48 protein-coding genes and 1 pseudogene (1 of these 49 running past the window's edge) are annotated in these 57671 nt (G+C 72.8%); 24 read left to right on the top strand and 25 right to left on the bottom strand.

Annotation, left to right across the window (positions count from 1 at the left end; genetic code table 11):
- The 6 genes from AB0G11_RS33800 to AB0G11_RS33775 all read right to left on the bottom strand — a co-directional run.
- Positions 1-261 carry the start of an acyclic terpene utilization AtuA family protein gene (locus AB0G11_RS33800; protein ID WP_357590755.1) on the bottom strand. 1458 nt of this gene lie to the left of the window's left edge, so 261 of the gene's 1719 nt are visible here — the first part of the coding sequence; its start codon is at positions 259-261; its stop codon lies off the left edge, out of view.
- Positions 258-1022: an enoyl-CoA hydratase-related protein gene (locus tag AB0G11_RS33795; protein ID WP_219507457.1), complete on the bottom strand. Its 765-nt coding sequence runs from the start codon at positions 1020-1022 to the stop codon at positions 258-260. The genes AB0G11_RS33800 and AB0G11_RS33795 overlap by 4 nt, the downstream gene beginning before the upstream one ends.
- The gene (locus AB0G11_RS33790) at positions 1019-2905 is read right to left on the bottom strand and encodes a biotin carboxylase N-terminal domain-containing protein (RefSeq protein ID WP_357590753.1); all 1887 of its coding nucleotides are present in this window, start codon (positions 2903-2905) and stop codon (positions 1019-1021) included. The genes AB0G11_RS33795 and AB0G11_RS33790 overlap by 4 nt, the downstream gene beginning before the upstream one ends.
- On the bottom strand, positions 2902-4434 hold the full coding sequence (locus AB0G11_RS33785; protein ID WP_357590855.1) for a carboxyl transferase domain-containing protein: 1533 nt from the start codon (positions 4432-4434) through the stop codon (positions 2902-2904). The genes AB0G11_RS33790 and AB0G11_RS33785 overlap by 4 nt, the downstream gene beginning before the upstream one ends.
- An 84-nt stretch (positions 4435-4518) precedes the next feature.
- Positions 4519-6756 (bottom strand): protein kinase, encoded by a 2238-nt coding sequence (locus AB0G11_RS33780; protein ID WP_357590751.1) that lies wholly within the window; start codon positions 6754-6756, stop codon positions 4519-4521.
- A 157-nt stretch (positions 6757-6913) separates the two neighbouring features.
- On the bottom strand, positions 6914-8275 hold the full coding sequence (locus tag AB0G11_RS33775; protein ID WP_357590749.1) for an FAD-linked oxidase C-terminal domain-containing protein: 1362 nt from the start codon (positions 8273-8275) through the stop codon (positions 6914-6916).
- 70 nt (positions 8276-8345) lie between these two features.
- Here AB0G11_RS33775 and AB0G11_RS33770 point away from each other — a divergent pair, with 70 nt between their 5' ends.
- Positions 8346-8903, top strand: coding sequence for a hypothetical protein (locus tag AB0G11_RS33770; protein ID WP_219507455.1), 558 nt, complete (start codon positions 8346-8348; stop codon positions 8901-8903).
- Positions 8904-8957: 54 nt separating this feature from the next.
- Here AB0G11_RS33770 and AB0G11_RS33765 read toward each other — a convergent pair whose 3' ends face one another.
- The gene (locus AB0G11_RS33765) at positions 8958-10163 is read right to left on the bottom strand and encodes an aminotransferase class I/II-fold pyridoxal phosphate-dependent enzyme (protein ID WP_357590748.1); all 1206 of its coding nucleotides are present in this window, start codon (positions 10161-10163) and stop codon (positions 8958-8960) included.
- A 182-nt stretch (positions 10164-10345) separates the two neighbouring features.
- Here AB0G11_RS33765 and ctaD point away from each other — a divergent pair, with 182 nt between their 5' ends.
- The 8 genes from ctaD to AB0G11_RS33725 all read left to right on the top strand — a co-directional run bounded on the left by ctaD (position 10346) and on the right by AB0G11_RS33725 (position 19384).
- The gene (ctaD, locus tag AB0G11_RS33760) at positions 10346-12031 is read left to right on the top strand and encodes a cytochrome c oxidase subunit I (protein WP_357590853.1); all 1686 of its coding nucleotides are present in this window, start codon (positions 10346-10348) and stop codon (positions 12029-12031) included.
- Positions 12032-12097: 66 nt separating this feature from the next.
- Positions 12098-12331: a hypothetical protein gene (locus tag AB0G11_RS33755; protein WP_219507452.1), complete on the top strand. Its 234-nt coding sequence runs from the start codon at positions 12098-12100 to the stop codon at positions 12329-12331.
- Between the two features lie 4 nt (positions 12332-12335).
- A complete protein-coding gene (frdA, locus tag AB0G11_RS33750; protein WP_357590746.1) occupies positions 12336-14063 on the top strand; it encodes a fumarate reductase (quinol) flavoprotein subunit in 1728 nt (575 codons plus the stop codon).
- Positions 14056-14781 carry a succinate dehydrogenase iron-sulfur subunit gene (gene sdhB, locus AB0G11_RS33745; RefSeq protein ID WP_357590744.1) on the top strand — a complete coding sequence of 242 codons (726 nt, stop codon included), beginning with the start codon at positions 14056-14058 and terminating at the stop codon, positions 14779-14781. The genes frdA and sdhB overlap by 8 nt, the downstream gene beginning before the upstream one ends.
- A complete protein-coding gene (locus AB0G11_RS33740; RefSeq protein ID WP_357590742.1) occupies positions 14778-15164 on the top strand; it encodes a hypothetical protein in 387 nt (128 codons plus the stop codon). Before sdhB ends, AB0G11_RS33740 begins: the two co-directional genes overlap by 4 nt.
- A gap of 19 nt (positions 15165-15183) precedes the next feature.
- On the top strand, positions 15184-15525 hold the full coding sequence (locus AB0G11_RS33735; protein ID WP_357590741.1) for a hypothetical protein: 342 nt from the start codon (positions 15184-15186) through the stop codon (positions 15523-15525).
- A gap of 124 nt (positions 15526-15649) precedes the next feature.
- Positions 15650-18397, top strand: coding sequence for an immune inhibitor A domain-containing protein (locus tag AB0G11_RS33730; RefSeq protein ID WP_308125850.1), 2748 nt, complete (start codon positions 15650-15652; stop codon positions 18395-18397).
- Between the two features lie 48 nt (positions 18398-18445).
- Positions 18446-19384, top strand: coding sequence for a YegS/Rv2252/BmrU family lipid kinase (locus AB0G11_RS33725; RefSeq protein ID WP_219507443.1), 939 nt, complete (start codon positions 18446-18448; stop codon positions 19382-19384).
- Between the two features lie 22 nt (positions 19385-19406).
- On the opposite strand, the gene AB0G11_RS33720 is transcribed toward AB0G11_RS33725, so the two are convergent.
- Together AB0G11_RS33720 and AB0G11_RS33715 are read right to left on the bottom strand one after the other, a co-directional pair.
- Entirely contained in the window at positions 19407-20156 is a 750-nt protein-coding gene (locus tag AB0G11_RS33720; protein ID WP_357590739.1) for an SWIM zinc finger family protein, read from the bottom strand.
- A gap of 1 nt (position 20157) precedes the next feature.
- Positions 20158-23283: an SNF2-related protein gene (locus AB0G11_RS33715; RefSeq protein ID WP_357590737.1), complete on the bottom strand. Its 3126-nt coding sequence runs from the start codon at positions 23281-23283 to the stop codon at positions 20158-20160.
- 102 nt (positions 23284-23385) lie between these two features.
- Between AB0G11_RS33715 and AB0G11_RS33710 the strand changes: the two genes are divergently transcribed.
- From AB0G11_RS33710 to AB0G11_RS33645, 14 genes are all read left to right on the top strand, one after another.
- Complete coding sequence (locus AB0G11_RS33710; RefSeq protein ID WP_357590735.1) at positions 23386-23550, top strand: hypothetical protein; 165 nt, start codon at positions 23386-23388, stop codon at positions 23548-23550.
- Between the two features lie 81 nt (positions 23551-23631).
- Complete coding sequence (locus AB0G11_RS33705; protein WP_219507438.1) at positions 23632-24012, top strand: phage holin family protein; 381 nt, start codon at positions 23632-23634, stop codon at positions 24010-24012.
- Positions 24009-24740, top strand: a complete 732-nt coding sequence (locus AB0G11_RS33700) for a DUF3618 domain-containing protein (protein ID WP_357590733.1) — start codon at positions 24009-24011, stop codon at positions 24738-24740. Before AB0G11_RS33705 ends, AB0G11_RS33700 begins: the two co-directional genes overlap by 4 nt.
- Before the next feature lie 54 nt (positions 24741-24794).
- Positions 24795-25679, top strand: coding sequence for a YihY/virulence factor BrkB family protein (locus AB0G11_RS33695; protein WP_357590731.1), 885 nt, complete (start codon positions 24795-24797; stop codon positions 25677-25679).
- A gap of 18 nt (positions 25680-25697) precedes the next feature.
- Positions 25698-26408: a DUF1838 family protein gene (locus AB0G11_RS33690; RefSeq protein ID WP_357590730.1), complete on the top strand. Its 711-nt coding sequence runs from the start codon at positions 25698-25700 to the stop codon at positions 26406-26408.
- Positions 26405-26812: an HIT family protein gene (locus AB0G11_RS33685; protein WP_219507434.1), complete on the top strand. Its 408-nt coding sequence runs from the start codon at positions 26405-26407 to the stop codon at positions 26810-26812. Before AB0G11_RS33690 ends, AB0G11_RS33685 begins: the two co-directional genes overlap by 4 nt.
- Before the next feature lie 13 nt (positions 26813-26825).
- Entirely contained in the window at positions 26826-28004 is a 1179-nt protein-coding gene (locus AB0G11_RS33680; protein ID WP_357590728.1) for a histidine kinase, read from the top strand.
- Between the two features lie 33 nt (positions 28005-28037).
- Positions 28038-28787 (top strand): LytTR family DNA-binding domain-containing protein, encoded by a 750-nt coding sequence (locus tag AB0G11_RS33675; RefSeq protein WP_219507432.1) that lies wholly within the window; start codon positions 28038-28040, stop codon positions 28785-28787.
- Entirely contained in the window at positions 28784-29164 is a 381-nt protein-coding gene (locus tag AB0G11_RS33670; protein WP_219507430.1) for a hypothetical protein, read from the top strand. Before AB0G11_RS33675 ends, AB0G11_RS33670 begins: the two co-directional genes overlap by 4 nt.
- Positions 29161-30645, top strand: a complete 1485-nt coding sequence (locus AB0G11_RS33665) for a cation acetate symporter (protein ID WP_219507429.1) — start codon at positions 29161-29163, stop codon at positions 30643-30645. Before AB0G11_RS33670 ends, AB0G11_RS33665 begins: the two co-directional genes overlap by 4 nt.
- Positions 30646-30675: 30 nt before the next feature.
- Entirely contained in the window at positions 30676-31830 is a 1155-nt protein-coding gene (locus tag AB0G11_RS33660; protein ID WP_219507427.1) for a PLP-dependent aspartate aminotransferase family protein, read from the top strand.
- Positions 31831-31982: 152 nt separating this feature from the next.
- Complete coding sequence (locus AB0G11_RS33655) at positions 31983-32312, top strand: DUF485 domain-containing protein (RefSeq protein ID WP_219507426.1); 330 nt, start codon at positions 31983-31985, stop codon at positions 32310-32312.
- Positions 32309-33928 (top strand): cation acetate symporter, encoded by a 1620-nt coding sequence (locus AB0G11_RS33650; RefSeq protein ID WP_219507424.1) that lies wholly within the window; start codon positions 32309-32311, stop codon positions 33926-33928. The genes AB0G11_RS33655 and AB0G11_RS33650 overlap by 4 nt, the downstream gene beginning before the upstream one ends.
- A 527-nt stretch (positions 33929-34455) precedes the next feature.
- A complete protein-coding gene (locus AB0G11_RS33645; protein ID WP_357590726.1) occupies positions 34456-35163 on the top strand; it encodes a hypothetical protein in 708 nt (235 codons plus the stop codon).
- On the opposite strand, the gene AB0G11_RS33640 is transcribed toward AB0G11_RS33645, so the two are convergent.
- The 7 genes from AB0G11_RS33640 to AB0G11_RS33610 all read right to left on the bottom strand — a co-directional run bounded on the left by AB0G11_RS33640 (position 35114) and on the right by AB0G11_RS33610 (position 42964).
- Positions 35114-35698, bottom strand: coding sequence for an ATP/GTP-binding protein (locus AB0G11_RS33640; RefSeq protein WP_219507421.1), 585 nt, complete (start codon positions 35696-35698; stop codon positions 35114-35116). The two genes, AB0G11_RS33645 and AB0G11_RS33640, sit on opposite strands and share 50 nt — an antisense overlap.
- A complete protein-coding gene (locus tag AB0G11_RS33635) occupies positions 35679-36038 on the bottom strand; it encodes a DUF742 domain-containing protein (RefSeq protein ID WP_219507419.1) in 360 nt (119 codons plus the stop codon). The genes AB0G11_RS33640 and AB0G11_RS33635 overlap by 20 nt, the downstream gene beginning before the upstream one ends.
- A complete protein-coding gene (locus AB0G11_RS33630; protein ID WP_357590724.1) occupies positions 36035-36439 on the bottom strand; it encodes a roadblock/LC7 domain-containing protein in 405 nt (134 codons plus the stop codon). Before AB0G11_RS33630 ends, AB0G11_RS33635 begins: the two co-directional genes overlap by 4 nt.
- Entirely contained in the window at positions 36436-38829 is a 2394-nt protein-coding gene (locus AB0G11_RS33625; protein WP_357590722.1) for a nitrate- and nitrite sensing domain-containing protein, read from the bottom strand. Before AB0G11_RS33625 ends, AB0G11_RS33630 begins: the two co-directional genes overlap by 4 nt.
- Before the next feature lie 156 nt (positions 38830-38985).
- Positions 38986-40740 (bottom strand): prenyltransferase/squalene oxidase repeat-containing protein, encoded by a 1755-nt coding sequence (locus tag AB0G11_RS33620; protein WP_357590720.1) that lies wholly within the window; start codon positions 40738-40740, stop codon positions 38986-38988.
- Positions 40737-41615 (bottom strand): hypothetical protein, encoded by an 879-nt coding sequence (locus tag AB0G11_RS33615; RefSeq protein WP_357590718.1) that lies wholly within the window; start codon positions 41613-41615, stop codon positions 40737-40739. Before AB0G11_RS33615 ends, AB0G11_RS33620 begins: the two co-directional genes overlap by 4 nt.
- A complete protein-coding gene (locus AB0G11_RS33610; protein ID WP_357590716.1) occupies positions 41612-42964 on the bottom strand; it encodes a cytochrome P450 in 1353 nt (450 codons plus the stop codon). Before AB0G11_RS33610 ends, AB0G11_RS33615 begins: the two co-directional genes overlap by 4 nt.
- Positions 42965-43085: 121 nt before the next feature.
- Here AB0G11_RS33610 and AB0G11_RS33605 point away from each other — a divergent pair, with 121 nt between their 5' ends.
- Positions 43086-44153 carry a polyprenyl synthetase family protein gene (locus AB0G11_RS33605; RefSeq protein ID WP_219507413.1) on the top strand — a complete coding sequence of 356 codons (1068 nt, stop codon included), beginning with the start codon at positions 43086-43088 and terminating at the stop codon, positions 44151-44153.
- Between the two features lie 99 nt (positions 44154-44252).
- On the opposite strand, the gene AB0G11_RS33600 is transcribed toward AB0G11_RS33605, so the two are convergent.
- The 9 genes and pseudogenes from AB0G11_RS33600 to AB0G11_RS33560 all read right to left on the bottom strand — a co-directional run.
- Positions 44253-45182 carry an aldo/keto reductase gene (locus AB0G11_RS33600; protein WP_357590714.1) on the bottom strand — a complete coding sequence of 310 codons (930 nt, stop codon included), beginning with the start codon at positions 45180-45182 and terminating at the stop codon, positions 44253-44255.
- Between the two features lie 56 nt (positions 45183-45238).
- On the bottom strand, positions 45239-47011 hold the full coding sequence (locus tag AB0G11_RS33595) for a wax ester/triacylglycerol synthase domain-containing protein (protein ID WP_357590712.1): 1773 nt from the start codon (positions 47009-47011) through the stop codon (positions 45239-45241).
- Between the two features lie 170 nt (positions 47012-47181).
- The gene (locus AB0G11_RS33590) at positions 47182-48228 is read right to left on the bottom strand and encodes a sulfite oxidase (protein ID WP_357590710.1); all 1047 of its coding nucleotides are present in this window, start codon (positions 48226-48228) and stop codon (positions 47182-47184) included.
- Between the two features lie 204 nt (positions 48229-48432).
- Complete coding sequence (gene polX / locus AB0G11_RS33585) at positions 48433-50115, bottom strand: DNA polymerase/3'-5' exonuclease PolX (RefSeq protein ID WP_357590709.1); 1683 nt, start codon at positions 50113-50115, stop codon at positions 48433-48435.
- Between the two features lie 39 nt (positions 50116-50154).
- Entirely contained in the window at positions 50155-51051 is an 897-nt protein-coding gene (locus tag AB0G11_RS33580) for a hypothetical protein (RefSeq protein ID WP_357590707.1), read from the bottom strand.
- Positions 51052-51113: 62 nt separating this feature from the next.
- On the bottom strand, positions 51114-52406 hold the full coding sequence (locus AB0G11_RS33575; RefSeq protein ID WP_357590705.1) for a hypothetical protein: 1293 nt from the start codon (positions 52404-52406) through the stop codon (positions 51114-51116).
- A 3-nt stretch (positions 52407-52409) separates the two neighbouring features.
- Complete coding sequence (locus AB0G11_RS33570; RefSeq protein WP_357590703.1) at positions 52410-55028, bottom strand: hypothetical protein; 2619 nt, start codon at positions 55026-55028, stop codon at positions 52410-52412.
- 89 nt (positions 55029-55117) lie between these two features.
- Positions 55118-56086 carry an aldo/keto reductase gene (locus AB0G11_RS33565; protein ID WP_357590701.1) on the bottom strand — a complete coding sequence of 323 codons (969 nt, stop codon included), beginning with the start codon at positions 56084-56086 and terminating at the stop codon, positions 55118-55120.
- Positions 56087-56096: 10 nt separating this feature from the next.
- A pseudogene (locus AB0G11_RS33560) lies at positions 56097-57671 on the bottom strand (hypothetical protein); the annotation flags it as partial.

The following is a 57671-nucleotide window of genomic DNA, read 5'->3' as shown; positions in this document are numbered from 1 at the left end:
GGCGACGATCCTGATGCCCCGGTCCAGGCACGGCCCGAGGACGTCCTCCAGCTGCCGCAGGAACGTGGGCGCGTAGCCGGGGCGGCCCTTGAGCCGGTTGCCCGCCAGGATGAGCATCGTCAGCTCGGCCAGCCAGTCGCCGGTCAGCACGTCGATGGGGCCGCCCTCGACCATCTCGCGGGCGGCCGAGAGCCGGTCGCCGTAGAAGCCGCTGCAGTTGGCCACCCGCAGCGGACCGCTCCCGGCCCCGGCCCCGGTCACGGGACCCAGCGGGGCGGGCGCTTGGCGGCGAAGGCGGCGATGCCCTCGCGGCCCTCGTCGGAGGTGAAGCGCTCGGCCGACAGCTCCGTCATCCGGCTCAGCCCCTCCTCGAACGACAGCGCCGGCACCTCCCTGACCAGGCGCTTGGTGATGGCCAGCGCCTCCGGGCCGCCCTTGAGCAGCATGCCGGCGTAGTGGGCGACGGCCTCGTCCAGGTCCTCCTCCGGGACGGCGCGGGTCAGCAGGCCGATCTCCACCGCCCGGGCCGCAGGGAACACCTCGCCGGTCATCAGGTATTCGGCCGCCGCCCTCGGGTCCAGCCGCCGCAGCACCGGCACCGAGATCATCGCGGGCACCACGCCCAGCCGCACCTCGGTGAACGCGAACGACGCCGTCACCGGCGCGATCGCGAAGTCGCACGAGGCCACCAGCCCGAGCCCGCCCGCGCGGGCGGTGCCGTTGAGCCGGCAGATCACCGGCTTCGGGCTCTCCCAGAGGGTGGCCATCACCTGCGGGAACGCGGAGGTGACCGGCGCGTCCGAGCCCGCGGCCCGCTGCTCCTTCAGGTCGGCGCCGGAGCTGAACACGTGCCCGGTGCCCGTCAGCACGATCACCCGTGCCGACGGCTCGGCCAGCGCCCACTCCAGGCGGTCGGTCAGGTCGGCGAGCAGGCGGGTGGACAGGGCGTTGCGGTTCGGCGGCGAGTCGAGCGTGATCGTCGCGATGCCGCCGGACAGCTCCTTGTGAACCAGGCGCGTCATGATTCCCTTTCTTCGATGATCGCCAGTACGGCTCCCGCCTCGACCTGGCGGCCCTGGCGCGCGTGCACGGCCGAGACGACGCCGCCCGCCGGGGCGGTGATCAGATGCTCCATCTTCATCGCCTCCAGCACCAGCACCGGCTGGCCCTTCTCCACCCGGGCGCCCGCCTCGACCTCGACGCGCAGCACGTTGCCCGGCATCGGGGCCAGCAGCGACCCGGGGGCGACGTGCTCGGCGGGCTCCGGCAGCCTCGGCACCGGCGTCAGCGTGACCGACTCGTCCGGCCCGTCCACGTACACCTTCCCGCCGTCGTAGCGGGCCACCTCGAACGCCTGCCGCACCGTGCCGCGTTCCAGCACCACCCGGTACGCGTCACCGGCGCGGGCGACCTCGGTCACCGTCACGCCCTCGGGCAGCGGGTCGTAGACCGCTTCGGCCTCCTCGAAGCGGGCCGTGCGCGGCTGCGAGCGGACGTTGCGCCACCCGCTGGGAAGGCCGCGCAGGACCGGGGCGCGCTCGCGGTTGGCGGCGGCCAGGGCCAGCGCGGCGGCCAGCACCGCGAGGTCCGACGGGGGCGCGGGGGCGGGCTCCGGATGGAGGTCGAGGAACCCGGTGTGCGTCTCCCCCCGCAAGAAGTCCTGATTTTTCAGGATGTGGAGGAGAAGGTCGCGATTCGTGGTGAGCCCGTGAATCCTGGCCCCGCGCAGAGCCCGGGCCGTCCTGCGCACCGCCTCGTCCCGATCGGCCCCGTACCCGACGATCTTGGCCAGGAGCGCGTCGTAGTGCGGCGGCACCGCCGACCCGCTCTCCACCCCCGCGTCGACCCGCACCCCCTCCGGCACCTCGAACCGGTGCAGAACCCCCGCCTGCGGCAGGAAGTCGCGGTCCTCCGCGTACAGCCGCACCTCCACCGCGTGGCCCGACGGGCGCGGCGGCCCCGGCGGCAGCGCCGCGCCCCGCGCCACCTCGATCTGCCATCGGACCAGGTCGATCCCGTGGACCAGCTCGGTCACCGGATGCTCGACCTGCAGCCGGGTGTTCATCTCCAGGAACGCCACCCGCTCGCCCCTGACCAGGAACTCGACGGTGCCCGCGCCGACGTAGCCGATCGCCCGCGCCGCCCGCACGGCCGCGTCCTCCAGCTCGGCCCGCAGGGCGGCGGTGACGCCGGGCGACGGGCACTCCTCGACGACCTTCTGATGCCGGCGCTGCACGCTGCACTCGCGCTCGCCCAGCGCCCACACGCCGCCGTGGCGGTCGGCCAGCACCTGCACCTCGACGTGCCGGGCGCCCTCCAGCAGCGGCTCGGCGAACACGCCGCCGTCGCCGAAGGCCGCCTCCGCCTCCCGCCGCGCCGACTCCACCGCCCGCGCCAGCTCGCCCGGATCGCGGACGACCCGCATGCCGCGCCCGCCGCCGCCCGCGCTCGCCTTCACCAGCAGCGGGAACTCCCACCCCGGGCCGGGCTCCCCGTCCACCGGCAGCGACGGCAGCACCGGCACGCCCGCCTCCGCCATCAGCCGCTTGGCGGCCGGCTTCGAGCCCATCGCGGCGATCGCCGAGGGCGGCGGCCCCACCCATGCCAGCCCCGCGTCGAGCACCGCCTGCGCGAACGCCGCGTTCTCCGACAGGAACCCGTAACCCGGATGGACCGCGTCGGCCCCCGACGCCCGGCACGCCTCGATCAGCCGGTCGGCCGCCAGGTAGGTCTCGGCGGGCGTGACGCCGCTCAGCCGCACCGCGCGGTCGGCCTCCGCCACGTGCGGGGCGCGGGCGTCGGCGTCGGAGAAGACCGCGACCGTCTCGACGCCGAGCTCGCGGCAGGTGCGGAAGACGCGGCGGGCGATCTCGCCCCGGTTGGCCACCAGCAGATGCGTGATCACGGCCGGAACACCCCGAATCCGGCGGGCTCCGGCACCGGCGCGCTGTTGATCGCCGACAGGCACAGCCCCAGCACCGTCCGCGTGTCACGCGGGTCGATCACGCCGTCGTCGTAGAGCCGCCCCGACAGGAAGAACGGCAGCGACTCCGCCTCGATCCGCTCCTCCACCATCGCCCGCATCGCCGCGTCCGCCTCCTCGTCGTACGCCTGGCCACGCGCCAGCGCCGACGCCCGGCCGACGATCGACAGCACCCCGGCGAGCTGCGCCGGGCCCATCACCGCCGACTTGGCGCTCGGCCAGCTGAACAGGAACCGCGGATCGTAGGCCCGCCCGCACATCCCGTAGTTGCCCGCCCCGTAGGAGGCGCCCATCACCACCGTCAGATGCGGCACCGTCGAGTTGGACACCGCGTTGATCATCATGGCGCCGTGCTTGATGATGCCGCCCTGCTCGTACTCCTTGCCGACCATGTAACCCGTCGTGTTCTGCAGGAAGATCAGCGGCGTGCGCGACTGGTTGGCGAGCTGGATGAACTGCGCCGCCTTCTGCGCCTCCTCGCTGAACAGCACCCCGCGCGCGTTCGCCAGCACGCCCACCGGGTAGCCGTGCAGCCGCGCCCACCCCGTCACCAGCGACGCCCCGTACAGCGGCTTGAACTCCTCGAACGCGCTGCCGTCGGCGATGCGGGCGATCACCTCGCGCGGGTCGAACGGCACCTTCAGGTCCTCCGGCACGATCCCCAGCAGCTCCTCCGCCGGATAGAGCGGATCGCGCACGGCGCCAGGCCGCGCGCCCAGCTTGCGCCAGCCGAGCGAGCGCACGATCCGGCGGCCGATCCGCAGCGCGTCGTGCTCGTCGGCCGCCAGGTAGTCGGCCAGGCCGCTCACCCGGGCGTGCATCTCCGCGCCGCCCAGCGACTCCTCGTCGGACTCCTCGCCGGTCGCCATCCTGACCAGCGGCGGCCCGCCCAGGAACACCTTCGCCCGCTCGCGCACCATCACCACGTGGTCGCTCATCCCCGGCACGTACGCGCCCCCGGCCGTCGAGTTGCCGAACACCAGCGCGATCGTCGGGATCCCCGCCGCCGACAGCCGCGTCAGGTCACGGAAGATCCGGCCGCCCGGGATGAAGATCTCCTTCTGCGTCGGCAGGTCCGCGCCGCCGCTCTCCACCAGATTGACGTACGGCAGGCGGTTGGCCAGCGCGATGTCGGCGGCGCGCAGCGTCTTGCGCAGCGTCCACGGGTTCGAGGCGCCGCCGCGCACCGTCGGGTCGTTCGCGGTGATCACGCACTCGACGCCCTCGACCACCCCGATGCCCGTCACCACGCTCGCGCCCACCGGGAAGTCGCTGCCCCACGCCGCCAGCGGCGACAGCTCCAGGAACGGCGAATCCGGGTCGACCAGCAGCTCGATCCGCTCGCGCGCCAGCAGCTTGCCCCGGTCGCGGTGGCGGCGCACGTAGCGCTCACCGCCGCCCGCGACCGCCTTGGCGTGCTCGGCGTCGAGCTCGGCCAGCTTGCCCAGCATCGCCTCCCGCCGCCGCGCGTAGTCGGGGCCGGACGTGTCGAGCGTGCTGACGATCACGACGCATACCGTAACCCGTCGCCCGGGTCAGCCGCAGTGGCTCCAGCCCGACTTCCAGGTCAGACCGGCCCAGGTGCCGCCCCAGATGACACACTTGCCCTTCCCGGGCAGCCGGACCGGGCCCGCGTAGGCGGTGAACTTGCCCGGGTTGCTGCCGCTCGAGCCGCCCTTCACCTGAAGGATCGCGTTCATCTGGACCTTGCCCGGATACACCAGGCGCGACATCGTCACCACGCAGTTCCGGCCCGCGCCGCTGTTGTAGAGCAGGTAGATCGTCGCCTTGGTGCCCAGGGCGTGCTTGTTGATCACCTTGTAGCCGGAGCCGCACACCCCGGCCGGCGTGTACGGGTTCGGCTTGAGCTGCGTCGGCTTGACCGTCGGTTTGACCGTGGGCTTCACCGTCGGCTTCTTCGTCGGGATGCTCGTCGGCTGCTGCGACACGTCCGCCGTCGGCGAGCCCGTCGGCTCCGACTCGGGCTCGACCCGGTCCGCCGGCTTCTGCGTCGGCTCCTGGGTCCGCGTCCTGGTCTTCGTCGGCTCCGGGCGGCGTGTCGCCGGCTGCCGCGTCGGCTGCGTGATCGGGTCCGGCACCTGGGCCACGCCGTCGTCCTTCGGCCTGGTCTTCGTCTTCGTCGGCTTCGGCTCGTCGATGTCCAGCTCCGGGACCGTCGACGGGGCGATGCTCGGCGGGTTGACCACCTCCGGCGGGATCTGCGCGTCCGTGGTGGGGGAGGTCACCGAGGTGTTGCCGACGGCCACCACGGTCTGCGGCTTGGAGTTCGCCTGGACCACCACGGCCCCGGCAACCACCAGCAGCGCCGCGGCCGCCGCGCCGGACAATGCGAACGTCAGCGTCCGCCGCTGCCCCGGCTGCCCGCCCTTGGCGGGCTGCCCCTGCGGCCCCCCGGGTCCTTGCGCCATTCCCGGCCCCTGAGGCCCACCGGGCCCTCGCGGCGGCTGCGCGCCGCCTTGGCCGTGCGGCGGCTGCGCGCCGCCCTGGGCGTGCGGGGCGCCGTAACCCTGCGGGGCACCTTGGCCGTGCGGCCCGCCGGGGCCGTGCGGGGGCCGGCCGTGCGCGGTGCCCTGCCCCTGAGGGCCGCCCTGGCCCTGCGGCTGGGCGGCGGCCTGGGGCTGGGCCCCGCCGTGCGTCCCGGCGGGCGCGGGCCCCGGCTGGGGACCGGCTGCGGGCGCGGATCCCGGCTGGGGACCGACGGTGGGCGCGGGCCCGGCCTGGTGAGCGGCCGCGGGGGCGGGTCCCGGGTGGGGACCTGCTGCGGAGGAGGGTCCCGGCTGGGATCCGGCCGCGGGGGCGCTCGGGACGGGGCGGCCGTACGGGCCGGTCTCCGGGACGGGGTTGTCGCCGCCCCGCCAGGCCGCCGCCTGAGGCGTCCAGCCCTGGGGGGCGATCTGGGCGGTGGGCCCCGTGAGCGGCTCGATGGCCGCGTTGGGGGCCGGCTGGCCGGTGAGGCGGACGATGAGCTGGTCGGCCGTGGGCCGCTGGGCGGGGTCCTTGGACAGGCAGGCCGCCACCAGCTCGGCGAGCGTGCCGTCCATGCCGCCGAGCTGCGGCTCCTCGTGGAGGATGCGGTTCATGACCACGGGGATCGAGTCGGCCCCGAAGGCCGGCTTGCCCGTGGCCGCGTACACCATCGTGACGCCCCAGGCGAACACGTCGGCGGCCTCCGACACCGGGGAGGCGGCGGTGAGCTGCTCGGGCGCGAGGTAGGACGGGGTGCCCATCGCCATGCCGGTGGCCGTGGCGCCGGGGGAGTCGAGGGCGCGGGCGATGCCGAAGTCGATCACCACCGGGCCTTCGGGGCCCATGAGCACGTTGGCCGGCTTGAAGTCGCGGTGCAGGATGCCGGCCCGGTGGATGGCGGCCAGCGCGGTGGCGGTGCTGATGGCGAGCCGTTCGAGGGCGGCGCCGCGGCGCGGGCCCTCGTTGATGACGAGCTCGCGCAGCGACGGCCCGGGCACGTACTCGCTGACGATGTAGGGCCGGCTGCCTTCGAGGTCGGCGTGGAGCACGGGGGCGGTGCAGAAGCGGGCGACCCGCTGGGCGACCGCGACCTCGCGCAGGAAGCGGCTGCGCGCCTCGGGGTCGGCGACGAGCGCGTGGTGCAGGAGCTTGACGGCAGCCTGCTCCCCGGACTCGGCCTTGCCCAGATAGACGACCCCTTGACCACCCTCGCCGAGCCGGGCGACGATCTCGTACTCGCCCAGCCGCCGCGGGTCGTCCGCCATCAGCGGCTGGAACTGATTCACCCCGCACCCCCATAACAGAACGATCTCTGGGGCGAAACGCTACCAGCGTGACACTTGGTACGTACGCCGACCTGCTAGATCATTCACCTTTACCCCCGCAAGTCAGGGTTTCTGCGCAGGTCGTGGCTCAGGTCACGGGTTGGTGAACAATAGCTGATCAGATGGCCTTGCCCGGGTTCAGCAGTCCCAGCGGGTCGAAGACGGCCTTGATCCCGTGCTGCACCTCGTGCGCCACCGGCCCCGACTCCAGGGCCAGCCAGCGCCGTTTGAGCACCCCGACGCCGTGCTCGCCGGTCAGCGTGCCGCCGAGTTCGAGCGCCTGGGTGAAGATCTCGTCCGCCGCCGCCCACACCTCGGCGGGCGGCTCGGTCGTCCCGTGCTCGAAGACGAACGTCGGGTGCAGGTTGCCGTCGCCCGCGTGCGCGACCGTGCAGATGCGCACGCCGTGCCGGACGGCGGCGGCCTCGATGGCGCCGATCATGTCGGGCAGCACCGATCGGGGCACGCACACGTCCTCGACCAGGCACGCGCCGAGGCGCTCCTTGGCCTGGTAGGCCATCCGGCGCAGCCCGATCAGCTCCTCGGTCTCCTGCGGGCTGGACGACACGGCCACGAACGTGGCGCCGTTGTCGAGGCAGAGGCGTTCCATGCGGGCGGCCACCTCCTGGCTGTCGGCGGCGTCGGACTGCCCGATCAGCATCGCCATCGTGGCGGGCTCCAGGCCGATGTTGCGCCAGTCGTCGATGGCCTGGAGCGTGGCCCGGTCCAGCAGCTCCATCAGCGACGGCTGGCACCCGGCCGCCATGATCGCGGTCACGGCGGCGCCCGCGTCGCGCAGCGAGCCGAACTCGGCGGCGAACGTCGCGGGCGGCGCGACCGGCGCCCGCCGCAGCCGCACGGTGGCCGAGGTGATCACGCCCAGCGTGCCCTCGGAGCCGACGAACAGCCCGGTCAGGTCGTACCCGGTGACGCCCTTCACGGTCCGCCGCCCGGTCTGGAGCACCCGGCCGTCGGCCAGCACGACCTCCAGGCCCAGCGCCGAGTCGCGGGTGACCCCGTACTTGACGCAGCGCAGCCCGCCCGCGTTCGTGGCCAGGTTGCCGCCGATCGTGGAGATCTCGTACGAGGACGGGTCGGGCGCGTACATGAGCCCGTGCTCGCGCGCGGCCCTGTCGAGGTCGGCGGTGATCACGCCGGGCTCGACCACGGCGATCTCGTCCACCGGCGAGAGCTCCCGGATCGCGGTCATCCTGGCCAGCGACAGCACCACCGACCCGTCGGTGGCCGTGGCGGCGCCCGCCAGCCCGCTGCCCGCGCCGCGCGGCACCACGGGCACCCGGTGCTCGGTGGCCCAGCGCATGGTGGTCACCACGTCGTCGCGGGAGGCGGCCAGCACCACTCCCAGAGGCTTGCCCGGGGCCACGAACGTGCGGTCGCGGGCGTAGGAGTCGATCACGTCCGGGTCGGTGACGACACGGCCGCCGGGCAGGGAGTTCACCAGAGCGTCAATGGGTCTCACATGAGAAACCTTACGGTTTGCGTGGACGGTGGCTTACGGCCAGACTGCCCGGGTGGAAGTGAGCTGTCCGGTGTGTACGCAGGTCGACCAGGTCGTCTCGGTGCCCGGAGCGGTCGCGGCGGGGACCACGTACCGGATCGGCAGGGTACGCATGCCCGGTGACCGCCAGGTCGCCGATCTGCCCACCGGGTCCGCGCTGGGCGCGTCCAAGCACCAGATGAGCCGCACGCAGCTCGCCGTGTGGCTGTCGTTCCCCAGCCGCCACTACGCGCCCTGGTCGAGGAACCAGGGCTACCTGCTGCTGCTCGTCGCCGCACTCGCGCACCTGGTGGTGGGGCTGGTGCTGGCCATGGGCAAGCACTCGGGCTGGGCCGAGGTGCTGCTCGCGCCGTTCTGCCTGACAGGCGTGCTGTGGGGGTTCGGGATGCTGTTCGTGCTCGGCGCGCACGCGGCGCGCAAGCGCGACCTGGCCGAGGGGCCGGCCAGGGAGAAGGCGCTCGCCGTCTGGGAGGGGCTCTACTACTGCTCGCGCGACAACGTCGCGTTCGAGCCGGGGGTCGGCGTCTCGTTCCATCCGAGCGAGACGCGCGAGTACATCTTCGGCTTCCGCCGCTCCGGCGCCGCCTGACCGGTCACGTCACCGGCCGGGCGGTCACTCCGGGGCCGGGGTGCTTACGCGCGCTTACGCGTGCTCCTCGGCGACGAGGCGGACGCAGACGGCCAGGCCGGTGATGGCCTGCTCCAGCTCCTCCAGGCCGGGGTAGGTGGGCGCGATGCGGATCGCGCGGTCGTCGGGGTCCTGGCCGTAGGGGTGGGTGGCGCCGGCCGGGGTCAGCGCGATGCCCGCGGCCTTGGCCTTGGCCACCACCTCGGCGGCGTGCGGCACCTCCAGGCTGATGAAGTAGCCGCCCTTCGGGCTGGTCCAGGTGGCCAGGTCGCCGAGCTCCTTGGCGAGGACCCGGTCGACCACCTCGAACTTGGGCCCGATCAGCTCGGCGTGCTTGCGCATGTGCGCGGCCACGCCGTCGGCGTCGCGCAGGAACTCCACGTGGCGCAGCTGGTTGAGCTTGTCGGGGCCGATGGACTGCTTGCGCGTGTTGTCGAGGAACCAGGCGACGTTGGCCGGGGAGGAGCCGAAGAACGCCACACCCGCGCCGGCCAGCGTCACCTTCGAGGTGGAGCCGTAGACGAAGGCGCGGTCGGGGTTGCCGTGCTCGGCGCAGAGCGCGAGCAGGTCGGCGAGCTCGGCCGGGGTGTCGGTCAGGTGGTGGACGGCGTAGGCGTTGTCCCAGAAGATGCGGAAGTCGGGCGCGGCGGCGGGCATGGCGGCCAGGCGGCGCACGGTCTCGTCGCTGTAGACGATGCCGGACGGGTTGCTGTACTTGGGCACGCACCAGATGCCCTTGACGCTCGCGTCCTCGGCGACCAGGCGCTCGACGACGTCCATGTCGGGGCCCTCGGCGTTCATGGGCACCGGGACCATCTTGATCCCGAACTCCTGGCAGATGGTGAAGTGCCGGTCGTAGCCGGGCACCGGGCACAGGAACGTGATCTCCGGCTCCTCCACCCAGCGGCGCCCGGCGCCGGGCACCTTGCTCAGCAGCGCGTGCACGACCGTGTCGTGCATCATCGCCAGGCTGGCGTTGCCGCCCACCACGAGCTGCGCGGGCGGCACCTGGAGCAGCGGCCCGAACAGCTCGCGCAGCTCCGGCAGCCCCTGCAGGTCGCCGTAGTTGCGCGCGTCGAGGCCGCCCGCGGTCACGTGGGTGGTCGGGAGCTTGAGCATGTCGTCGGAGAGGTCGAGCTGGCGCGGTGACGGCTTGCCCCTGGTGAGGTCGAGCTTGAGTCCCTGCTGGACAAGGGCGGCATAGTCACGCGAGGCGTTCACGGGATTCTTCTCCTCCGATCGGGTCGCTACGAAGGATAGAAGACTTCGCCGCCGAGGCAGGCACGGGTCCGGGATGTGGATGTCTTTGCCCGGAACGACTTCACGGACGGCGATCGGTGGCGTGGAATGGGGTGATCGGGGCAGGCCATACCTCTCGACTGGAGGGAGCAGCCGTGACCAGCGTGCGCGAGACGTCGATCGAGCGGGTCAGGCGGCGCCGCACCGGGACCGTGCTCACGTCCTGGCTGACCACGACCGACCACAAGGTCATCGGGTACCTGTATCTGATCACCTCGTTCGCGTTCTTCCTGATCGCGGGCGTCATGGCCATGATCATCCGCGCGGAGCTGGCCCAGCCGGGGATGCAGGTCGTCAACCAGGACATGTACAACCAGCTCTTCACCATGCACGGCACGATCATGCTGCTGCTGTTCGCCACGCCGCTGTTCGCCGGGTTCGCCAACGTGATCATGCCGCTGCAGATCGGCGCCCCCGACGTGGCCTTCCCCCGGCTGAACGCGGTGGCGTACTGGCTGTTCCTGTTCGGCGGGCTCATGGTGGTGGCCGGGTTCTTCACGCCGGGCGGGGCGGCCGACTTCGGCTGGTTCGCCTACACGCCGCTGTCGTCGTCCGCCTACTCGCCGCAGGTCGGCGGCGATTTGTGGATCATGGGGCTGGCGATGTCGGGCCTCGGCACGATCCTCGGCGCGGTCAACTTCATCACCACGATCATCGGCATGCGGGCGCCGGGCATGACGATGTTCCGGATGCCGCTGTTCACCTGGAACGTGCTGCTGACCAGCATGCTCGTGCTGCTGGCGTTCCCGGTGCTGGCGGCGGCGCTGCTCGCGCTGGAGGCCGACCGCAAGCTCGGCACGCACATCTACGACCCGGCCAACGGCGGGCCGATCCTGTGGCAGCACCTGTTCTGGTTCTTCGGCCATCCCGAGGTCTACATCATCGCGCTGCCGTTCTTCGGGATCATCACCGAGGTCATCCCGGTCTTCAGCCGCAAGCCGATCTTCGGCTACATGGGCCTGGTCGGCGCCACGATCGCGATCGCCGGGCTGTCGATGACCGTGTGGGCGCACCACATGTTCCCCACCGGGCAGGTGCTGCTGCCGTTCTTCTCGTTCATGACGTTCCTCATCGCGGTGCCGACAGGTGTGAAGTTCTTCAACTGGATCGGCACCATGTGGCGGGGGCATCTGACGTTCGAGACGCCGATGCTGTTCGCGATCGGGTTCCTGGTGACGTTCCTGCTCGGCGGGCTGACCGGCGTCATCCTGGCCTCCCCGCCGCTCGACTTCCACATCAGCGACACGTACTTCGTCGTCGCGCACTTCCACTACGTGGTCTTCGGCACCGTCGTGTTCGCCATGTTCGCCGGGTTCTACTTCTGGTGGCCCAAGATGACCGGCCGGATGCTCGGCGACCGGCTCGGCAAGGTGCACTTCTGGACGCTGTTCGTCGGCTTCCACACCACGTTCCTGGTGCAGCACTGGCTCGGGCAGATCGGCATGCCGCGCCGCTACGCCGACTACGGCCCGGCCGACGGGTTCACCGCGCTCAACCAGCTCTCGTCGCTGGGCGCGTTCCTGCTCGGGCTGTCGACGCTGCCGTTCCTCTACAACGTCTGGAAGACCGCCAGGCACGCGCCCAAGGTCACGCTCGACGACCCCTGGGGCTACGGCAACTCCCTCGAATGGGCGACCTCCTGCCCGCCGCCCCGGCACAACTTCACGTTCATGCCGCCGATCCGCTCCGAACGGCCCGCCTTTGACCTCCACTACCCGCACGAGGACGAGACGGACGAGACGGGCGAGCGGGCCGAACCCGGAGAACCCGGCGAGAAAACGCCCGACTGACCTTTCCCGGACCGGGCCGCGGTGCTTGTGTGGAGGTTACGTTTCGCCCATCTAAGGAGATCGGCGATGACAGGCGCCAAGAGCCCCTTCACCCCCGAGACCGCCCCCTGCGGCAAGAAGCACGGCGGTGAGCGTCTCCTCGACGACGACGGCTACGGCCTGGTGATCCGTGACCAGCTCTTCGACTGCGGCTGCCGCCGGATCCGGCACGAGTACCACGACGGCAGCATCCACCTGTCCGCCATCCGCTGCGACGGCAAGCGGGTGAAGGATCCGATCGAACCGGACCGCGGGAGCTGAACCGATGATCGACGTGCTCATCGTGGGAGGCGGCGGCGCCGGACTGCGGGCGGCCGTCGCCGTCGCCGAGAGCGACCCCACCCTCAGCGTGGCGGTCGTGTCGAAGGTCTACCCGATGCGCAGCCACACCGTCTCGGCCGAGGGCGGCGCCGCCGCGGTCGTCGCCGACGGCGACACGCTCGACGAGCACTGCTACGACACGATCTCCGGCGGCGACTGGCTGTGCGACCAGGACGCGGTGGAGGCGTTCGTGGCCGAGGCGCCGCGCGAGCTCGTCCAGGTCGAACACTGGGGCTGCCCGTGGAGCCGCGAGCGCGACGGGCGCGTCGCGGTGCGCCCGTTCGGCGGCATGAAGCGGATGCGCACCTGGTACGCGGCCGACAAGACCGGCTTCCACCTGCTGCACACGCTGTTCCAGACCACGCTCAAACACCCCGGCATCGCGCGGTACGACGAGTGGTACGTCACCCGGCTCGTCGTCGACGACGGCCGCGTCCACGGCGTCGTGGCCGTCGAGCTGCGCACCGGCCGCGTCGAGGCGATCCCCGCCAGGACCGTCGTCCTGGCCACCGGCGGCTGCGGCCGGGCCTTCCCCTTCACCACCAACGCCGCCATCAAGTCCGGCGACGGCATGGCCCTGGCCTACCGGGCGGGCGCCCCGCTGAAGGACATGGAGTTCGTCCAGTACCACCCCACCGGCCTGCCGTTCACCGGCATCCTCATCACCGAGGCGGCCAGGGCCGAGGGCGGCTGGCTGATCAACAAGGACGGCTACCGCTACCTCCAGGACTACGACCTCGGCACCCCCACCCCGGCGCCCCGGCTGCGCAGCATGGAGCTCGGCCCGCGCGACCGCCTCTCGCAGGCGTTCGTGCACGAGCAGCGCAAGGGCCGCACCGTCGACACGCCGTACGGTCCCGTCGTCCACCTCGACCTGCGCCACCTGGGCGAGGACAGGATCGACGCGCGCATCCCGTTCGTGCGCGAGCTGTGCCGCAGCTACCAGAACCTCGACCCGGTCACCGACCTCGTCCCGGTCCGCCCCGTCGTGCACTACATGATGGGCGGCGTCCACACCGACCTCGACGGCGCCACCCCGATCGCCGGCCTGTTCGCGGCGGGCGAGACGGCCTGCGTGAGCATCAACGGCGCCAACCGGCTCGGCTCCAACTCGCTGCCGGAGACCCTCGTCTTCGGCAGGCGCGCCGGGCTGGCCGCCGCCCGCTTCGCCCGCGGCCACCGCGACGGCGAGGCGGCCGCCGTCCGCAGCCAGGGCGCCGACGAGCGGCGGCGGCTGGAGCGGGCGCGCGAGGGCGGCGGCGAGCGGATCGCCGTGCTGCGCGAGGAGATGCAGCGCACGCTCGAAGGCGCCGCCGGCATCTACCGCACCGGCGACGTCCTCGCCAAGGCCGCCGACACCCTCGCCGAGCTGGGCGAACGGGCCGCCGGGGCGCTCGTGGACGACTCCAGCGCCGCCTTCAACACCGAGCTGGTCGCCCTGCTGGAGCTGCACGCCATGCTCGACGTCGCGCGCACGATCGTGGCCTGCGCGGCCGAGCGGCGCGAGTCGCGCGGCGCCCACCAGCGCACCGACTTCCCGGCCAGGGACGACGCCGCCTACCTGGCGCACTCGCTGGTCCACCGGGCCCCCGACGGCAGCCCGTCGGTCGGCCTGCTGCCCGTGACGATCACCCGCTGGCCTCCCGGGGAAAGGGTGTACGGCCGTGACTGACTCCATCCGGCTGGAAGTGTCCCGCTACCGGCCCGGCCAGGACGACGAGCCGGTGTTCCAGGCGTACGACGTGCCGCTGCGCCCCGACTGGGCCGTGCTCGACGGGCTCGCCCACGTCAAGGACCGGCTCGACGGCAGCCTGTCGTTCCGCTGGTCGTGCCGGATGGGCATCTGCGGCTCGTGCGGCATGACCGTCAACGGCGAGCCCCGGCTGACCTGCGGCACCTTCCTCACCGAGTACGGCGCCGGCCCGGTCAGGGTCGAGCCGCTCAAGGGCTTCCCCGTCATCAGGGACCTGGTCGTGGACATCGACGACTTCCTGGCCAAGCTGTCGTCGGTGCGGCCGTGGCTGATCCGGGAGGGGGAGGAGCTTCCGCTCACCGCCGAGTACGCCCAGACGCCGGACCAGCTGGAGGCGTACAAGCAGTACAGCATGTGCATCAACTGCATGCTCTGCTACTCGGCCTGCCCGGTGTACGTGCTCGACCCGGACTTCCTCGGCCCGGCGGCGATCGCGCTGGCCCAGCGCTACAACCTGGACTCGCGCGACATGGGCGACCGCTTCGACGTGCTCAACCTGGACGACGCCGTCTGGGGGTGCACGTTCGTCGGCGAGTGCACCCGGGCCTGCCCCAAGCACGTCGACCCGGCCGAGGCGATCCAGCGCTACAAGCTGACCGCCGCGCTGCGCTCGGTGCTGCCGTGGAGCCGGCGATGACCGCGCCCGCCCGCCGCCCGCCCAGGGACCCGCTCTGGTTTGCCCGCAGCAGGCGCTACACGCTGTTCGTGCTGCGCGAGCTGACCAGCGTCTTCGTCGCCTGGACCGTCGCGTACCTGGTCCTGCTGGCCGACTCGGTGGTCGCCGGGACGTACGCGCAGTTCACGGCGCTGGCGGCGCGCCCGTGGATGATCGCGCTCAACGCGGTGGCGCTGGCGGCGACCGCCTACCACGCGATCACGTTCCTCAACCTCGCGCCGAAGGCGACCGTGGTGCGGCTGGACGGCTGGCGGGTGCCCGCCTGGATGATCCAGGGCGGCAACCATTCCGGCTGGCTGCTCGTCTCGGCGGTGATCGCGTACGTCGTCCTGCGGACGCCATGAGAAGCCGGGGGGAGATGCCGTGAGAAGGACGCCTGAGCCGTATCTGTGGCTGCTGTTCAGCGGCGGGGGGATCGTCGCGGCGCTGGTGCTGCCGGTGCTGGCGCTGCTGTTCGGGGTGCTCATGCCGCTCGGCGTGATCGGCTGGCCCGACGCGGCGCACCTGGCCGCGCTGCTGGAGCCCCTGTGGGTGCGGATGGGACTGGTGGTGGCGGTGGTGCTGTGCCTGTTCCACGCGGCGCACCGGATCAGGTTCACCAGTGAGGAACTGCTGGGGATCGGGCGGTACGACGGGTTCATCGCGGCCCTCTGTTACGGGGGAGCAGTTACGGGCGGGATCATTGCCGCGATGCGGTTGTTGTGAAATGTCGTAGTTTGATCACATTTCCACAACCTACTTTACGCAATCTTTAGAAACGGTCTACCGTGCCGGTTTGCAAGACCCTATGGCCATTGCGCCCGGCGATCCCGGGCAGAAGGGGTTACTGGTGCCCAGCAAGAAGCGCCTATTAGCCACAATCCCGGCGGTAGCCCTCCTCGGCGCCGCCCTGACCGTACCCAGCGCTCAGGCCGACTCGGTCGCGTCATACCAGCCCAGCGCGTCTGACTACTACATTAACTACGCACCACCGAGGGACGACGACCCGCCGGCCGAGCCGGGAGTCCCGGGCAAGAACAAGCGGTCGATCTCCGCCGCGAAGAAGATCGACCAGAAGTTCAGCAGCGGAAACCCGGCCGCTGCCCGGGTGCTCGCGGCCCGCGAGGCCGAGGCCATCCGCACCGGCCGAAACCCCGCTGAATGGATCTTCAAAAAGTCCAAGCAGACCAAGACCGCCAAGCTTCTCACGCTGCTGGTCGAGTTCAACGAGAACGCCAACGACGACTTCTCCGGCTTCAACCGCCTGCGGACCGTCGACAGCGCCCCCGACGACTGCGTCGTCGAGCCGGCCGGCACGCTCAAGAACGGCCCGCTGCACAACAACATCCCGGACCCGGCCACGCTGCCGCACAAGGACAACAACTCCTTCTGGGTCAAGGACTTCAGCCCCGAGCACTTCAACAAGATGCTCTACACGGACAAGGGCATCACCGAGCGCGTCCGCCCCGACCTGAAGGACCCGCGCGACGGCAAGCCCGGCATCGACATCTCCGGCCACACGCTGAAGAAGATGTACGAGGAGATGTCCAAGGGCGCCTACTCCGTCACCGGCTCCGCGGTCGGCTGGATCAAGGCTCCGCACTCCGAGGCGTGGTACGGCGCGGCCGCCTGCGGCGGGGTCCCGCAGGACATGTCGGGCCACCCGGACAACCCGCTCGGCGCCGGCCAGCTCGCCATCGACGCCGTCAACGTCCTGTCGCAGACCCAGCCCGACTTCCCGTGGGCCGACTACGACATCGAGGACGTCTCCGACGCCGACGGTGACGGCAACTTCGCCGAGCCCGACGGCGTGATCGACCACCTCGTGCTCGTCCACGCCGGCAAGGACAAATCCTCCGACGGCGGCGCCGAGGGCACGTACGCCATCTGGGCGCACTCCAGCGCGGTCGCCGGCGGCTACCAGGTGCCCGGCACCGATAAGAAGATCTCCAACTACATCGTGCAGCCCGAGGACTCCGGTGTCGGCGTCTTCGCCCACGAGTACGGCCACGACCTCGGCCTGCCCGACCTGTACGACACCTCCGGCCAGGCCAGCTCCGCGGTGGACTTCTGGGACCTGATGTCCAGCGGCTCCCACTCCGGCCCCATCTTCCAGTCGATGCCCACCCACATGGGCCTCTGGGACAAGTGGGTGCTCGGCTGGGCGAACCCGAAGGTGTTCAACCCGGGTGACAGCAAGAAGCTCGTCACGGTCGGCCAGACCTCGCGCACGCCCCGCTTCACCGAGGACGGCGTCCGCGTCAACCTCGCCTCCGAGCCGCTGAAGATGATCGACCCGCACAGCGGCGCCAACGCCTGGTGGTCCGGCATGGACCAGGAGTGGGCCAACGTCTCGCTGGCCCGCGACATCCAGGTGCCCGCCGGGACCGACGTCCGCTTCTGGATGTGGAACAACTACGAGATCGAGGCCGACTGGGACTTCGGCTTCGTCGAGGTGTCCACCGACGGCGGCAACACCTGGACCCAGCAGAAGGTCTACGACGAGGCCGGCACCGAGATCACCACGCCCGACGGCTACCCGGACCCGAACAAGAACCTCGCCACGTTCGGCAACAAGAAGTACGGCATCACCGGCAACACCGACGGCTGGCGGCACGACTACGTCAACCTGACCCCGTTCGCCGGCCAGACGATCAAGCTGCGGCTTGCGTACAACACCGACGCCGCCTTCACGCCGCGCGGCTGGCACGCCGACGACTTCTCGATCACCAACGGCGGCGCCTCCGTGTGGAGCGACGACGTGGAGAACGGCGAGAACGGCTGGCGCGCCTTCGGCGGCACGTTCACCAACACCAGCGGCCAGGGCTGGACGATCAACAACGGCGAGCGCCAGATCGACCGGTTCTACCTCGCCGAGTGGCGCAACTTCGACGGCTTCGACAAGGGCCTGCAGTACGCCTACGACACCACGTACTCGCGTGACGGGGCGTGGAAGGTGGAGAAGGTCAAGTACAACGCGCCGGGCCTGCTGGTCTGGTACCGCGACTCGACCTACACCAACAACGTGCTGGCCAACAACCTCGAAGCGGCGCCGAGCATCGGCTCCAAGGGCAGCCTGCTGCTCGTGGACTCGCACTACGACCCGCTCCGCCGCACCGGCGAGGCGGCCGCGAAGGACCCGTCACGGCACAAGAACATGGAGGGCCGCTCGCAGACCTCCAACGCCGCGTTCTCCTTCACGAAGACCTACCCGTTCAAGGAGTGCCTCGAGGCCGCGGACGAGCCGTTCAGCGAGTACTGCACGAACGTCCCCGCGCTGAAGGGCGTGCCGAGCTTCACCGACGCCAAGACCTGGTACCCGGGCCTTGAGCTGCAGGACGGCTCGCTGTACTACCGGGACTTCGACGCCTCCGTCGTCGTCCCGAGCAAGGGCGACCAGCCGTACAGCACCCGCGTGGTCAACGTCGACGGAACCCCGGCGACCGAGCTCTACGGCACCGACCTCGGCAACGGCCACGTCCTCGGCACCGGCAACCCCGGCGACGAGGGCAAGGCGCTGGGCGTCCAGTTCAAGCTGGTCACCCCGCTGCCGGGCAACCTGGGCGCGCTCGTCCAGGTGACCCCGCCGAAGAAGTGATCCAAGGGGCCGCCGGGCGGTGTCCCGGCGGCCCTAACATTGATGACCATGAGCGAATTGCGCACCAAGGCCGAGCACACCGAGGCGATCCGGCAGGACCGCAGGGTGGCGGTGGTGATCAACACTCGCTCACGCCGTGGCCGCCGCCACTACTTCGAGGTGATCGAGCAGCTGCACGAGCTGGGCTACGAGCCGCTGGCCGAGATCGGCGTCTACAACCCCAAGCGACTGCGCGACCTGCTCGACACGGCCCTGGCGACGGGGCCCGACCTGCTGATCGTCGGCGGCGGTGACGGCACGCTGTCCTCCGCCGTGCGCCACGTCGCCCACCGCGACGTGGCGCTCGGCGTTCTCCCGCTCGGCACCACCAACAACTTCGCCCGCAGCCTCGGCCTGCCGCTCGACCTGGCCGGCGCGATCCGGGTGTTCGACACCGGCAAGGTCGCCGACATCGACCTGGGCATGGCCGACGACCGGCCGTTCGCCAACCTGGCCAGCTTCGGCGTCTCCGTCGAGGTCGCGGGCAAGGTCAAGCCGTGGCTCAAGCGGGTGCTCGGCCGGCCCGCCTACCCGCTGACCGCGCTGACCGTGCTGCCGGGGCACCGGCCCTTCCGCGCCTACATCACCGTCGACGGGCAGCGCCACGAGCTGCTCACCCACCAGCTCAACATCGCCAACGGGCGCTTCCACGGCGGCTGGCAGGTGGCCCGCGACATCAGCATCGACGACGGCATGCTCGTGGCCTACCAGCTCGGCTCCGGCAAGAAGGTGCGCCTGCTCGTCGAGACGCTGGCCCGCGCGACGACCGGGCGCTGGCGCAGCCTGGCGGGCGGGCCGTTCGTCGTCGGCCGCGAGATGCTGCTGGAGACCGACCCGCCGATGGCCGCCGACGTCGACGGCGAGGTGCGGCTGCGCACCCCGATCCGGCTGCGCGTGGTGCCCAACGGGGTGCGCGTCATGGTGCCCGCCGACTTCGAGGACCGTTGACCCGCACAGCCCGGCTGGTCTCCTAGCGCAGGCGGTCGTACAGCTCGGTCAGCGGCGCCGACAGGCCCGCCGGCGGCGGGAAGACGCGCAGCAGCAGGCCGGGCTCCACGGCGGACGGGCGGCGCTCGGGCCTGGCCGTGCCGGCGGGCGCGTAGAAGTCGGCGAGCCGGTCGGCGAACGGCACGTCCGCCACCTCCAGCGCGGCCCCGCCGCCCGCCGCCAGCGAGCCCAGCAGCTCCTCACGGGCGCGCCCCCGCCAGGCCAGCACCAGGAACGGGTCGTCGTCGAACGACTCGGCCAGCAGGTAGAGCACCGCCGACACGTGCTTGCACGGGAAACCCCAGTCGGGACACGAGCACGCCATGTCCAGATCGCGCGGGAACAGGTCGGCTCCCAGCGCCGCGAACAGCTCCTCGATCTCCTCCGGCATCTCCCCGGCCAGCAGCCTCGCCCGGTGGACGGCCTGCTCGGCCACCGCCCGCTCGACCGCCTGCCACAGCTCCTCGCCGAACACCTCGACGGCGATCGTCACCTCGTACGGCGCCGGGCGCGACCCCTGCACGAACGCCCTGGCCAGGCCGGGCGACAGGTCGATCGACAGCACCTGGCCCGCCCTGGCGTAGCCGCGCCCGCGCGACAGGCGGCCCTTGTCGCAGATCCGCTCCAGCACGTCGATGAACCGCCTCGACCACCAGGTCGAGCCGATCGAACCGCGCCGCGACCTGGCCCGGATACCGCCCTCGACGCTGATCGGGGTGCTCCAGCCCGGCACGTCAGCCCACCGCCCCGGCCGTCAGGCGGAACACCTCGCGCAGCTCCCTGGTCGACAGATCCGTCAGCCAGTCCTCGCCCGCGCCGACCACCCGCTCCGCCAGCGCCTTCTTCCGCTCGATCATCTCGTCCACCCGCTCCTCCAGGGTGCCCGCGCAGATCAGCTTGCGCACCTGCACGTTCCTGCGCTGGCCGATGCGGAACGCCCGATCGGTCGCCTGGTCCTCGACCGCCGGGTTCCACCAGCGGTCGACGTGCACCACGTGGCTCGCCGCCGTCAGGTTGAGCCCCACCCCGGCCGCCTTCAGCGACAGCAGGAACAGCATCGGCTCGTCGTCCTGCTGGAACCGGTCCACCAGCCGGTCACGCGCCTTCTTCGGCAGCCCGCCGTGCAGCCACAGCACCGGCCGGTCCAGCCGCTGCTCCAGATAGGGCTGCAGCATGCTGCCGAACTCCGCGTACTGCGTGAACAGCAGCGCCTTCTCGCCCTCGGCCAGGATCTCCTCCGCGAGCTGCTCCAGCCGCGCCAGCTTGCCCGACCGGCCCGCCAGCCGGGAGCCGTCCTTCAGCAGGTGGGCCGGATGGTTGCAGACCTGCTTCAGCTTGGCCATGGCCGCCAGCACCAGGCCGCGCCGCTCGATCCCCTCGCTGTCGTCGATCCTGCCCAGCATGTCGTCCACCACCGCCTGGTACAGCGACGCCTGCTCCGGCGTCAGCGTGCACCACTCCTTGACCTCCAGCTTCTCCGGCAGGTCGGAGATGATCGAGGCGTCGGTCTTGAGCCGGCGCAGGATGAACGGCCCCGTCGCCCGCCGCAGCGCCTGCGCGGCCTGCTCGTCCTGCCGCGCCTCGATCGGCTCCTGGAACCGGGTGCGGAAGCGCGCCTTCGGCCCCAGCAGGCCCGGATTGGCGAACTCCATGATCGACCAGAGCTCGGCCAGGTGGTTCTCCACCGGGGTGCCCGTCAGCGCCAGCCGGGTGCCCGCCGGGATCGACCGCACCGCCTGCGCCTGGAGGGTGCCGCTGTTCTTGATCGCCTGCGCCTCGTCGCACACCACCCGCCGCCACGGGACCCGCCGCAGGGTCTCCAGGTCGCGCTGCGCCGTCCCGTACGTGGTGATCACCAGGTCGGCGTCCGCGATGCGCGTCGCGTCCCGGCCGCTGCCGTGATGGACGTGCACGCGCAGGCCAGGCGCGAACCTCGCCGCCTCCCGCTGCCAGTTGCCCACCAGCGACATCGGGCACACCAGCAGCGTCGGCTCCGCTGCCCGCTCGTGCACGAGCAGCGCCAGCGTGGTGACCGTCTTGCCCAGCCCCATGTCGTCGGCCAGCACCCCGCCCAGCCCGAGCTCCGACAGGAAGCTCAGCCACGCCAGCCCCCGCTCCTGGTAGGGGCGCAGCGTCGCGTCCAGGCCCGCCGGCGTCCCGATCACAGCCGGCCGCCCCTCCGGCCCGCCCTCCGGCCGCCCCGACAGCAGCTCGCCCAGCACCCCGTCGGCGTCCACCTCCAGCAGCGGCAGCTCGTCGTCGCCCTGGACCACGTGCCGCAGCACCTCCGCCGCCGGGAGCACCCCGCCGCGCTCACCGCCGACCGCGCGCAGCGCCGCCGCGAGCTGCCGCTCGTCCAGCTCCACCCACTGGCCGCGCACCCGCACCAGCGGCACCTTCAGCCGGGCCAGCTCGGCCAGCTCCTCCTCGCCGATCGTCTCCCCGCCCACCGCCAGGTCCACCCGGAAGTCCACCAGCTCACGCAGCCCGAACCCCTGGCTCGCCGCCGCGCTCTGCGTCTTCGTCCGCGTCGTCACCTTCAGCCCCAGCCTCGCCCGGCCCGCCCAGCGGGGCAGCTGCACCCCGAACCCGGCCGCCTGCAGCAACGGCGCCGCCTCCCGCAGGAACGCGAACGCCCCGGCCGTGTCGAGCACCAGCTCCTCCGGCTGCGGCACCCGCAACGCCCGGTCCAGCTCCGGATAGAGCCGCACCGCCCGGCCCAGCCCGGCCAGCAGCTCCCGCTCCGCCCCGGCCGGCAACCCGGCCACCGGCCCGCCGCCCCACACCTTCCCGGCGGGCACGTACAGGCTCGGGTCGTCGGCCGCCTGCACCGCCAGCTCCACCCGCCACCGGTGCTCCCCGGCCGCGTCGTCGCGGCCGTCCCCGGCGGGGGCCGGGGGGTCGACCGGCTCGGTGAGGCGGAAGCACACGCGGGTGGCGCCCTCGGCCGACTCCACGGAGCGGCGCCACTCCTCCAGGGCTCGCCGCAGGTCCGGGTCATCGGGGCACGCGGCGCCGGGAGAGTCGGCGCGGGACGAAGCGGCGCCGGGGCAGGTGGTGTCGGGGGAGGCCAGCGCGGCCAGCCAGCGCCCCCGCCCCGTGCCCGTGCCCGTGCCCGTGTGCGGGGGCCGGGCGTTCAGTGCGGTTCGGGCGAAAGTGTCGGCGAAGGCGTCCAGGGCTTGGCGCAGCACCTCGTGGGAGGGGCGCTCGACCGCCCAGGTGCGGCAGGCGGGGGGCATGGTGAGGGCGAGGTCGCGGAAGTAGGCGGCGTCGGCGCCGGTGACGACCGCGCGCCAGGCCGCCCGGGCCTCGCCGTCGGCCTCCGTCAGCTCCAGCTGGGGGACGACCCGGCCGCGGCGTACGAGATCCCGCGCGAACGCGGCGACGGCCCGCCAGTGCCGCACCGTAGCGCCCGGCACGGCGTCACCCCAGCCGGTGAGACCGGGCCCGGAGTCGGAGCCAGGGCCGGCGTCAGCGTCGGGGCCGGGGCCGGGGGCGAGGTCGGGGCCGGGGGCAGGGTCGGGGTCAGCGGCGGGGGCGGCGGCTGGGGTGGGGTCGGGGGCGAGGAGGTGTACGGCGGCGGGCAGGGGCGGGACCACGGCGGGGACGCGCCAGGGGCGCAGCGAGGGGCGGGTGACCGCGGACAGGAGCCCGGTCTCGGGGGAGGGGAGCGGCTCGGCCGCGGACCCCGGCAGCAGGAGCTCCAGCGTGCGCGGCCCGCCCGCCGGGAGGCGCTCGACGGGCGCGGCCCAGGGATGGGCGCGCGGCGCCGGGCCACGGGCGGCACGCGGCGCGAGGGCGGTGTCCTCCGCCCAGAAGGCGACCCCGTCCCCGGCCCAGACCCCATGCACGACCAGCACCTCGGCAGGGTACCCGGGCCGGGAGGGGCCGGTGGCCCGTGTCCGCCGACGGCGCACTCGCCGGCTCATGGGAAAAATCAGTGCAAGTCGTAGACTGGAGGCATGAATACTCCGGGATCGTGGTGCGAGCGGCCCAAGCCGCCGGCTTCGTCGTGCGAGCTCCCGTCCCCGTGGAGCGCCCCCAAGAAGCCGGACAACTGGTGCGAGGCGCCCAAGTCGCCGGTCGAGTCGCTGGTCGGCCTCCTCCTTCGCGCCGCCAAGCGGTAGGACCCGGCCCGGCGGAAAACCGCGGGGTGATAGAAGCCGGGCTCTTCGGGTAGGCGGGTTCGCGACGGAGGAGGCGACGTCGTGAACGACACCCACAAACTGGTCAACGACCTTTCCGAGCAGGTCTCCCGGCTCGTCAAGGACGAGTTGCGGCTGGCCAGGCTCGAACTCACGGAGAAGGGCAAGCGCGCCGGGTTCGGCGCGGGCATGTTCGGGGCGGCCGGGCTGGTCGCGTTCTTCGGCGGCGCGGTGCTCGTGGCCGCCGTGGTGATGCTGCTCGCGCTGGTGATGCCCGCGTGGGTCGCCGCGGCCATCGTCGGAGTGGTCCTGCTGATCGTGGCCGCCCTGCTGGGGCTGGCCGGCAAGAGCAAGGTGAAGCAGGCGACGCCGCCGGTCCCGACCGAGACCATCGCGAGCCTGCGGGCCGACGTCGACGCGGTCAAGGAAGGGGCGCGGCGATGAGCGAGACCGATCCGGGACGCAGCGACCAGCACGCCGGCACGGTCGGCGCGCGCCGGGCCACCGTCGGCACGCCGACGGACGCCGAGTCCATCAACGTGCCGCCGACCAGGCCGGGCGCGGCCGAGAACGCGCACGAGGCCGAGCTGGCCCGCGAGGAGCACGAGACCTTCATCCCCGAACCTCCCCAGGCCGACGACCGCACCGACGCGGTCAGGTCGCGCGCCACGGAGGAGGAGTCCCTGACCGGGGGCCGCGCCGCGAAACGGTCCGGGAGCGAGCACCGCACCCAGGGCGACGACGCGGACGCGGTCCGGGAGGACATCAGGCAGACCCGCCGGGAGCTCGGCGAGACGGTGAGCGCCCTGGCGCGCAAGGCGGACGTCAAGAGCCGGGCAGCCGACGCGGCGGCCACGGCCAGAGGAAAGGCGAGCAGGATGGCAGGCACGGCCAAGGACAGGGCCACGGAGCTGGCGGAGACGGCCAAGGGCAAGACGGCCGAGATGACCGGCGCGGCCAAGGGCAAGGCGCACGAGGTGACGGGCGCCGCCAAGGGCAAGGCGCACGAGATGACCGGCAAGGCGCACGAGGTCGCGGGCAGGGTCGGCGAAAGGGTCGGCGACGCGACGCCGGAGCAGGTCAAGAAGCGCCCGGTGTTCGTGATGGTCGCGCTCGGGACGGTGGTGGCCCTGGTCGTGCGCCGCATGATGAGGCGCAACCAGGCCAAGTGACGCGTGGAGGCCCCCGACGGACCCGCCGAGCTGCCACGCCGGTCGTGGTGGCGGGTGATCAGAAGAACGTTCGCCGAGTTCAAGAACGACCGCGTCCAGGACCTGGCGGCGGCGCTGACGTACTACGCGGTGCTGTCGGTGTTCCCGGCGCTGATCGTGCTGGTGTCGCTGTTCGGCCTGCTGGGCCGCGACGACCTCGGCACGGTCGTGGGCTCCCTCGTCGTGCTCGCGCCGGAGGAGGCGCGCGGCCTGATCGCGGAGAGCGTGCGCGGGGTGCGAAGCACCGGCGGCGCGGGCCTGGTGGCGATCACCGGCCTGCTGGTCGCGCTGTGGTCGGCTTCCGGGTACATCGCCGCGTTCATCCGGGCGTGCAATGAGATCTACGACATCGAGGAGGGCCGCCCGTTCTGGAAGCTGACCCCGCTGCGGCTCGGCCTCACGGTCATGATGATGATCCTGCTGGTCGTGGGCGCGATCGCGGTCACGCTGACGGGCGAGCTGGCCGCCGCGGCCGGTGAGGCGCTCGGCCTCGGCGACGCCGCCGTGACGGCGTGGGACATCCTCAAGTGGCCGGTGCTGGCGCTCATCGCGGCCGGCCTGATCATGGTGCTGTACTGGGCGGCGCCGAACGTCCGCCAGCCGGGCATGCGCTGGATCACGCCCGGGGGCCTGCTCGCGGTCTTGCTGTGGGCGCTGGTCTCGGGCGGCTTCGCGCTGTACGTGGCGGGCTTCGGCTCCTACAACAAGACCTACGGCGCGCTCGCCGGGGTCGTGGTGTTCCTGATCTGGCTGTGGCTGTCGAACATGGCGCTGCTGTTCGGCGCCGAACTGGACGCCGAGCTCATCAGGGAGCGCGCCGCGGCCCAGGGCAGGCCCCCCGGGCGGGAGCCGTACGCGGTGCCGCGCGACCCGCCGGAGCCGGATGATCTGCCGGGCTGAAAGTGAGAGGCTTCGCGCATGGACTTCATCCGCGTGCGCGCCTCCTCCGACGGCGCGGAGACGATCTCGTCGTGGACCGGCGACGTCTATGGCTGGGAGCCCGGCGGCGGGCCGCATCACCTGTTCGGGTTCGAGGGCGTCAACGTGGCCAGGGCGGTGCGCGGCGACGACGGCGGCTGGCTGCTGCTGACCAGGGAGGCCGCCCTCTACCTCGACCCGCGCACCCGCGAGGTGCTCGACGTGTGGGACAACCCGCTGACCGGCCGCCGCGTGGAGGTGCAGCACGTCTTCAACGACCCGGTCAACCAGCGGCTGGGCGGCTACCCGGTGCCGGTGACGCGGCTGGGCGAGCAGGTGGTGTTCAACGTGGACGTGCGCCTGGCCTACCCGTCGCCGCTCAAGGTGGCCGACTATCCGGACAACTCGGCGGACGACACGTACCGGGCGATGGAGCTGTTCCAGTTCTTCGCCCGGGCGGCCGACGTCGAGTCGGAGCTGCCGGACGTGCCGAGCGTGTTCTCCTGGTGCCGGGTGTCGCCGTGGCTGCCGTGGATGGCGATGGCGCAGCGGCCGGGCGGGCTCGTCTACCACTGCCGGGGCGGCAAGGGCGCCGAGGTGCCGCCGAGGCTGCGCGAGCGCGCCGGGGAGCGGTTCCTGCACGCGCCGCAGGAGTGGTCGGCCCCCAACGTGACGAGCTGGACCGCGTTCGCGGATAAGGTCGGCCGATGAGCACCGATCTGTTCTGCGAGATCGTCGCGGGGGAGCGCCCGGCGACGATCGTCGGCTCCGACGAGGTGTCCGTCTCCTTCCTCGACACCCGGCCCGTGTTCAAGGGGCACGTGCTCGTGGTGCCGCGCGTGCACGCCGAGACGCTCGCCGACCTGACCGGGGTGGGGCCGTTCTTCGAGAGCGTCCAGCGCATGGCCCGCGCCGTGGAGGAGGGCCTGGAGGCGGGCGGCACGTTCGTCGCGATGAACAACCGGATCAGCCAGAGCGTCCCCCACCTGCACGTGCACGTGGTGCCCCGGGTCAAGAAGGACGGCCTGCGCGGCTTCTTCTGGCCGCGCACCACCTACTCCTCCGCCGACGAGGCCGCCTCCTACGCGGAGCGGATCGCCAAGGCGCTGGGCTGAGCCGGGCCGCACGGTGGGATACCTGGTCGGCGTCGCCGTGGTGGCCGTGCTCGTCGGCGTGCCCGCGATCGTGCTGTGGCGGGTCATGCGGGGCCGCCGCGACCTGGGCACCAGCCCGGCGGAGCGGGCCACGTTCGAGACGTTGCACACCGCGTCGCTGGCGGGGCCGCCGCTACGCGCCGGGCTCACCGCCGACGGCGCCCAGCGGGCCTCGCGCCACCTGCGCGAGCTGCTCGGCTCGGCCGCGCTCGCCATCACCGACGGCGAGCGCCTGCTCGTGTACGACGGCGCCGGCGACCATCACGCCGAGGACGCCTTCGAGCACGCCAGGGCGACCCTGCAGGACGGCCGCACCCAGGTCCTGGCGATCGACTGCGACCTGCTCGAATGCCCGGTCAGGAACGCCGTCGTGGTGCCGCTCACCACCGACGAGCGGGTCGTCGGCGCGCTGACCGCCTACGGCACGCACGCCTCCGCCGGGCTCGTCCGGGCCGCCCAGGAGGTCGCGGGCTGGGTCGACTCGCAGCTGGAGCTGGCCGAGCTCGACCGTTCGCGCACGCTGCTCATGGAGGCCGAGGTGCGGGCGCTGCGCGCGCAGATCTCGCCGCACTTCATCTACAACTCGCTGACGACGATCGCCTCGTTCGTCCGCACCGACCCGGAGCGGGCCCGCGAGCTGCTGCTGGAGTTCGCCGACTTCACCCGCTACTCCTTCCGCAGGCACGGCGAGTTCACCACGCTGGCCGAGGAGCTGCGCTCGATCGACCGCTACCTCATCCTGGAGCGGGCCCGCTTCGGCGACCAGCTCCAGGTCACGCTGCGCATCGCGCCCGAGGTGCTGCCGGTGGCGGTGCCGTTCCTGTGCCTGCAGCCGCTCGTGGAGAACGCCGTGCGCCACGGCCTGGAGAGCAAGGACGGCGTCGGCCGCATCTCCATCGTGGCGGAGGACGCCGGGGCCGAGTGCAGCATCAGCGTCGAGGACGACGGGCTCGGCATGGACCCCGACCGGCTGCGCCGCGTCCTGGCCGGGGAGACCGCCTCCGACGGCGGGATCGGCCTGGCCAACGTGGACGAGCGGCTGCGCCAGGTCTACGGCGACGAGTACGGGCTGGTGGTCGAGACCGGCCGCGGGGCGGGCACGAAGGTCAACGTCAGGTTGCCGAAGTATCACCCGGGCGTCTCGGCCCGTTGACCTGGATCTTCGTTGTCGGTTTTATCACTGTCTATGGCACAACTTCGGGTCCTCGCGGTCGACGACGAGCTTCCCGCCCTGGAAGACCTGTCGTACCTGCTGCGTGCCGACCCGCGGATCGGCGAGGTGGCGACCGCCAGGGACGGCTCGGCGGCGCTGCGGCTGCTGGACCGGGCGATCGCCGAGGGCAGGCCCATCGACGCGGTCTTCCTGGACATCCGGATGCGCGGCCTCGACGGGGTCGTGCTCGGCCGGCTGCTGTCGCAGTTCGCCAACCCGCCGCGGGTGGTGTTCGTCACCGCGTACGAGGAGCACGCCGTCGACGCGTTCGAGATCAAGGCCGAGGACTACCTGCTCAAACCCGTGCGGCCGGAGCGCCTGGCCGAGGCGATCCGGCGGGTGGCCGTATCGGCCGACGTGCCCGCCGACGGCGGCGAGAGCGACACCATCCCGGTCGAGCTGGGCGGCGTGACCCGGTTCGTCTCCAGCGCCGACGTGATCTACGTGGAGGCGCACGGCGACTACGCCCGCCTGCACACCGCCACCGGCAGCCACCTCGTGCGCATCCCGCTCGCCACGCTGGAGGAGCGCTGGTCGGCGGCCGGGTTCGTGCGCGTGCACCGCAGCCACCTGGTCGCCGTCAAGCACATCGAGGAGCTGCACATCGACTCCGGCCGGTGCTCGGTCCGCGTCCACGACACCGAGCTGCCCGTCAGCCGCCGCCACACCCGCGAGCTGCGCGACCTGCTCGTCCGCCGCGCCAGGAAGGGACGGCACGAGTGAGCCCCGAGCCGCGGCCGGGCCGGCGCACCGCCGTCACCAGCCCGCGCACCGCCGCCGCCCGCCGGCCCCGCCGCCCGGCCACCCGGGAGATCGACGAGCAGACCCACCTCGGCGAGGTCTACATGCGCTCGCTGCTGCGCACCCAGTTCCGGCTGGCGCTGTTCGTGTGCACGGTGCTCGGCTGCGTCGTGGGCGGGCTGCCGCTGCTGTTCCTGCTCATCCCCGAGCTGCGCGACGCCCACCTGCTCGGCGTCCCGCTCCCGTGGGCGGTGCTCGCCGGGCTCATCTACCCCGCCTTCGTCATCGGCGCCTGGCTGTACGTCCGGCAGGCCGAGCGCAACGAACGCCACTTCGCCGACCTGGTCGACCGTTCATGAGCCTGGCCGCCGTCGTCGTCGTCATGGTCGCGGCCGTGCTCATCGGCGCCTTCGGCATCCGCTTCTCGCGCACCACCTCCGACTTCTACGTCGCCTCCCGCACCGTCAGCCCGCTGTGGAACGCCTCCGCGATCGGCGGCGAGTACCTGTCGGCGGCCTCCTTCCTCGGCGTGGCCGGGCTCATCCTCAGCTACGGCGTCGACATGCTGTGGCTGCCCGTCGGGTGGACCGGCGGCTACCTGGTGCTGCTCGTGCTGGTGTCCGCGCCGCTGCGCCGCTCCGGCGCCTACACGCTGCCCGACTTCGCCGAGGCGCGGCTGGAGTCGATGGTGGTGCGGCGCACGGCCAGCGTGCTCGTCGTGCTCATCGGCTGGCTCTACCTGATGCCGCAGTTCCAGAGCGCCGGCCTGGTGCTGCGCACGATCACCGGGGCGCCGGTGTGGGCCGGCGGGCTGCTGGTGGCCGTCGTGGTCGCGGTCAACGTGCTGTCGGGCGGCATGCGCTCGATCACGTTCGTGCAGGCGTTCCAGTACTGGCTGAAGCTGACCGCGCTGGCCGTGCCGCTGGTGTTCCTGCTGCTGGCGTGGAAGGCCGACGGCGCCCCGGCGCTCGACCCGGTGGACGCCGCCGTCTGGCAGGTGCCGCTGGCCGGGGCCAAGGACTACGCCCTGTACTCGACGTACTCGCTGATCCTGGCCACGTTCCTGGGCACGATGGGGCTGCCGCACGTGCTCGTCCGCTTCTACACCAACCCCGACGGGCGGGCCGCCCGCCGCACCACGCTCGTCGTGCTGTCGCTGCTCGGCGCCTTCTACCTGCTGCCCGCGCTGTACGGCTGGCTCGGCCGCATCTACGCGCCCGACCTCGTCCGCACCGACGCCGTGGTGCTGACGCTGCCGGCCCGCATGGTCGGCGGCACGCTCGGCGACCTGCTGACGGCGCTGGTCACCGCCGGGGCGTTCGCGGCGTTCCTGTCCACCTCGTCCGGGCTGACCGTGTCGGTCGCCGGGGTGATCGCCCAGGACCTGCTCAAGGGCGGCGTGCGCTCGTTCCGGATCGCCACGCTCATGGCCGTCGCCGTGCCGCTCGGGCTGGCGCTGTGGGCGCGGGCGCTGCCGGTCGCCGACGTGGTGGGGCTGGCGTTCGCGGTCGCCGCCTCGTCGTTCTGCCCGCTGCTCGTGCTCGGCATCTGGTGGCGGCGCCTGTCCACCACCGGCGCGCTCGCCGGGCTGTTCGTCGGCGGCGGCCTGGCCTGCTCGGCCGTGCTCGCCACCATCACCGGCGGCCCGTACGAGGGCCTGGCGGGCGCCCTGCTGGCCCAGCCCGCCGCGTGGACGGTGCCGATCGCGTTCGCGGTGATGGTGTCGGTGTCGTTCCTGACGCCCGACCGGGTGCCGCTGGGCGTGGCCAGGACGATGGTCCGCCTGCACACCCCGGAGAACCTCGACCTCGACCGGGGCGACTGGCGGCCCCGGGGGTGACGGGCGGGCGCTGTCCTAGGGTGGGCCGTCATGGATGACGAGTGGATCTGCGCCCGGCTGGGCGAGGACGAGCCGTGGCAGCTCGGCGCGGTCAACCCGCCGGTGTTCGGCAACAGCGTGTTCACCTTCGGCTCGATGGCGGAGCTCGGCGCGGCGATCAGGGACGAGGACGAGCGCTACGTCTACTGGCGGGGCACCAACCCGACCGTCGACCTGTTGCAGCGCAAGCTGGCCGCGCTGGAGCGGGCCGAGCGGGCCAAGTGCTTCGGCTCCGGGATGGGCGCGATCTCGGCGGCGATCTCGTCGCTGGTGTCGGCCGGGGACCACGTGCTGGTGCTGGGCGCCGTCTACGGGCCGACCACGCAGTTCCTGCGCTACCTGGAGAAGTTCGGCGTCACCCACACGCACGCGGCCGACCTGGCGGCGTGCGAGGAGGCGGTGCGGCCCGGCACCCGGCTGCTGTACTTCGAGTCGCCCTCCTACATGCGCTACGAGATCTTCGACCTGGAGGCCGTCGCCGGGTGGGCGCGCGGCCACGGGCTGGTCACCGTGATGGACAACACCTGGTCGACGCCGCTGTTCCAGAAGCCGCTGACCAAGGGCGTGGACCTGGTCGTGCACTCGCTGTCGAAGTACGCGGGCGGGCACAGCGACGTGGTCGGCGGCGTGGTGGCGGGCCCGGCGCGGCTGATCAGGCCGCTGGCGCTGACCGAATACCAGCTGTACGGCGCGGCCATGTCGCCGCACGACGCCGCCCGGGTGATCAAGGGCCTGCGCACGCTGCCCGTACGGATGGCCGCGCACCAGGAGCGCGGCCTGGCGGTCGCCGCGTACCTGGAGGGACATCCGGCCGTACGCCGGGTCAACCACCCCGGCCTGCCCTCGCATCCCGGCCACGGCGTCGCGCGCGGCCAGATGTCGGGCTTCTCCAGCCTGTTCAGCGTGGAGCTGGACACGGACTCGCGCGCCGAGGTGGGCGCCTTCCTCGACGGGCTGCGGCACTTCCGGATCGGCGTGTCGTGGGGCGGGTTCGAGAGCCTGGTCAACGCGCCCGCGCTGACCGTCGAGGAGAGCGTGCGGGCCACCATGGGCGTCCCGGTGGGCCTGGTGCGCCTGGCGGTCGGCCTGGAGCCCGCCGCCACGCTGATCGAGGACCTGGGCGGCGCGCTGGGCGGAATCGCCTGACCGTTCGTCGTACATAAGGGACCATTCACCGCAACCCCTGACCAGCTGAACGCCGTTCGGCGGCGGCTCGCCGAACAGCCCTGCGAGACCCCTCCACCGCGGGTAGGTTGCGCTCTTACCTTGTGCGTGATCCGCATCACAGTGGAGGTCTCGTGACGACCAGAGAACATGACGCGTCCGTTTACGAACAGGTGCAGAGGAGCAGCGAGTTCCAGGAGCTGAAGAGCCGCTTCAGGCGGTGGACGTTCCCCATGACGGCGGCCTTCCTGGTGTGGTACCTGCTGTACGTGGTGCTGTCGGGATGGGCCCGCGACTTCATGGGCATCAAGCTGCTCGGTGACATCAACGTCGGGCTGATCCTCGGGCTGCTGCAGTTCGTGACGACGTTCCTCATCGCCTGGGCCTACTCCAGGCACGCCGGGAAGAAGCTCGACCCGATCGCCGACAAGCTCCGCCACGAGGTCGAGGAGAAGACCAAGTGAGCTCCACCACCCTCGCCACGATCCTCTTCCTCGTCTTCGTCGCGGCCACGCTCGGCATCACCTTCTGGGCCAGCCGCCAGACCAAGACCGCCGCCGACTACTACGCCGGCGGGCGCTCCTTCAGCGGCGTGCAGAACGGCCTGGCCATCGGCGGCGACTACATGTCCGCCGCCTCCTTCCTCGGCATCGCCGGCATCATCGCGCTGTCCGGCTACGACGGGTTCCTGTACTCCATCGGCTTCCTCGTGGCGTGGCTCGTCGCGCTGCTGCTGGTGGCCGAGCTCATGCGCAACTCCGGCAAGTTCACCATGGCCGACGTGCTGGCCTTCCGGATGAGCCCGCGACCCGTCCGCACCGCCGCCGGCGTCTCGACCATCGTCGTCAGCATCTTCTACCTGCTCGCCCAGATGGTCGGCGCGGGCGCCCTGGTCGGCCTGCTGCTCGGCATCACCTCCGAGGCCGGCAAGATCTGGACGATCGTCGCCGTCGGCGCCCTCATGATCGTGTACGTGGTCTTCGGCGGCATGAAGGGCACCACCTGGGTCCAGATCGTCAAGGCCGTGCTGCTGATGACCGGCGCCGCCCTGGTGACCGTGCTGGTGCTGGGCAAGTTCGGCTTCAACCTGTCGGCGCTGCTCGGCCAGGCCGCCGCCACCAGCGGACCCAAGGCCAACCCCGACAGCTTCCTCATCCCCGGCCTCAAGTACGGCACCGAGGCGCAGGGCATCGCCGGCAAGATCGACCTGATCAGCCTCGGCCTCGCCCTCGTGCTCGGCACCGCCGGCCTGCCGCACATCCTCATCCGCTTCTACACCGTCCCCACCGCCAAGGACGCCCGCAAGTCCGTCCTCTGGGGCATCGGCATCATCGGCGTGTTCTACCTGCTCACGCTCGTCCTCGGCTTCGGCGCCGCCGCCCTGGTCGGCAGGGAGGCCATCGTCGCCCAGGACCCCGGAGGCAACACCGCCGCGCCGCTGCTCGCGCTGCGGATCGGCGAGGAGATCTTCGGCTCGGTCGGCGGCACGCTGCTGCTGGCCTTCATCGGCGCCGTCGCCTTCGCCACCATCCTCGCGGTGGTCGCCGGCCTCACGCTCGCCTCCTCCTCCAGCTTCGCCCACGACCTGTACGCGCACGTCTTCCGGCGCGGCCAGGCCAGCGAGCGGCAGGAGGTCGTCGTGGCCCGGATCTCCGCCCTGGTCATCGGCGCCGTCGCCATCGGCCTGAGCATCCTCGCGCAGAGCCAGAACGTCGCCTTCCTGGTCGCCCTGGCCTTCGCCGTGGCCGCCTCGGGCAACCTGCCGGCGATCCTCTACAGCCTGTTCTGGAAGAGGTTCAACACGACCGGCGCCGTCAGCGCCATCTACGGCGGCCTGCTGTCCGCCCTGGTGCTGGTCATCTTCTCGCCGGTCGTCTCCGGCAGCAAGGCCGCCCTGTTCAAGGACGCCGACTTCGCCTGGTTCCCGCTCAGCAACCCGGGCATCGTCTCGATCCCGCTCGGCTTCCTGTGCGGCTGGCTCGGCACGATCCTGAGCAAGGAGTACAACGCGGCCAAGTACGCCGAGATCGAGGTCCGCTCCCTCACCGGGGTGGGGGCGGAGAAGGCCGCCGACCACTGACGGCCGCCGCGGGCCCGGCACCCCCTCCGCCGGGCCCGCCTTCCCCCCGCCGCCCCGGCCACGCCATGATCGTCGAGTGAGCAGACACGGGTACGACCCCTTCGGCAGCGACGAGGCGATGGACGTCCAGGACCACCTGCACGGCCTGGCCGACCCGCTGCCCGTGCTGGTCCAGATCCTGGAGGCGGTGCACGCCGAGGACAGCCTGATCCTGCCGGACGTCGCCGAGGCTGGCCTGGCCGCCGCCGGCGAGGTGGCCCTGCTCCTCGACCCGGCCCTCGACCCGTCGTCCCCGCGGCTGCCCGTCCCCGTGGACGACCGGCTGCGCACGATCGCGCTGGAGGTCATGGAGTCGCTCGTCCAGCCGTGGGACCGGCGCACCGGCGCGTGCTGCCTGTACGGCCTGTGGCGCGACCCGGACGGGGACGCGCACTACCGGCGGGCGCTGGAGCCGTACCTGCGGGCGCTGGCCGCCGGGGCGCACCTGCCTCGACCCGCCGCACGATCCCGGCTACTCCTGGACGACCGTGCCGCCGCGCGACGCCCGCCGGGCACGAGCCGACGACGAGGATCGGCCGGGGCCCTTCGCCGGCGACGAGCGCCGGGCGGAGGCGGCGCGGCTGTCCGCCCTCGCCCACGCGCCCGCCGAGCAGGCGCTGATGCGGCGGCTCGGCCTGCCCGCCCACGAGGCGCGCCGGCTCGCCGGGGCCTTCATGCGGGCGGCCCGGACGCTGACCGACGGCCTGCGGCACGACGCGGCGGCGCTCGGCGACGGCGCCCCGGCCGACGAGGGCCACCGCGTGCGCACTCTCGCCGACCTGGGCCCGCACCGGGTGCACGCCCTGGCCGAGCTGCCGTGGCCGTACGCCGGGGCCTACGACGCCGCCTTCACCCGCCGCTTCCTCGCCACGGTCGAGGACGTCGGCGACCGGCTGGCCACGAAGGGACGCCTGCGCCCCAAGACGGTCGCCGAGGACCTGGCGCTGCTGCTCGTGGTGCACCACGCGGTCGAGCTGGCCCCGGTGTGCGAGCCGGAGCGGGCCGAGGCGGCGGCGGGCCCGGCCGGGCGGCTGTCAAGAGCCCTCGCCACCCCGCCGTCCGCCTACCGCCTGGCGCGCGTGCTGCCGCGGCTCGCGCATCTGATGACGTTCCCGGAACCCGTACGGATCCCGCCGGACCGCTGGTTCAGCCCACCGGCTCGGCCCGCAGCCGGGCGGAGTGCTTCACCAGCGTGATGAGCACCTCCCGGCTGGAGTGCCGCCGCCGCGCGTCGCACAGGATGATCGGAACCGACGGGTCGAGCTGGAGCGCCAGCCGTACCTCGTCGACCTCGAACGTCGGCGCGCCGTCGAAGCAGTTGACCGCCACCACGAACGGCGTGCCGCGCCGCTCGAAGTAGTCGACCGACGGGAAGCAGTCGGCCAGCCGCCGCGTGTCGGCCAGGATGACCGCCCCGAGCGAGCCCTCCGCCAGCTCGTCCCACACGAACCAGAACCGCTCCTGCCCGGGCGTGCCGAACAGGTAGAGGACGTACTCGTCGCCCAGCGTGATCCGGCCGAAGTCCATCGCGACCGTCGTCGTCCGCTTGGCCTCGACGCTCGACAGGTCGTCGACGCCGACGCCCCGGTCGGTCAGCACCTCCTCCGTGCGCAGCGGCCTGGTCTCGGAGACCGCGCCGACCAGCGTCGTCTTGCCCGCGCCGAACCCTCCGGCGATGAGGATCTTGATCGCCGTCGGCAGGCGCGGGCGGTCAGAGCGATCGAAGACCATCGAGCACCGCCCTGTACATCTTCATGTCACGCATGTCCACCTCGGATTGCGGTTCCTGGGCCGAGACGAGCTCCCTGTCGAACAGGTCGCCGAGCAGCACGCGGATGGTGCCCGCGGGCAGGTCAAGATGGGCGGCGATCTCCGCCACGGATTTCGGTTCGCGGCAGAGCCGGAGGATCGAGTGGTGCTCCGGGTCGAGCCCCGCCTCCGGCCCCGGCGGCGGGCCGACGGAGACCGCCATGGAGATCAGGTCGAACTTGCCGTGCACGGGCGCGGTGCGCCCGCGCGTCACCACGTACGGACGGACGATCTCGGGGTCGACCCAGTGCTCCTCGGTCACAGGTCGCTCCCGGTCCTGGCCCCGGACGTCAGGTACTGGCCGACGCGCGCCACCAGCATCGCCATCTCGTAGGCGACCAGGCCGATGTCGGCGCCCTGCCCGCACAGCACGGCCAGGCACGCCCGCTGCCCCGCCACGGTCACCACGAGAAACTGCGAACGCCATTCCACCACCGTCTGCTTGACCGGGCCGCCGCCCACGTGCTCGGAGACGCCCTTGGCCAGGCTCTGCAGGCCGGAGGCCACGGCCGACAGGTGCTCGCCGTCGGTCCGCTGCAGCCCGGCAGACGAGGCCATCAGCAGCCCGTCGGACGACAGCACGATCGCGTGCTCGGCGTCCTTCACGCGGCCGACCAGGTCGTCGAGAAGCCAGTTCAGGTCTGTGCCGGCACCCGGTGTCACGTATCGCCTCCTGCCCGCTCGTCCATGAGTTTGGCCGCCTCGGTCCTGCCGAGCCGGGTGCCCGACTGCAAAGATCCCATCCGCGCCCGGATCTCCTCCGGGGTCGGCTCGTCCTCGTCCCGCTCGGGCTCGGGCGGGGCGGCCGGGGCCTCCTCGCGCAGCGCCGGGGCCAGGTTCGCCTGCGGCACCCGCAGGGGGAGCCCGCCGGGCGTGAACCTCGCCGCCTCGCCGTCGCCTTCCGCGCTCCCGTCCGGCTGGGCGGTCGTGGTCGCCTCCCCTTCTGACGGCCCGGGGTCCGGCGGCTCGGCCTCCCGGGCGTCCTCCGGCGCCGCCGCCACCTTGAGCGGCCGCACGTTCTCCGTCGGCAGCGCCCGCACGTTCTCGCCGGGCAGCGGGCGGCCGGCGTCCGCGGGGACGCGCCGCACGGCCGTGGCCGTGCCCGCGCCCTGACCCGCCGGGCCCGGCACTCCCGCCAGCGCCGCCGGGCGGCGGGGCAGGCTCGCCACCGGCTCGCCGCCGGGCTCCGGCCCCTCGCTCAGCTCCACCAGCTCCTGCGGCAGCAGCACCACCACCGTGGTGCCGCCGTACGGCGACGGCTTGAGCACCACCTGGATGTCGTGCCGCTCGGCCAGCCGGCTCACCACGTACAGCCCGAGCCGCGCCGTGCCCGTGATCCGGAACTCCGGCGGGTCGGCGATCCGCTCGTTGGCCGCCGCCAGGTCCTCGGGCTTCATGCCCAGCCCGCGGTCCTCGATCTCGACCACGTACCCGTTGGCCACCATCTGCCCGCTCACCTGCACGCTCGTGTACGGCGGCGAGAACGACACGGCGTTCTCGATGAGCTCGGCCAGCAGGTGGATGACGTCACCCACGGCCCGGCCGACGAGCACCACGTCGCCCATCGGCATGAGCGTGACCCGCGTGTAGTCCTCGACCTCGGCCAGCGCGCCGCGCACCACGTCGACCATCGGCACCGAGCGCCGCCAGGTGCGGGCGGGGGAGGAGCCGGACAGCACGATGAGGTTCTCGGCGTTGCGCCGCATGCGGATGGCCAGGTGGTCCAGCCGGAAGAGCTCCTTCAGCTCCTCGGGGTCGGTCTCGCGGCGCTCCATCACGTCCAGCACGGTGAGCTGCCGGTGCACCAGGCCCTGCGTGCGGCGGGCCAGGCTGAGCAGGATGTCGCGGATGCTGCGCCGCAGCTCCGCCTGCTCGGCGGCGACGCTCACCGCGGTGCGCTGCACCGTGTTGAACGCCTGTCCCACCTGCCCGATCTCGTCGTCGCCGAAGTCCAGGTCGGGCACCTCGCGGGAGACGTCCACGACCTCGCCGTGCCCGATCCGCTCGACCACGCCGGGCAGCCGCTCGTCCGACAGCTCGTGCGCGGCGTCGCGCAGCTTCTTGAGCTGGGCCAGCAGCGACCGCGTCGTGGTGATCGACAGCACGATCGAGGCCACGACGGCGACCAGGCCGAGCCCGCCGGCCAGCAGCAGGCGGGCGATGACGCCGACCGCGCCGGGGACGGCCCGCTCGACCAGCCGGTCACCGCCGTCGACGATGATCTTCTCGAGGCCGGCGCGGGCCGGCTCGGCGGTCGCCTGCCACTCGGCGGCGGTGACCGGCGGCGGCCCGGCGTTGTCGATCTGCGTGACGAGCCGCTGTTCCAGCTCCTGCAGCCGCAGCGCGGGCTTGCTCCTGGTCCACGCCTCGTACGCGGCCCGGTCGGGCGCGGGCAGCTGCTCGGCGGCCTGCTCCAGGTTGTAGCGGTAGATGCCGGTGCCGCGCACGAACGCGGTGTACTCGGCGGGCGTGAACTGCCCGCGCGCCAGCACCCGCGCCACCATCGCGTCGGTGCGAGCCAGGCTCTCGCTGGCCCGGCTGAGCGCCAGCATGGTCCGGGCGTCCTTGGCGATCTCCTTGTCGTCGAGCGAGGCCACCGAGTCGAACATGTCGTAGAGCGAGTCGATGATGTGGTCGTACGCGCTCGCCGCCGTCATGCGGCCGGGCCCGGCCGCGTCGATGGCCTTGCGCGTGGCGGGGAGCTTGGCGACGCTCGTGAGCGCCTCGTTCAGGCGGCCGGTCAGCACGTCGTCGGCCGCGAGCTGCACCAGGGTGCCGCCCGCGCTCTCCCGCAGGGCGGCGCCGGCGGCGTCGGTCCTGGCCCGCTGCTCGCGCAGGGCCTGGCCAGGCAGGGGACCGCCCGTGCCGATGCCGGCCATCGTCAGGCGGCGCTCGCGCTGGAGCTCGGCCAGCAGCCGTTCGCTGGGCTGCACCGCCTCGCTGTCGACCGTGGTGGCGCCGACCAGGTTCACGCCTTCGCGCAGCGTCACCCATGCGGCGAACGCCCACAGCGCGACCAGGGACATCAGCAGTGCTGTCACCTTTGTTCGCACGCGCGTATTGCGCAAACGCATATAAGCCATCCAGGTAAGGGGATTGCGTCAAACTGGAAGTCAAGCTATAGAGCGATATTTCCGACATCCAGTGCCGGGCTTACCTTAGCAATGGCTCAAACCCACCTCAAGCCGGGTACCTGCCCGTTAATAGCGTTACGTCCGAATTTGTCCTGTCTTCGCCTTGGTCTCGCACAGGTGTAACGCCGCCAGGATCGCGGACCGTACGATCGCGAACGGCGTGTAAAGGTCCTTGTCATGCCACAACGGCGGATGCTCCGAAATATCCGCTACCGTGCGCAAATACCGATATCCACGGTCGACGGCAGACTCGTACTGCTCGTCCAGTTCCCCGTCGCACGCGAGCAGCGTCTGCAGCGCGTACGCGGTCTCCTCCAGCGTGCCCTCCCAGCGGCCCCACGAGCCGTCCGGCCGCTGCGCGGACAGCACCCACGCGCGCGCCCGCCGGATCGCCTCCGCCCGCCCCGGCCCGCCGTACTCGCCGAGCGCCAGCACGCAGCTCAGCGTCGCGTAGAACGGAGAGGCGTGCCAGCGGTCGTCCCAGCTCCCGTCGGGCTGCTGCCGGTCGGCCAGCAGCGCCGACAGCCTGCGCACCACCGGCTCGTACGCCCGCGCGCGGTCCGGGCGGCGCGCCGCGTACGCCCCGAACGCGTCCAGGACGTGCGCGTTCACGCTCACGGAGAAGCCGTCCTCGCCCTGCCAGGTGCAGAAGTGCGTGCCCACGTCGAACTCCAGCAGGCTCGCCGGATCGTGCGGCTGCCCCACCAGCGCCAGCGCGTACAGCGCCACGGACGTCGTGTCGGCGTCCGCCGGAAGCCCCGGGCCGGCCGGCGTGCCCGCCGGGCCGATCGCCGCCCGCAGGTCCGCCACCATCTCCGGCGGCGCCGTCACCGGCACCCCGGCCCTGACCAGCCAGCTCAGCACCCAGCCGCGCTCGAACACGGTGATCGGGAACCCCACCGGCACCGGCCCCCCGTACCGGCTGACCACCGCCTCCAGGTGCGCCCGGACCACTTCCCCCTGCCCCCCGTCCGCACCGGGGGCGAGGCTGCCGTCGAAGGAGGACGACCCCCGGGAGGCGGCCCCACCGGACCCCTCCGGAACGTGGAGGTCCGCCGGTCCGGCCAGGAGGAGCGGCCCCGCCACCGTCGCCGGCCCCGCCGGGACCGGGCGCGCCGGGGCGTCGAGCAGGGCGGTCCTTCCCGCCGGCCCGCGGCCCGCGAGCGCGTCGGCGGGCTCGCCGGGGCGCGTGCCCGGACGCGGGTCCGGGTGCACGGCGCCGAGCCAGGCGGCGGTGGCGGCGGGGGAGGCGCCGATGGTGCCGATGGGGGTCGGCCGCACCGCGTGCGCGTTGCCCGCCGCGGGCCCCGCCACCTCCAGCGCGTGCAGCAGCTTCTCCGGCAGCGCGGCCCCGGACCGGACGACGTGCCGGAGCCGTTCGACCCGCGCGAAGTCCATCCCGTCGGGCAGCGGCAGCGGCGCCCCCACCGCGTGCGCGTTGATGAGCGCGACCAGCGACGGCACGATCAGCTCCACCGCCGGCATGTCGGGCAGCTCCACCGGCCCGGCCAGCCACGGTCGCAGCACCCGCAGCCCGCGCTCCGCCGCCTCCCGCAGCTCGGCGTCACGCTCGGCCCAGGAGGCGCCGCCCGCCGACAGCAGCGCCTCCGTGGCGCTCAGCGTCGGCACCAGCCCGTACCCGTCGGGCGCCCCCCACGACCCGTCGGGAAGCTGCCGCTCCAGCAGGTACGCGACCCGTTCGCGGTGCCCGGTGAGCCACGGCGCGAGCGTGACGAGGCGGCCCGTCTCGTAGATGGACGCCGACACCTGCCCCCACGGCAGCGCCATCAGCGTGGAGACCAGGGCCGCCGCCTCGCGGGCGACGTTCACAGCGCCCCCCAGAAGTCCGCCAAGCCGTAGAAGCCCGTGTTGAACGTCAACTGTCGCTCCAGGTAGAGGGCGGTACGCGGCGCGGTGTCGCGCAGCGGCTCGATGAGGGCGACGGCGCGCTGCGACAGCTCGCCCATCCGGGCCGTCACCTCGGCGTGCCCGGCGCCGAGCGTGAGCGCGTTCACGTCGCCCCAGCCGGCTTCGCGGTCGCGGGTGGCGAGGTCGTTCAGCAGCCGCAGGTAGCGCTGCACCTCGTCGCCGACGGCGCGGACCCGGTCGAGGTTGGCGAGCGTCCACGGGTCGCCGGTGGCGTTCCAGTGCGCGAGGTTGACGAACGAGGAGCCGGTGCTGTCGGCGTTGTCCAGGTACGTCGCCAGGTCCGGCCGGTCGCCGGTGCGCCAGTCCCATTCGCGGGCCATGGCGGCCAGCATGCGTCCGAGCTGGTCGCGCCAGGCGGGGGAGCCGGCCTCGTCGCGCAGCTCGGCGAGGAAGTGGGTGGCGGGGGTGCGCGGTTCGGCGCCGTCGGCCACGGCCAGGCAGGCGCCGACGAGGTCGGCCACCTCGTCGCGGGAGGTGGCGACGTGGTCGATGAGCAGGTCCACCGCGAACACCCACAGCGCCGCCCGGTTGACCGCGCGCAGCTCGCGGGCCGTCGCCCAGGGCGAGCCGAACGCGCCCACGAGCGCCAGCGAGTGGTAGAACCCGGCGTCGAACGGCTTGGCGGGGAACAGTTCGGGGTGCCGCCCGGCGTCGCGGGCCAGCTCGCGGGCGCACTCGACGGCCAGCGCGCACGTCCGCCCCAGCTCCGCGCCGCCGACGGCGGGCATCGACCCGTCGATCCCGCTCGTCCGGCCGGTCCCGCTGTCCGCGATCATGACCGTGCCGCCGGGACGAGCGTCATCGTCAGCCCCGTCGTGGGCCGCAGCGTCGAGGCCAGCCGGGGCGCCACCGGCCCGGGCGTGTGCAGCACCGGCCGGTACGAGCGCAGGATCCCGGCGAGCAGCAGTTGCGCCTCCATCATGAACAGGTGCGGCCCCACGCACGAGTGCGGCCCGGCCGCGAACGGGAAGTACGCGTACCGCGACCGCCGTCTCTCGTTCCCCGGCGCGAACCGCTCGGGGTCGAACTCCAGCGGGCGCTCCCACACCTGCGGCAGCCGCTGCGTCAGGAACGGGCTCAGCACCACCGTGGCGCCCGCCTCGATCGCCACGCCGTCGATCACGTCGTCCGCGAGCGCCTTGCGCGGCAGGATCCAGCCCGGCGGGTACAGCCGCAGCAGCTCGCTGAGGAACATCCGCAGGTACGTCAGCGCGGGCAGATGGCCGACCGTGACCGGGCCGTCGCCGACGACCCGGGTGATCTCCTCGTACACCTTGGCCGCGATCTCCGGATGGGCGTCGAGCACCGGCCACACCCAGGTCAGCGCCGTGGCGGCGGTCTCGGTGGCGGCGCCGTGGATGGCCACCATGTCGTCGCGCACCCGCCGGTCGCCCTTGTCGGCGTACGGGGCCCGGCACAGTGCCGAGACGACGTCGCCCGCGCTGTCACCGCTGCCCTCGCGCTGCCGAGCGTGCTCGATGCGCGGGTACACGACCTCGTCGATGGTCGCCACGGCCCGGCCGAACGCCCGGTCACCGGGCATCGGACAGCGCTGCGGCACCGACGGCAGCACGAGCCTGATGGCCCGCGCCGTCACGCCGGTGTCGTAGGCCGGGGCCAGCCGGTCGATGTCCGCGCCGGAGATCGACTCGCCGAAGAACAGCCGCACGGTCGTCGCGTGCACGATCGCGGACATGGCCGCCGCCACGTCGAACGGCCGCCCCGGCGTCAGCGTCCCGTCCACCAGCTCGGCGATGATCGCGGCCATCCGCTCGCCGAGCCCTTCGAGCTGCCGGGCGGTGAACAGCGGCTGCACGATGCGCCTGCTCTCCGCCCAGTCGGGGCCGTCTGACAGGATGCCCTTGCCGATCAGCGGCGCCAGCGGGTCCCAGAACATGCCCTCGCGCACGTAGTTGGGCTGGTTGCCGCGTAACACGTGCTGGACGTGATCGGGATGGGTGATCAGGTATGGCTGGAACGGTCCCATGTTCAGACGGACCAGCTCGCCGCCCGCCCGGGCGCCGGCTTCCTCGAAGGCGTCGATGGGGGAGCGGTGGTGCCTGGCCAGCGCGCGGAGGAAGGGGAGGATCCTGGCTCGTCTGGCGGCTTCGGTCCCGGTGGACACGCGGCTCTCCTCCATGTCCGTCTCAGCTGTCGGACATCTCCTGACAAAAGTTAGTGATCAGGGTGGAGTATCACATGATGCTGCATATAGATTCAAGATCGTACGTTGGGTAGGAGATGTCATGACCGTCGGCCAGTCCGCGGCCCCCGGCCCCGCCGGCGACGCGATCGCCCGCTGCCGCCGGCTGCTGGAGCCCGCGCTGCGGGAGGCCGTGTCGGGCCTGCATCCGTGGGGCGCCAGGATGGCCGCGTTCACGCTCGGCTGGTCCGACGTGGACGGGCGACCGGCCGACGGTGACGGCGGCAAGCACCTGCGGCCCGCCATCGCGATGCTCGCGGCCGAGGCCGCCGGCGCGCCGCTGGAGGCCGGGCTGCCGGGCGCGGTCGCGGTGGAGCTCGTGCACGCGTTCTCGCTGGTGCACGACGACATCATGGACGCCGACGAGCGGCGCAGGCACCGCCAGGCGCTGTGGAAGGCGTACGGCGTGGGGCCCGCGCTGCTGACCGGCGACGCGCTGCTCGCGCTGGCCGTCGCCCGGCTGGCGGGGACCGGCGAGCCCATGCGCCACCTGTCCAGGGCGCTGGTCGAGCTCGTCCAGGGGCAGACGCGCGACCTGGCCTTCGAGAGCCGCCCCTGGCTCGGCCGCGACGCCGTCACCGTCGCCGAGTACGAGGTGATGGCCGCAGGCAAGACCGGAAGCCTGCTCGCCGCCGCCGCCGCGACCGGCGTCGCGCTCGGCGGCCGGCCCGAGCTCGCCGAAACCGCCTGGGACATGGGGTGCGCGTTCGGCGTCGCCTTCCAGATCTACGACGACGTGCTCGGCATCTGGGGCGACCCGGCCGTCACGGGCAAACCCATCCACAGCGACCTGCGGCGCGGCAAGAAGACGCTCCCCGTCCTGGCCGTCCTGTCCGCGGGCAGCCCGCCGGCCGCCGAGCTGGCCGCCGCCCTCGACGCCGCCGCCCTGGACGGCCCCGCCTCGGGTGACCCCGCGCCGGGCCACGCGGCCCCGGACGACGACGCCGTACGGCACGCCGCCCGGCTCGTCGAGCACGCCGGAGGCAGGCGGGCGGCCCTCGACCTGGCCGCCCGGCACGCCGCCTCGGCCCTGGAGCTCATGGACGCCTGCCTCCCCGGCGACACCGCCCTGCGCGCCCTCTGCCTCACGCTCGTCGACCGCATCCGCTGACCCGGGCGAGGCCGTACCGGCTGACTCCCGCCGAACCCCGTCGGACCTCGCCGAACCCCGTTGAACTCGCTGAACCTCCCCCCGGATGCGGCGGAACCGTCAGGGGCGGGAGGCCTCGTCGAGGAGGGCGAGCTCGTCGTCCGACAGCGTCAGCTCCGCCGCCGCCAGCAGCGGCCCGAGCTGCGTGAGGTCACGCCCGCTGGTGATCGCCGAGGTGATCGTCGGCTGGGCGGCCAGCCACGCCAGCGCGACCGTGGCGGGCTTGACCCCGCGCTCGGCGGCCACCTTGGCCAGCGCCTCCAGCGTGCGCAGCCCGTACTCGAACTTCAGGTAGCGGGCCGCCTGGGCGGCGCGCGGGCTGTCGACGGTGACGCCCGGCGCGTACTTTCCCGTCAGGAAGCCGCGCGCCAGCCCGAAGTACGGCGTGCTGGACAGCCCCTCGCGCGCCACGACGTCACGCAGCTCGCCCTCGTAGCCGCGCTCCACCAGGTTGTACGGCTGCTGGAGGGCGACGTACGCCGGCAGGCCCTCCTCCCGCGCCACCTTCAGCGCCTCGGCGAGCCGGTCGGCGGCGTAGTTGGAGGCGCCGACGTGCCGCACCTTCCCCTCGGTGACCAGCTCGCCGAACGCGCCCAGCGACTCGGCCAGCGGCGTGTCGGTGTCGTCCACGTGCGCCCAGTAGAGGTCGATCCGGTCGGTGCGCAGGCGGCGCAGCGAGTTCTCCACGGCGGTGCGGATCGTGCGCGGGGCCAGGCCCTTCAGCCCCTCCAGCATGCCGACCTTGGTGGCGAGCACGAGCGTGTCACGGTTGCGGCGGGTGGCCATCCACTCGCCGATGAAGGACTCCGACGTGGACTCGCCGGTGACCCAGTACGGGTAGACGTCGGCGGTGTCGATGAAGTTGCCGCCGGCCTCGGTGTAGGCGTCGAGGATCGCGAACGAGGTCTCCTTGTCCGCCGTCCAGCCGAAGACGTTGGTGCCGAGCGCTATGGGGTGCACGGACAGGTCCGTGGTGCCGATCGATCTCATCTCGTCATTATCGGCACGTCCGGCCCGAAGATCGGGGAGCCGCGCGAGCCGCGGGGCTAGCCGGAGGCCGGGGCGGCGGCGTCGCTGTAGGCGTCGGCCTCGGCCGCCATGCCCTCCAGCAGCTCGTCCAGCGCCGCCCGCAGATGCCCGGCCAGGCTCCACACATCGGACATGCGCTCCGGGCACGCCACCACGCCGAAGTCGAGCATGCCGTCGTAGGAGAAGCACGTGATGCTGACGCCGCCCGTCATGTCCGTCAGCACCGACATCGGGTAGTACGACAGCACCCGCCCCCCGCACAGGTAGAGCGGGAACTGCGGGCCGGGGACGTTGCTGATGATCAGGTTGATCGGCGGGAACGCCACCGACGCCAGCCGGAAGATCGCCGGAGTCGCCAGGGCGGTAACCGGCGCGGGCAGCATCGAGCACAGCTCGTCCAGCCACTGCGCGGGCGCCACCGCGAACCGCCGCTTGGCCGCCGCCATCGCCGTCCCCACCTCGCGCAGCCGTACGCGGGCATCGGGCTCGTGCGTGGGCAGCGGGGCGATCAGCGCGGAGATCTGGTTGCCGACCGCGTCCCGCGCCTCCGGCTCCCGCACCGCCACGGGCACAGCCGCGACCAGCGGCCCCTCGGGCAGCGCGTCCCGCTCCGACAGCCACGACCGCAGCGCCGACGTGCACAACGCCATGACCACGTCGTTCACGCTCAGACCGTGCGCGCGGGCGACGGTTTTCACGTCCTTGAGCGACACCGACCCGAACGCCAGCCGCCGTCCCGCGCTGATCGGGCCGTTGAACGGCGTCCGCGGCGCGATCATCCCCGGCCCCTCCGGCACCTCCGGCCGGGGCCGCCGATCACCCGCCAGCGCCCGCGCCGCCCTGGCCACCAGCCGCGCCCCGGGCAGCGCCCCGGCCAGCGGGATCACGTCCAGGTCCGCGGCCGCCCGCACGAGCGCCCCCGCCGCCCGCACCGGCTGCCCCGCCACCCGCGCCACCGCCCCGGCCAGCATCCCCACCACCCCGGGCTCCCCCTCCCGCCCGTACGCGCCCGCGCCGCCGGCAGCCCCCGAAAGGCCAAGCCCCTCGCCGTCGACCGCGGCCTTGGGTTCGGAGCACGCCACGCCCCCGTCGGCACGGGCTTCCGTCGCGCGGCTGTCGGCATGGGGTGCCGGTGCGGTGCCGGGGGCGAGGTGCCCCGGCAGCGGGGAGGCGCCCGAGCCGGTCGGCGCGGGGCCCTGACCGGCCGGGCCTCCCGGGGTCATGGACGCCGGCTCCCGGGCGGCGGACGCCGGCTCCCGAACAGGGGACGCCGACCCCCGGCTGAGGGAGGTCGTGAGGCTGGTGGGCAGGGGGCCGTCGGGGGTCAGGTCGAGGAGGGCGGCCAGCGTTTCGGCGCCCGAGACGCCGTCGATGGCCGCGTGGTGGACCTTGGTGTAGACGCCGACGAGGCCACCGGCGAGCCCGTGGATGAGGTGCATCTCCCACAGCGGACGCGCCCGGTCCAGCCGCCGGGCGTGGATCCGCGCCACCGCCTCCGCGAGCTGCCGATCCCCGCCCGGAGCCGGGAGCGTCAGCTCGAACAGGTGCCGGTCGAGGTCGAGCTCCGCATCGGTGACCCAGTAGGGCCGGTCCAGCCCGAACGGCACCTCGGCCAGCCGCAGCCCCAGCGCCGGGGCGAGGTGGAGGCGCCGCCGCAGGAGGTCGGCGAGCGCCTGCCGGTTGAGCCGCCCGCCGGCGGGGTCCACGATCGCCAGCCCCGCCACGTGCGCGGCGGTCGTCGCGGACTCGACGTTGAGGAACTGCGCGTCGAGCGCGGTCAGCTGGCGCATCTGCTCTCCTTTTCCCCAGCGACTTCCCCAGCGAGTTCCCCAGCGATGAAGCCGACGATCGCACAGAAGAATTTCCCGGACGTTTCCGCGAAAGTCTTACAGATGAATTCGGCGGCCCCGTGCGGCCCATTCGCTGATTGGCCAGCTCAGCGCGCTTCCGTGACATTTCCCTAACCGAGGACCACCTGCACCGGATGCCGTACGACGGCGCCGAACCCGTAGCCCTGCGGATGCCACGGCGCCTCCATCGGCTGGGTCGCGCCGGTCTCGTCCGTCGCCCTGGCCATCAGCACGTGCCGTCCCGGCCGGCTCGGCGCCCACTCCACGTGCCAGGGCAGCCAGGCTCTGACCAGGTGGTGGCCGTGGTGTTCGGCGGTGCGCCAGGTGGCGCCGCCGTCGACGCTGACCTCCACCCGGACGACGCGGCCGTGCCCGGACCATGACCTGCCGTGGAGCACGAGCGGCAGGCCCGCCGGCAGCGTCGCGTCCCAGGGGAGTTCGAACGCGCTCTTCACGGGGAGTTCGGCGACGTCGCGGTAGAACTCGGTGTTCCACGGCGTGAATATCGGCCGGGTGAGAACTTCGATGTCGCCCAGCCACTTGATGGACGCTATTCCCGCCCATCCCGGCACCACCAGGCGCACCGGAAATCCGTGGTCGTGCGGGAGGGGCTCGCCATTCATCTCGTACGCGACGAGGACGTCGTCCATCGCCTTGTCCGCGGGCAGCGGCCGGCGCACCCGGCCGTAGTGCTCGAACGGCGCGTCGAGTCCCTGGGCGAGCACGTCCACGGCCTCGCGCCGGATGCCGGACGCCTTCAGCAGGTCGCGCAGCGGCACTCCCCGCCACCGCGCCACCCCGACGGCGCCGAGGCCCCACGGGGTCCCCGGCGCGGGCTCGCCCTGCTGCGTCTCGTAGAAGCGCCGCCCGTTGCCCGCGCACTCGATGGCGGCGTCGATCGTGCGCGACGGCATGGCGAGCAGGTCGTCGTAGGAGTAGCCGGCCGCCTGCCGCAGCCCTTCGCCGTGCACCCGCAGCCGCCAGGTGGCCGCGTCGATGATCGGCGTGTAGGTGTGGTTGCGTACGAAGAACCGGTCGGTGGGCGTGTGGTAGCCCTGGCCCGCCATGCCCTCCCAGCGCATCTCCGCGCCGCTGTCGCGCAGCACGAACAGGCTTGCCGGCACCGGCTTCACCATCGTCACCAGCGAATGCGCCATGCCTGACCTCCCACCTTTCCCCATCCACATTTCCTACCTGTTAACCATGTAATCGGCCGCAGCGCAAGCCACGCCCTCCTCCTCCGATCGATTTCCCCTTCACCGATCCATGCCCAACGGTGACAACCGGTAACATCCCGCCCCCTCCCCGGGCGGCCCGGGGGAGGACGGTGGCGTGAGGCAGGCGGGCCCCAGGGCCGCCCGTCAGCGGCCGAGGAAGGCGAGCAGCCGGTCGAGCGGCCAGGCGTTGATCACGTCGTCGGCGGTGAGCCAGGCGCGCTGCGCGATGCCCACGCCGAACCGCTGGTGCGCCAGGTGCGGGATGGCGTGCGAGTCGCTGTCGACGGAGAACTTGACCCCGTGGTGCTTGGCCAGCCGCACCAGGTCGGAGGGCAGGTCGGAGCGGTCGGGGTAGGAGTCGATCTCCATGGCGGTGCCGGTGCGCGCCGCCGCGCGGAAGATCGCGTCCCAGTCGGCGTCGACCGGCTCCCGCTTGCCGATCTTGCGGGTGGTGGGGTGGCCGATGATGTCCACGTACGGGTTCTCGCAGGCGGTGATGAAGCGCCGGGTCATCTCGTCGCGCGGCATCGAGAAGTGGGAGTGGACCGACGCCACGCACACGTCGAACGTGCGCAGCACCTCGCCCGGCCAGTCGACCGACCCGTCGGGCGCGATGTTGAGCTCGGTGCCGTGCAGGATGCGCATGCCGGGATGGCGCGGCTGCAACGCGGCGACGCGCTCGCGCTGCTCCAGCGCCTTGTCGAGGGTCATGCGCTGCATGGCCAGGTCGGGGGCGTGGTCGGTGACGGCGTAGTAGGAGTAGCCCCGGGCGGCGCCGGCGGCCACCATGTCCTCCAGCGAGGCGATGCCGTCGGTCAGGTCGGTGTGCGTGTGGAGGTCGCCGCGCAGGTCGGCCAGCTGGAGCAGGGCGGGCAGCTCGCCGCGGAGCGCGGCCTGCACCTCGCCGCCGTCCTCGCGCATCGGCGGCGGCACGAACTGCATGCCGAGCGCCGCGTAGATCTCCTCCTCCGACTCGGCGGCGATCACCCGCTCACCGTCGAACAGCCCGTATTCGGACAGCTTCCAGCCCTTCTTCACCGCCATCTCCCGGATGGCCACGTTGTGCTCCTTGGAGCCGGTGAAGTACTGCATCGCGGCGCCCCACGAGCCCGCCGGCACCACCCGCAGGTCGACCTGCATGCCGGAGGTGGTGCGCACGGACGTCTTCTTGTCGCCGGCCGCGATGACCTCGGCCACGTACGGCTGGGCGCGGAAGGCCGTCATGATCGACTCGTCGGCCACGGCCAGGATGTCGATGTCGCCGATCGTGTCCTTCATCCGGCGCAGCGAGCCCGCGTAGCCGATGCGCTCGGCCTCCAGCGAGCCCATGACCTGCTCGGCCAGCGCCATCGCGACGCCGATGTGGACGCGGCGGCCCGACTGCTCCAGCTGCTCGATGCCCTTGGCGAGGTTGGCCAGCGTCTTGGGGCCGAGGCCCTTGACCCCGTCGAGGCGGCCGGCGGCGATCGCCTCGCCGAGCGCGACGGGCGAGTCGATGCCGAAGTCCTCGAACAGCATGATCGCGGTCTTGGGCCCGAGCGAAGGCACCCGGGTCAGCCGCCGCACCCCGTCGGGCACCCGCCCGCGCAGGTCGTCGAGCTGCCGGAAGCTCCCGCGCTGCAGGAACTCCTCCATCTTCTTGGCGATCGCCTCGCCCACGCCGGGGACGGCGCGCACGTCGACGGCCGCGATGTCGTCGGGGTAGCCGGCGATCGCCTTGGCCGCCTTCTGATAACTGCGCACCCGGAACGCGTCGCCCCCGGTGAGCGCGAACAGCTCCGCGTATTCCTGGAGGGCGGCCGCAGCCTCCTCGTTTGCCCGTGCCATGGCCCCAAGCTTAGAAGCCCGCACCGACAGTCCCGGAGGTCAGCTGCGCCCGTTGCGCCGCAGCACGTCGACGGCCCGCACGGTGGCGGCGCCGCGCCACTCCAGCGCCCCCGCCGGGGAGATCCGGGCGTAGTCGACGCTCCACCCGCCGTCGTCCTGCTGCCCGGCCGCCAGCCGGTCCAGGTCGGCCGCGATCACCTCGGGCGCGAACAGCGTGCGGGCCGGCCGGTCCGGGTACGGCGCGACGTCGAGCGGCCTGAGCACCTCCCCTTCGGCGCCGCCCGCCACCGGCAGCACGCCCTCGGCGGGGAAGTGCCCGCTCAGCCGCTCCAGCAGCCGCGCCGCCTCGCCGCGCAGCTCCGCCACGGACTCGTGCACGGCGTCCAGGAACTGCACCGCGAACGACAGCACGTACGCGTGCGGATCGGTGAGCTCCTCGATCGCCTCCAGGCAGTAGCCGGTCGCCCGCGCGAGCCACGGATGGGCGGCCACGGCCGGGTCGTGCGCGGCGACGCGGTACGCGGCGGCCGCCGACACGGCGGTGATCTGCAGCGACGAGACGTCGTGGGGAGCGCCCGCCCACCATGGCGCGGTCGCCGCCGGGACGGCCAGCGGCAGCGCGAACGGCAGCCCGCCGTCGGGCAGCGTCACCGAGGCCAGCCAGTCGCACAGCGCCGCCGCGTGCGGCGAGGTCGCGGGCGCGATCTCCGCGAACACCTCGAACGCGTGCAGCGCGGCCCCCGGCTGGCTCTCGGGCGAGCGCAGGTCCGGCTCCAGGCCCCACCCGTAGCCGCCGTCGGGATTGCGGTAGGCGTCCAGCGCGGCCAGCACGCCCGCCCGGTCCCCGCCGCCCCACAGCAGGTCGAAGCGGCGCCGGTCGAGAACTCTCGCGTGGCCGGCCATGAACGCGGCGGCCACGGAACGGTCGAAGGTCATACGGCCATCCTGCTACGCCGGCGACCTGCGGTCTTGTAGGTTCCGGCCAACCGGGGAGCGGGTCACGGCACGCGCCGGACGGGGGCGAAGAAGACGGGGTCGGCGCGGGCGACGGCGTGCGACATGAGCCCGCGCAGGAACAGGCCGTGACCGTGGGCGCGGCCGATGTCGTACTCGCCGTCGTGCCAGCCGCGCGCCGTGTTGCCGATGATCTCCGTCTTGCCGTGGTGATGGTTCTCCAGGTAGAAGCGGAAGAACGACACCGGCAGGCAGACCACCCCGAACCGCCCGTCCGGCCCGTACGCCTCCGACGCGACCCCCCGTGACTGGCCGGGCGCGGCCTTGGCGGCGCTGTCGGACCAGGTCACGTCGTCGAGCTTGACGTCCGCCCGGTCCGTCCACGCGGCCCCTCGCGGCACGGGCGAGGCCAGGCACTGGGCGTAGTGGCTGCGGTAGGCGGTGTAGACGTACGCGCGGGCGCGGCGGTTGAGCGTGGCCCACTGCCGCACGCCCTCCCACATCCGGGCCAGCTCGGGCAGCCGCTGCTGGTCGTTGTCGCCGAGGTTGACGTCGAAGGCGTTGATCTGCATCAGGTGCTCGGTGAAGAACGGCGCCCCGCTGATGTGGCGCATCAGCGCCACGATCCGGTCGCCGCTGTGGCTGTAGGCCGACAGCATCACGCCGCCCACCTTGCCGGACGGCGCCGGCCCGGACAGCAGGGCGGCCAGCGCCGCGTTCACCTCGGTCAGCGCGCCGAGCAGCCCGCCGGGCGTGGTCAGGTCGGACAGGTTGCCGCTCAGGTCGGCGATCGGGACGACGTAGGCCAGGTTCGGGTCGCGGGCGGTGACGGCCATGACGTGGTGGGCGACCGCCCGGAAGTCCGTCGACAGGTAGCGCGCGCCCAGCCGCACGTAGTACGCCACCCTGTCCGAGGGGTTCTTGCCGGTCCAGTACGGGCGGCTCTTCACGTAGCTGTCCAGGTAGGTCGGCGTGTGGAAGATGACGTGGAAGTTCAGCGGGCCCGTCATCGTGCCCTTGGCCAGCCGGTCGGCCAGCGCGCTCGGCAGCCACACGAAGAACAGCCTGGTGGTGCCCGTGTCGCGCTCCAGCGCGAACGCCCGCCCGGCCACCACGGCCCGGTTGGCCTCGCTGATCGAGGCCGAGCCGAACGGGACCGGCGCGTACGTGATGCCGTCGGGCATGCTCGCGTCGAGCACCTTCCAGCCGAACTTGCGCAGCTCGCCCCCGCCGAGCAGGGCGCGCGGCTCCGTCTCGGCGGCGCCGCCCGGCCCGGCCCGGAACGGCTCGCCGGGGTGGAGCTCCAGGACCCGGCGGCTGACGTCCCGCATCGCCATCGGTCAGGCGATCGTGGAGAGGTTGGACGTCACGGCGATGTCGGTGCCGGACGACGGCGTGTACTCGTGCCATTCGGCGATGAGCGCGCCCTTCTCACCCGGTTGCAGGATCGGCACCGGCGCCTGCGAGCCCCGGTGCGCGAAGTCGAGCCGGGCGACGGTGATGCGCGTGTTGTCGGGGATCGCGGTGACGACCTGGGCCTCCTGAACGCGCCGCTCGTCCTCGGAGTCGATGACGACCGGCAGCCCGACCACGAACCCGGCGCTGCTCGCCACCCTGATCGTCACCGGGGCCGCGCTGGGCGCCAGGTCCGCCGTCGTGGTGGTGAAGACGGCGTCCTGAAGGTGCACGGCCTCCTTGCCGGGGTTCGCCGGCGGGATGCCCGGATAGTTGCGGTCGTCGTACGCGGCGATCTCCCTGGCGATCGTCAGGTAGGGGCCGGGGACGGGCGCGCCGACCCCGCCGCCCTCGGCGAAGCGCATCCACCGCTCCTCCCAGCCCTTGCGGACGGTGAGCACGATCCGCGCGCTGCCCGCGCGCAGGAACGCCTGCCGGTTGGGGTCGGGATGGCGCAACTGCCGGATGAACGCCCAGCTCGGCGGCACGTCCCAGAAGTACGAGTAGAGGAACGTCACCACGTTCTCCCACTCGATCGCCTGGTTGATGAAGCGGATCAGGTCCTCGTGCTGGCGCAGCAGCGTCCACTGGTCCTGGCTCAGCCCGAGGCCGGGCCCGTCGAAGCCGATGCCGTGCTGGAGGTCGACGCCGGCGGCGACGAAGGCGGCCAGCACGTCGGCGGGCATGAAGTCGAAGTCGGTGCCGAGGACGAACCGCAACACGCTCTTCATGATCTCGTCGCTCTCCTCGCGGCGCAGCGTCAGCGTGTCGACGCTGGACAGCCGCTCCTCGATGGCGGCGATGCGCGCGGCGACCTCCTGCTGCTGGGCGAAGTAGCGGGCCTGGGCGGCGCCGTGCAGGGCGTTCCACACGTCGGCCCGCCACTGCTCGATCGTCTCCGGCATGAGCTCCCGGTGCACGGTCAGCCCGACGAACACCTGCTCGGCGTGGTGGAAGAAGAACGTGATCTTGTGTCGTCCGGTGAAGCCCGCCATGAACGGCCGGTCCGCGCCGACCGACATGATCCGGTGGTTGCGGATGATCAGCGCGCCGGTCTGCCCGTTCCAGCCGGGCTCGTGCCGGGCGCCGAGCACGTCGAAGTTCATCCGGTCGTCGGAGTCGTCCTTGCCGATCTGCGCGTCCAGGATGATCTCCCGCACGCGGGTGCCGCCGGGCACGTCGAACTCCAGGCCGAGGAAGAACCAGCCGCCGCCGGTGTCGGCCGTCGAGCTCGCCGTCAGCGGCGTGGGCGGCTCCGGATGCGGCCGGACGGTCACGCCGTGCCGGTCGGCGAGCCACTGGTACTTCGGCTTGCCCGTGGGCGACGGGTTGCCGTGCTCGTCCACGAGCTCGGTGGTCACGTCGGAGAGCTTCACGCCGAACGTGAACGGCCCCTGCTGGGCGCGCAGCGTCTCCAGCTCCGCGTACGCCCGCCGCATCGCCGCCCCCGGCTCCGGCACCGCGATGTCGTACGTGAGCCGCAGCCCGTAGCGGTAGAGCCGCACCCGCCACTTGCGCATCATGCTGAAGTAGTCGATCCGGATGGGCTCGCGGCCCGGGTTCTTCAGGACGCGCGTCGAGGTCGACGACGTGCCGGTGACGGTCGTGGTCGAGATCGTCACCTTGTGCTCGCGCCGCGACCGCGACGACGCCTTCTGCGTCGTGGACCGGGCGTGCTTGATGCTCTCGGTCGCCGACTCCGACTGCGACCCCTGCGAGGTGAACCCGGTGGTGCTCGACCCGGAGATGATCGGGATGCCGCCCTGGACCGTGCCGGTGATGTTGAACTGGTTGGAGTGCTGGCTCTGCGACGACGTCGACTGCGACAGGTCCGTGTTGTCCGTGACGCCGGTCTCGCTGACCTCCTCCAGCGCGTCGGTGACGATCGTGGTGAACTCCCGCGAGGTCACCGACCACTCCGTCTGCGTGACTGCGGTCTCCTCGCCGGGCGCCAGCGGCACGGTCGCCACGAGCTCGCCGCGCTGGATGCCGATCGGCACCATCTCGATCCGTTCGAGGTTGAGCAGGCCGATCGGCGGCGTGGCGGTGGCGGCGCGCAGCCCGCGCAGCGCGACGACCGCCGTGTTGAGCGCCTGCGCGGCCGGCCCGGCCTCGTCCGGGGAGCGCCGCTCCTCGGCCTCGCGCAGGCGTTCGGCGCGCAGCTCCACCAGCGTCTCGGCGAACGCCGCCAGCTGCCGGGCGGGAATCCGCGCCAGCGCCTCCGGGTCGGGCCTGAGCGAGGGCACCAGCGGCCGGGCGAACGCGCCGAGCAGGTCGAACGCGCCCGCCGACACGTTCACGGCGTCGTGGGCGCCGAGCCTGCGGCGGACCTCCTCCGCCTCGCCGGGCGCCAGCGCGAGCTGCCGGACCGCGCCCAGCTTGACCAGCCCGCCGCCCGGCTCGTCCTGAGGGACGTCGACCCGGACGGGAACGAGAGTGCCTTTGAGCACCTCACGCGCGGAGTTCTCGAGGATCGGAGCGGAACTGTCGGGTGATGACGGCATGACGAAACCCCCTTGCGGTTACGAGGGGGTTCGTGACGCGAGGCCCCAACAATAGACGAGCCGGGGCCCCGTGCCCAGCCCTCTCCCGGCTAGAAACGCACCTCGCGGGGGCGATACGGCTCGGACAGGAAGGTGAGCTCCTTGTCCGACAGCCGGACGTCCACCGCGGCCACCGCGTCGTCGACGTGGCGGTCCTTGGTGGCGCCCACGATCGGCGCCGTCACGCCGGGCCGGTGCAGCAGCCAGGCGAGCGCGACCTGCGCCGGCGGCAGCCCGCGCTCGCGCGCCACCTCGGCGACCCGGTCCACGATCGCCTGGTCGGCGTCCGGCTCGTACAGGTAGCCGATGCGCTCGTCGGAGCCGGCCCGCGAGGTCGCCGAGGCCGACCCGGCGCGCGCCAGCACGCCGCGCGCCAGCGGGCTCCACGGGATCACGCCCACCCCCTGGTCGGCGCAGAGCGGCAGCATCTCCCGCTCCTCCTCCCGGTAGAGCAGGTTGTAGTGGTTCTGCATCGAGACGAACTTCGTCCACCCGTTGCGCTCGGCGACGTGCTGCGCCTTGGCGAACTGCCACGCCCACATGGAGGAGGCGCCCAGGTAGCGGGCCTTGCCGGCCTTGACCACCTCGTGCAGGGCCTCCATCGTCTCCTCGATCGGCGTCTCGTCGTCCCAGCGGTGGATCTGGTAGAGGTCGACGTGGTCGGTGCCGAGGCGGGTCAGCGAGGCGTCGACGGCGGCGTGGATGTGCTTGCGCGACAGCCCCCGGTCGTTGACGCCGCGTCCCATCGGGAAATAGACCTTGGTGGCGAGCACGTAGTCCTCACGCCGCGCGAAGACGCGGCGCAGCAGGTTGCCGGTCACGACCTCGCTGGCCCCGGCGCTGTAGTAGTCGGCGGTGTCGAAGAACATGACCCCGGCGTCGGCCGCGCGTCGCACGATCGGCTCGGCCTGCTCCTCCGTCAGCGCCCACTCCTGCTTGGCCGGGTCGCCGTAGCTCATCATGCCGAGACAGACCCGCGAGACCTTCAAGCCGCTGTCACCCAAGCGCATGTATTCCATGCGGCCCACACTAGGGCTCGGGGCAGAGCGGCTGGGCGGGCAGACCCGGGAAGTGCTGGGACCACTCGTCGGCGGTGATCGGCGGGCTGGCGGTCGCGCAGATCCGCGCCGCCGTCCGCTCCGGGTCGGTGGCCCACAGCTTGGCCGTCCAGTCCTCGCCCGCCGTGACGAGCGTCCGCCCGTCGGGGGCGTACGCGACGGCGTCGACCGGCTTGGCGTGGCCGCGCAGCGTCGCCAGTCTGGCGCGGCCGGCCACGTCCCACAGCACGGCGGTCCGGTCGGAGCTCGCCGTCGCCAGGACGCGGCCGTCCGGGCTGAACGCGACCGACTTGACCGCGTCCGTGTAGCCGTCGAGCACCGCGACGCGCCTGGGCGCGGCGGGGTCGGCGACGTCCCACAGCATGACGCGGCGGTCGGAGCCCGCGGTGGCCAGAGTCCGGCCGTCGGGACTGAACGCCACGGACTTGACCGCGTCCTCGTGGCCGTGGGTGAACGAGAGCAGCCGCCCCGAGACGTCCCACAGGCGCACGCTGTGGTCGGCGCTCGCGGTTGCGACGAGGCTGCCGGTCGTCGCCACGTCGTTGACCGGCCCGGCGTGCCCGCGCAGCGTGACCAGGCGGGCGCGGGCCGGGACGTCCCAGAGCGCGGCGGTGCCGTCGGAGCTCGCCACGGCCAGCAGCCGGCCGCCGGGGCCGAACGCCACCGACTCCACCGCGTCCGGGTGCTCGGCCAGCACGGCCGAGGTGCGTTCGCGCAGGTTCCACAGCCGGGCCGTCCCGTCGGCGCTCGCGCTGGCCAGCGTCCGGCCGTCGGGGCTGAAGTCCACCGCGTTGACCGGGCCGTCGTGCCCGCGCAGCACCCGCGAGGTGCGCTCGCGCACGCTCCACAGCCGGATCGTCCGGTCGTAACCGCCGGTCGCCAGGGTGCGGCCGTCGGGGCTGAACGCCGCCCCGTAGACGGAGCTGCGGTGGCCGGTGAGCGTGTCGCCCGGCAGGTCCCACAGCCGCGTCGTCTGGTCCGCGCCGGCCGTGGCCAGCGTGCGCCCGGCGGAGGCGGCGGAGGTGACCGCGCCGGTGTGCCCGGCGAGCACGGCCAGCTCGCGCACCTCGCGCGGGTCGCCCACGTCCCACACCCGCACGGAGGCGTCGGCCCCGCCTGACACGAGCGCGTCGCCGGTGAACGCCAGCGAGCGCACCGCGTCGGTGTGGCCCTCGGCCGTGGCCAGCGGGCGGCCGTCGAGGCCCCACAGGCGCACGGTGCGGTCCTCGCCCGCCGTGGCCAGCGCCGGACCGGTGAACGCCACCGCGTGGACGGCGCCGGTGTGCCCCGCCAGCACGACCGGCATACGGGTCCCGAGGTCCCACAACCGGGCGGTGCCGTCGGCCCCGGCGGAGGCGAGCGTGCGCCCGTCCGGGCCGAAGGCCAGCGCCGTCACACCGCCGGAGTGGCCGTCGAGCGTGACCGGCTCGCCGCCGTCCAGGTCGTGCAGCCGGACGGCCCCGTCGGCGCCCGCGCTCGCCAGCGTCCGGCCGTCCGGGCCGAAGGCGACCGCCCCGGCCCCGGCCTCGCCCGCCAGACCCGGCAG

Origin of the sequence: Nonomuraea sp. NPDC023979 (assembly GCF_040639085.1) — a bacterium.
GTDB classification, from domain to species: Bacteria; Actinomycetota; Actinomycetes; order Streptosporangiales; family Streptosporangiaceae; genus Nonomuraea; species Nonomuraea ceibae.
This window is presented reverse-complemented; position numbering and strand designations above follow the sequence as displayed.

Bases quoted from the DNA above. Each gene is read 5' to 3' on its own strand.
- AB0G11_RS33755 (WP_219507452.1), top strand. From the start codon at position 12,098: ATGACAGGCGCCAAGAGCCCCTTCACCCCCGAGACCGCCCCCTGCGGC.
- AB0G11_RS33615 (WP_357590718.1), bottom strand. From the start codon at position 41,615: ATGATCGCGGACAGCGGGACCGGCCGGACGAGCGGGATCGACGGGTCG.
- AB0G11_RS33575 (WP_357590705.1), bottom strand. From the start codon at position 52,406: ATGGCGATGCGGGACGTCAGCCGCCGGGTCCTGGAGCTCCACCCCGGC.
- AB0G11_RS33605 (WP_219507413.1), top strand. From the start codon at position 43,086: ATGACCGTCGGCCAGTCCGCGGCCCCCGGCCCCGCCGGCGACGCGATC.
- AB0G11_RS33660 (WP_219507427.1), top strand. From the start codon at position 30,676: ATGGATGACGAGTGGATCTGCGCCCGGCTGGGCGAGGACGAGCCGTGG.
- AB0G11_RS33795 (WP_219507457.1), bottom strand. From the start codon at position 1,022: ATGACGCGCCTGGTTCACAAGGAGCTGTCCGGCGGCATCGCGACGATC.
- AB0G11_RS33595 (WP_357590712.1), bottom strand. From the start codon at position 47,011: ATGCGCCAGCTGACCGCGCTCGACGCGCAGTTCCTCAACGTCGAGTCC.
- AB0G11_RS33640 (WP_219507421.1), bottom strand. From the start codon at position 35,698: ATGGTCTTCGATCGCTCTGACCGCCCGCGCCTGCCGACGGCGATCAAG.
- AB0G11_RS33675 (WP_219507432.1), top strand. From the start codon at position 28,038: ATGGCACAACTTCGGGTCCTCGCGGTCGACGACGAGCTTCCCGCCCTG.
- AB0G11_RS33565 (WP_357590701.1), bottom strand. From the start codon at position 56,086: ATGGAATACATGCGCTTGGGTGACAGCGGCTTGAAGGTCTCGCGGGTC.
- AB0G11_RS33710 (WP_357590735.1), top strand. From the start codon at position 23,386: ATGAATACTCCGGGATCGTGGTGCGAGCGGCCCAAGCCGCCGGCTTCG.
- AB0G11_RS33785 (WP_357590855.1), bottom strand. From the start codon at position 4,434: ATGCTGGGCAAGCTGGCCGAGCTCGACGCCGAGCACGCCAAGGCGGTC.
- AB0G11_RS33700 (WP_357590733.1), top strand. From the start codon at position 24,009: ATGAGCGAGACCGATCCGGGACGCAGCGACCAGCACGCCGGCACGGTC.
- AB0G11_RS33570 (WP_357590703.1), bottom strand. From the start codon at position 55,028: ATGCCGTCATCACCCGACAGTTCCGCTCCGATCCTCGAGAACTCCGCG.
- AB0G11_RS33600 (WP_357590714.1), bottom strand. From the start codon at position 45,182: ATGAGATCGATCGGCACCACGGACCTGTCCGTGCACCCCATAGCGCTC.
- AB0G11_RS33590 (WP_357590710.1), bottom strand. From the start codon at position 48,228: ATGGCGCATTCGCTGGTGACGATGGTGAAGCCGGTGCCGGCAAGCCTG.
- frdA (WP_357590746.1), top strand. From the start codon at position 12,336: ATGATCGACGTGCTCATCGTGGGAGGCGGCGGCGCCGGACTGCGGGCG.
- polX (WP_357590709.1), bottom strand. From the start codon at position 50,115: ATGGCACGGGCAAACGAGGAGGCTGCGGCCGCCCTCCAGGAATACGCG.
- AB0G11_RS33665 (WP_219507429.1), top strand. From the start codon at position 29,161: ATGAGCCTGGCCGCCGTCGTCGTCGTCATGGTCGCGGCCGTGCTCATC.
- AB0G11_RS33690 (WP_357590730.1), top strand. From the start codon at position 25,698: ATGGACTTCATCCGCGTGCGCGCCTCCTCCGACGGCGCGGAGACGATC.
- AB0G11_RS33725 (WP_219507443.1), top strand. From the start codon at position 18,446: ATGAGCGAATTGCGCACCAAGGCCGAGCACACCGAGGCGATCCGGCAG.
- AB0G11_RS33740 (WP_357590742.1), top strand. From the start codon at position 14,778: ATGACCGCGCCCGCCCGCCGCCCGCCCAGGGACCCGCTCTGGTTTGCC.
- AB0G11_RS33580 (WP_357590707.1), bottom strand. From the start codon at position 51,051: ATGACCTTCGACCGTTCCGTGGCCGCCGCGTTCATGGCCGGCCACGCG.
- AB0G11_RS33685 (WP_219507434.1), top strand. From the start codon at position 26,405: ATGAGCACCGATCTGTTCTGCGAGATCGTCGCGGGGGAGCGCCCGGCG.